The sequence below is a fragment of the Rothia sp. HMSC068F09 genome (assembly GCF_001812775.1).
GTDB classification, from domain to species: domain Bacteria; phylum Actinomycetota; class Actinomycetes; order Actinomycetales; family Micrococcaceae; genus Rothia; species Rothia mucilaginosa_A.
In genome coordinates this window covers 1-43,658 of the sequence record NZ_KV810430.1, presented here as the reverse complement: position 1 = coordinate 43,658, position 43,658 = coordinate 1, and the positions used below count along the sequence as shown (strand labels likewise).

The following is a 43,658-nucleotide window of genomic DNA, read 5'->3' as shown; positions in this document are numbered from 1 at the left end:
CTCCGGGCACTGGCCCAGCCAGGCCTGAGCATCCTCAACAGCAGGAGCAAACTCAGCCGCTGACTGGGAGTCGGTCTTCGCCTCATCCTGCACGCCGTAGACGCATACTGCGCGAACGCGGGCACCCTCATCAGTGACCAGCACCTTCACCCAAGCATTCTGCGGGTGGGCGCTATCAAAGTACTCAACACGCACCACCGGCAGGTGGCATACCTTCCCCAAGGATACTCTATGTGCTTGAAAGCTCTGATAAGCAGAAATATAGAGCAATATGATGCTCTATGGGCTAATCGGCCAGAAAGTTAACTAGGCGTAAGGCTCGGGTCAAGACTGGGCGGCCATTCACTAGCGGCTGGGATTGGGTCCGTATCCGCCCAAGTTTCTTGGCTGACCCTAGATATACAGAAGGCCCCTGGGCTGAGAGATAGTCTCTCGCCCAGGGGCTTTCCTCATGCATAGACAACCGGTACTAACCGGTTCGTCCGGCGGGGACGGTTACGCCTCCTTGGAGAGCTTAGCCATCCACTCCTCAATCTCCTCGACGGTGCGGGGCAGGGCGGCCGAGAGGTTTACGTTGCCGTCCTCGGTGCAGAGCACGTCGTCCTCAAGGCGGATACCGATACCGCGGTACTCCTCGGGAACCGACAGGTCCTCGTCCTTGAAGTACAGGGCCGGCTCAATGGTGAAGACCATGCCCGGCTCCAGCTCAGCCCACATGTACAGCTCAGCCTTAGCCTGTGCGCAGTCGTGCACATCCAGGCCCAGGTGGTGGCTGGTGCCGTGCGGCATCCAGCGGCGGTGCTGACCGCCCTCAACGGTGAGCGAAACATCAGCGGAAACCGGCAGCAGGCCCCACTCTTCCAGACGGTGCGCCAGAACGTTCATGGCTGCCTCGTGAATCTCGTAGAACTTGGTGCCCGGCTTAGCCACAGCGAATGCAGCGTCGGCGGCATCCAGCACAGCGTTGTAGACCTTCGCCTGAACCTCGGTGAACTTACCGTTCACGGGGAAGGTGCGGGTCACGTCAGCAGTGTACAGGGTGTCATCCTCAACGCCTGCGTCCAGCAGCAGCAGCTTGCCGTCATCGACGGTGCCGTTGTTACGGATCCAGTGCAGGATAGTTGCGTTGTTACCGCACGCTGCGATGGTGTCGTAGCCCAGGTCGTTACCGTCGGTACGTGCCACGGAGAAGAACGCAGTCTCAACGACGCGCTCGCCGCGGTGGTGCTTCACGGCCTTGGGCAGCTCGCGCACAACCTCTTCGAAGCCCTTGACGGTCATGTCAACGGAACGCTGCAGGTTCTCAACCTCGATAGCGTCCTTAATCAGGCGAGCCTCGGAGAGAGCCACAGCCAGCTCGGAGTCCAGCTTGTCAGCCTGCTCCAGCTCCACGCCGGTGTTGTAGCGGGAGGTGTCAACGAGAGCGTCAACAGCCGGGTCAACGTTGCGGACCAGGCGGATGTTCACGCCGCCCAGACCCTGGTTGCCGGCGTTCTTGGTGATGGCCACCTCAAGCTCGGACAGGTCGCGGGTACGCAGACCGAAGCGCTCGGAGAATTCCTTCAGGGTGGGGCGGGGGCCAACCCAGAACTCGCCGTAGCGTGCATCGGCGTAGAACTCGGTGGTGTCGCGGCCGGCCAGCGGGCGGAAGTACAGGGTCACCTCGTGGTTGGAACCGTTATCGCCGGTACCCTCTTCGACGGGCTCAAAAATCAGCACGGCGTCCGGCTCGTGGTCAACGCCCAGACCGGTCTGGTGAGCGAAGGCCGAGTGCGGACGGAAGCGGTAATCGCAGTCGTTCGAACGGACCTTCAGCGGGCCTGCGGGCAGAACCAGACGCTCGCCGGGGAAAGCCTTGGAAATCTTGGCGCGGCGCTTAGCGGCGTAGTCGGCTACGGGCTCGCGGGTGTAGCCGCCGTCCTCGGCCTTGGCCCAGTCCTTAGCGATGAATTCGGTAAACGCAGACGCTTTGGGGGTGCTGCGGTGATCAGTCTTCTGAGCTTCGGTGCTCTTCTTATTGTTCTCAGTCATGCCTTAATCATATCGCCTTCGCCACAGATGGGCGCATATTCGGGTCCCCACGACCAAATAGCCGGTGGGCCGCCGCCAATGTTGGTAGGGTGGAAGAAGAGAAAGACACCGTAGACACCATTCAGACACAAATCCCCGAGAAACGGGCCCCGCCGCGTGAGGCGGCGCGGGCACCCGTACGGGGTGAGGAGACGGAGCGGCACATGAGCCAGGCAGAGACGAACCCGACGGCCCCGACGACCCCGGAACGTCGAGAGCACAACGGACGCTACGATCTGCACATCCACTCCGCCATCTCAGACGGCACCCAGAGCCTTGAAGAGCTGGTGCCGCTCATCGCCCAAACCGGGCTGGCCGGGTTCGCCCTGACCGACCACGACACCGCATCCGGGTGGGATAGGGCCTCCCGCCTGGCTGAGGAACACGGCCTGGACTTTCTGCCCGGCGCCGAGTTCTCCTGCCGCTACCACTACACCGAGGACCGCCCCCGCACGAAGACAATTCACCTGCTGGCCTACGGCTTCGACCCGGTGCACTCCGAGCTTGCACACCGCGTGGAGCAGATTCGCCTCAGCCGCGAGGGCCGCGCCCGCGCCATCCTCGAGCGCCTGGCCGCCGACTACCCGCTGACCTGGGACGACGTGCTCGCACAGGTGGGGGAGGGCAACGCCGCCGTGGGCCGCCCGCACATCGCCGACGCGCTGGTCGCCGCCGGAATCGTGCGGGACCGCACCGAGGCCTTCAACCGCCTGCTCTACACGGGCAGCCCCTACTACGTGCCCCAGCAGGCCCTGGACCCGGTGGAGGCGGTGCGCCTGGTCCGCGAGGCCGGCGGCGTGCCGGTCATCGCGCACCCCATGAGCACGATGCGCGGGCCCGCCCTGAGCCTGGACTACCTGGGCAAGCTGGTGGATGCGGGCCTGGCCGGCGTGGAGGTGTACCACCGCGAGAACTCCGCGGAAGACCGGGCGCGCCTGCTGAAGTTTATTGAGGAGCGCCGCGCGGCGGGCACCGACCTGCTGGTGACCGGTTCGAGCGACTACCACGGCGCGGGCAAACCGAACCTGCTGGGCGAAAACACGACGGACGCGGCCACGGTGGCGCGCATCCGCGAACAGATCGCGTAGGGCGGCTGACGGGCCGCACCTATTCACGCCTATTCAACGAGCCCACGAAGGGGCGGGACGGAATCTCCTGAGATTCCGTCCCGCCCCTTTTTGCATACGGGTTGTGGCCCTGGCGGCGCGGCTAAACCGGCCTGAATTACCGGGCAGGTCGAACGAGCTGAGCTGGCCCGAAAAGCAAAACCGGCCCGAAAAGCAGAACCGGACGCGCGGCTACAGGCTCTCGCGGGAAGCCCGGTGCTGCAGCACCTCATCGGCCGTGGAGGCGGCCGCCTCCGCAGCCCGCGCCGCGCGAGCCTTCGCGCGCGCCTGACGCTGGCGCTGACGGCGCAGTTCGTTCCGCCCGTCGACGCGCATCTTCCGGTCCACCGCATCCATTGAGGAATGACGCACGAACTTGCACGAGGCTCCCTCAACCGGGCGGGTCGTCTCGGTCAGCGTCTCCAGCACAGCCTTGAGCGCGTGGCGGCTCGCCGCCGTCAGCGCGTCTCGGCTCGTGCCGCCGCGCACGCCCACCGTGCGCTTGGGGGTGAACAGCACGCTCGCCCCGCGGGGCACGCCGCGGTACGCCTCGAAAGAGACCGGGTCCACGTTCAGGCGCTTCGCCATGACCTCAATCGCCGGGGGATTCTGGTCCACGCACACGAACTTGCGGCCCAGCTGAGCCGCCGCCGCGCCCGTCGACCCCGAACCCGCGAAGAAATCCAACACCCAATCACCCGGGCGGGAGCTGGCCGCGATCATGCGGCGCAGCAGGCCGGTGGGCTTCTGCGTGGGGTAGCCGGTCTTCTCCTTGCCGGTCGGCGAGACAATCGTGTGCCACCACACGTCCGTGGGAAGCTTGCCGCGCGAGGCCTTCTCCTCGGTTACCAGGCCGGGGGCCATGTACGGTTCGCGGTCCACCTCGGCGGTGTTGAAGTAGTAGCTGCGGTGATCCTTCGCGTACACGAGGATGTTGTCATGCTTGGTCGGCCAGCGGCGCGTAGACTTCGCGCCGTAGTCGTACGCCCAAATCAGCTCGTTAATGAAGTTCTCACGACCAAAAATCATGTCGCACATGATCTTCACGTAGTGCACTTCGCGCCAATCCAGGTGCAGGTACAGGGTGCCGTCCTGCGCGAGCAGGCGGTGCGCCTGCTCAATGCGCGGGGCCAGGAACGCCCAGTAGTCCTCGAAGGAGTCGTTGTAGCTCGCCAGGGTCTGCAGGGTGCTCGAGTAGCTCTTGCCCTTGAACCCGGTGCGGTCGCCCTTCTCGGAGGCCTCCGAGCTCAGCGTGCGGCGCGTCTGCTTCTTGCCCGTGTTGAAGGGCGGGTCAATGTAGATGACCGTGAACGCGCCGTCGGGCAGCTCGCGCAGGTAGTGCAGGTTATCCGCCTGCACAATCAGGGACGGGCCCTGCGGGTCGAACGCGCCCGAACGCAGGCCGGGCTGCGCGGAGGCGCCACCCGGCTCGGCGGGGGAGGGCACGGCGGGCGCCGGGGATGCTGAGATACCCAACCCTAGCCCTCAGCACCGGGGCGCTCGGCGCCGGAACGCTCGGAGGAACGGCGGCGGGTGCGGCGGCGCGGCTGACGCTCCGCGGACTTGCCCTCCACCGGCTGGCCCTCAACGCGGCGGGTGCGGCGACGCTGGCGGGGCGCACGCTCGGCGCGGGGTGCCTCGGACTCAGAACCCGAACGCTCGGAGGAACGCTCAGCCGAGCGCTCAGAGCGGCGGCGGCCCTCGGAACGGCTGCTCTTCTCGCCATCGCGGGAACCGCGACCGCGGCGGCTGCCCTTCTCACCGTCGCGGGAACGGCCACCGCGTCCACGGGAATCGCGGCGGGAACCGCGACCGTCACGGCTTTCGCGCTCCTCGCGGGCGTTAGCGAAGAACTCGTCGCCCATGCCCTCAGCCACGCGCTCCTCGCGGGGCAGGCGGCCCTTCGTGCCGAGCGGAATGTTCAGGTCGTAGAAGAGGTGCTCCGAGGAGGAGTAGGTCTCCACGGGCTCGGGCACGCCCAGCTCGAGGGCGTCGTTGATGACCTTCCAGCGGGGCAGGTCGTCCCAGTCCACCAGGGTGACCGCGGTACCCTCGTTGCCCGCGCGGCCGGTGCGGCCGGTGCGGTGCAGGTAGGTCTTCTCGTCCTCGGGCACGCGGTGGTTAATCACGTGGGTCACGTCGTCGACGTCGATACCGCGGGCGGCCACGTCGGTGGCGACCAGGATGTCGACCTTGCCGGTGCGGAAGGCCTTCAGCGCCTGCTCGCGGGCCACCTGGTTCAGGTCGCCGTGTAGGGGAGCGGCCGCGAAGCCGCGGTTGACGAGCTCCTCGGCCACGCGGGCGGCGTCACGCTTGGTTTTGGTGAAGATGATGGTGCGGCCGCGGCCCGTGGCGCGCAGGATGCGGCCAATCATCTCGTCCTTGTCGAGGTGGTGGGCGCGGTAGACGACCTGGCGAATCGATGCCTTGGTCTTCGAGGCGTCCTCGGGGTCGGCGGCGCTAATGCGCATGGGCTTGGTCATGTACTGGCGCGCCATGGCAATCACGGGGCCGGGCATGGTGGCGGAGAACAGCATGCTCTGACGCTTCTCGGGCAGGTAGCTGAGAATCTTCTCCACGGAGGGCTGGAAGCCCAGGTCCAGCATTTCGTCGGCCTCGTCGAGGACCACGATCTTGACCTGCTTGAGGTTCAGGAAACCCTGCTTGTACAGGTCGATGATGCGGCCGGGGGTGCCCACAGCCACCTCCAGGCCTTGGCGCAGTAGCTCGGCCTGCGGCTCAATCGGCACGCCACCGTAGAGGGTTGCGACGCGGGCGTTGCGCAACTTCGCGGCGATGGCCAGGTCGTCGCCCACCTGAATGGCGAGCTCGCGGGTGGGAACCAGAATCAGGGCCTGGGGTGCGCCGGGGTACTCCAGGTCGGCCCAACCCTCGTCGTCGCGGCCGACCACGCGCTGAATGGTGGGCAGGCCGAAGCCGAGGGTCTTACCGGTACCGGTCTTCGCCTGACCAATGATGTCCTGGCCGGACAGGGCCACGGGAAGAGTTAGCTCCTGAATGGGGAAGGGGGAGGTGATGCCAACCGCCGCGAGGGCGTCGCTAATGTCCTGGCGAACGCCGAAGTCGGCGAAGGACTTTGCAGTCTGAGTGGTTTCCTGCGTGTTCGTATCAGTCACTGGACCGTATCTTTCTACCCCTGGTCGGGGTGTGTCGTCTCCCCGAAGGGGTAGGGGCCAGTGCCAGCGGGGCTGTGCAATGGCCGGTCGATATCGAAAGCCGGCCGCGGGAAATTCTAGTGCGGGAAATTCTGCCGAGAACGCCGCGCTCGAGCCGGTCCGGCGGGTGGGCCGGTGCGGTGTTGCGGGCTCGCCGCCCGGCGTAGGGGGTGCCGGGGTGCGGTGCCGCGCTGCGGCGTGATACTCGGGGTACAGGGTGGGTACGACCGGTCATTCACTTAACCCCTCAATATTAACCCGGATCGCTCCGGAACGCACCATCGGGAGGCTGTGGTGTACGCCCCTCGCGGCCGTTGCGGAGGCGTGCGGGAGGAACGCGGAAAGGGGCGAGGAAGGGGAGCGGGGCGAGCCGCGGAAGAGGCAGAACGGGGTGAAGAACCCTCCCAGGCTCCACTTGGGCCCAGCCCGAATCCCGCTCGGATTCCGCGGACGCGCAGCGCCCCGCCGCTCCGCGGGTGAATCGCGGAGGGCGGGGCGTGCAGGGTACGGTGCGGCGATTAGGCGCCGATGCCGAAGCCCACGTGGCGCTTGGCGTCGCTACCGAGCTCGACGTAGCTGATCTGGCCGCCGGGAATCAGGGTGGTGTTGCCCTTATCGTCCATGATTTCCAGGATCGAGCCGTCCTCGATGGCCTTGGTGACCTTCTCGGTGAGAATTTCCTTAGCCTCGCTGGTCTCGACAACAATTTCGCGGGTGTTGTGGCGAACGCCAATCTTGATTTCCATGGTTCTCCTTGCGGATGCTCTCGGGGCTCGCCGCCGGCCAACCGCGGTCGGGGCGCGCCTCTGCTTCGTTCTGTCTCTACCCTCTACTCTAGCGCGCGAGTGCCCCGCGGTACGGCCCGCCGCGGGCACTTCGCCCCGGGCTGAGAGCGAGCCTGGCTGAGCATATGCCGGGTACAGCGGGCACGGAAAGGGCCCGGCGCGCATGTTCGCCGGGCCCAATACACAAGCTCTATCGCCTAGCCGTCAGCAACCTGAATACCGTACAGAACCTCCAGCGCGTGCACGTACTCGTCCGTGCGGCCCTGGGCCGCCAGCATCTTCGCGCGCACCGTCGGGGTGTGCAACAGGGACTTCACGGTGCGGCGCATCGCGATTTCCAGCTGCTCGGCGGCGGCACCGCATCCGAACTGGTTGCGGGCCTTCTCCAGCTCGGAGTCGAGCACCGCCATCGTGTGCGAGCGCAGGGCCACAATGGCCGAGTCAATCGTGCGGGCGCGCTGGCGCGACAGGAAGGCGGCCAGCTCGGACTCCACGATGCGCAGCGCGGTGGCCACGGCCTCCTCGGTCTCTTCGGGGGCGGCCAGGCGCACCGACTCGAGCGTAATCAGCTCGACGTTCGGCAGGTCGGCCACCGAGGGGTCGAAATCGCGCGAGAGGGCCAGGTCGAGGATCGTGTGGTGACCGGCGGGAATCTGCTCGGGCTGAAGCGGCGCGGAGCCGCCCGAGCAACCGATAATCAGGTCGGCCTCGGCCATGGCCTGCTCCATGCCGCCCTCGGGCACCGCGAAAACATCGCGCTTGGCGGCGAATTCGGGGGCGCGTCCGGAACGGGAGTTCACCCAGATGTCGGTGCAGCCGCGGTCGCGCAGGGCCGCAATCGTGGCGCCCGCGTAGGCGCCAGTGCCGAACACCAGGGCGCGGCGGGTGGGCCAGTCCTTCTCGGTCACCTCGTCGGCCAAATCCAGGGCCACCGAGACGATGGAGCGTCCCTGCGAGCCCAGGAGGGTGTGCTGGCCGACCTGGCGGGCCGTGTGCGCGGCGTGTTCGAAGAGCTGAACCAGCTCGCCGGGCAGGGGGCGCTCATCCCGCTGCGCCTTCTCCTGGGCGGAGGCGAGGGCGCGGCGTACCTGGCCGGCAATCTCGCGCTCGCCCACGACGGCGGACTCCAGGCCGGAGGCGACCGTCAGCAGGTGGCGGACGGCGTCCTCGCCCTCGTACAGGTCGAAGCTGCCGGAGACGAGTGCAGGGTCCAGCCCGGACCGACCGGAGATGCTGGAGGTAATCATGTCGCGGATGGCGGGCAGGTGCGCGGCAATGGGGAGCTGGACGTACATCTCGAGGCGGTTGCAGGTGGCCAGGACCACCGAACCTGTCACGCCCAGCTGACGGGCGTCGTCGCTAGAGAGGACGTCGGGTATGCCAGAGGCACCGGCGCTCAGGGCAGCGACGGTGGTTAGATCTACTGTGTGGTGCGATGCCACAAATGCATAAGTACTCACTAGTGACTAATCATAACCGCCGGGGGTGACGGGCTGTAAAGCGCGCATAACCTAAGTGACTTCATGAAGTGTCATGTTGGCGGGGTGCGGACGAGGAATAACGGGGAGCAAGTACTTTCTAAAGGGTCCAAAAAATAGGCACGAGAGATAAGGAAAATAAACGCGGGTCGTCGCGGGTCATATGGCCCAATGTATAAATAATCACTTCCGGGTGGCTCTCGGTGCACCAAACAGTGCCCTATAAGCCTCCCACTAGGGGTTTTATTCATGGATGGCCGCGAATAGCCTCGCCTCGCGCCCGCTGAATCGCGGGCCAGATAAGGTAAGCCTGATACGTAACATAGTGAACCATGGGGGAACCTAAGCGTGACAAAGTGTCATAAAAACCCCTAACAAAACCTGTCACACTAGACACTATGAGCGAAAACCAGCAGCACACACTTCCGGCCGAAAGCTCTGCACCCGCGCAGACCCTGCCCACGCACCCCACCGACGCACAGCGACCCCTGCTTACCGACGAGCAGCTCGCGCACCTGCCCGCACAGCACCCCCTGCGCGCCGGGACCGCCGCATCCTCGCCCATGCTCCAGGTCCTCACCGGCCGCCCCTCAAGCCACCGCCCCGTCTGGTTTATGCGCCAGGCCGGCCGCTCCCTGCCCGAGTACCGCCGGGTACGCGAGGGCATCCCCATGCTGGAAGCCTGCCTCACCCCCGAACTGGCCGCGGAAATCACCGTGCAACCCGTCCGCCGCCACAAGGTCGACGCCGGCATCTTCTTCTCCGACATCGTGATTCCCATGAAGCTCGCTGGCGTCAACGTGGACATCGTGCCCGGTAAGGGCCCGGTCCTCGACCGCCCCGTGCGCACCCTCGAGGATGTGCGCGCCCTGCCCGAACTGACCGAAAGCGCCCTGGACCCCATCCGTGAGGCCATCGCCGCCACCGTCGAAATGCTCGGCGACACCCCGCTCATCGGCTTCGCCGGCGCACCCTTCACCGTGGCCGCCTACATGGTTGAGGGCGGACCCTCCCGCGACCACCTGCGCCCGCGCACCATGATGCACGCCGACCCCGCCGCCTGGCACGAGCTGGCCGCCTGGGCCGCCCGCACCGCCGGCCAGTTCCTGCGCGCACAGATTGAGGCGGGTGCCTCCGCCGTGCAGCTCTTCGACTCGTGGGCGGGCTCCCTCGGCGAGGGCGACTACCGCCGCTACGTGCAGCAGCATTCCGCCGAGACCCTGGACGCCGTGCGCGAGTACGGCGTGCCGCGCATCCACTTCGGCACCGGCACCGCCGCGCTGCTACCCGCGATGCACGAGGCCGGCGCGGACGTCATCGGTGTGGACTACCGCCTGCCGCTCTCCGCCGCAAACACCCTGCTCAACGGCGCGGTGCCCCTGCAGGGCAACATCGACCCGGCCCTGCTCGCCGCGGGCCCCGAAAGCCTCTACGCGCACGTGGACGAAGTCCTCGCCGAAGGCTCCGCCGCCCCCTCGCACGTGGTCAACCTCGGCCATGGCGTACCCCCGACCACCGACCCGCAGGTACTGACCGACCTGGTTCGCTACATTCACGAGAAGACGGCAAACTAGGGCGACGAACTCGCGGGGCCGGCGTAGAATCGGCACCGTGGGAACCCACGACCACCGGCCACCAGCTGACAGACAAAGGAGAAAACCATGGGGAATCACGATAACCAGGCGCACCGATACACCGCGCAGGGACAGTCCTCCACCGCACGTCTGGCGGCACGAGCGGCTCATCGCGCCAACGACAAGGCGCCCACCGCCATCGTTATCGGCGGCGGCCCCTCCGGCCTGATCGCGGCCCGCCGCCTCGCCGCGGCCGGCCTGCGCGTGACCCTGCTCGAGCAGCGTCCCCACCTCGGCGGTGCCGTGGGCGCGCACGAAGTCGGCGGCCTACTGCTGGACTCCGGCGCCGAATCCTTCACAACCCGCAGCCCCATCGTGCGCGAACTCGTCGAGGAACTCGGCCTGGGCGATCAGATTGTCACCCCCAATTCCTACGGTTCCTGGCTGTACCTGCCGCAGGGAGCCTGCCGCACCCCCAGCACCGGCATTATGGGTATTCCCGGCAATGTGAGCGATAAGTCGCTGATTCCCGTCATCGGTAAGAGCGGCCTGCGCCGTGCCCAGCTGGACCGCCTCCTGCCCGCCTCCGTGGGCGAGAAGGCGAAGACCCTGGGCGAGCTCGTGCGCCTGCGCATGGGTCAGAAGGTGCTCGATAACCTGGTCGCACCCGTGGTCTCGGGGGTGTACTCCACCCACCCCGACAAGCTCGACGTGGACGCCACCATCCCCGGCCTGCGCGCGGCCCTGCGCAAGCACGGCTCCCTCTCGGCAGCCGCGGCCGCCTTCCGTTCGGCGGCCCCCGCCGGCTCGCAGGTTGCGGGCATCGTGGGCGGCATGAACCAGCTCTCCGAGCGTCTCGTGGAGGAACTCTACGAGGCCGGCGTGCGCATCGTGACCAACTTTGACGTCATCGCCGTGGACCGCGACGAATCCACCGGCCAGTGGTTCATCATCCAGCGCCACACCACCGACGGCGAGAACACGCCCCTCTACGCCGACTACCTGGTGCTCGCCACCGACGGCCCGACCGTGGCCCGACTCATCGGCCCGCACGTCTCCACCGCGCTGCCCGCCGTGGAACCCGGCCCCGAGGTCGCCCTCGTGACCCTCGTCGTAGATGCGCCGGCCCTCAACCAGCACCCCCGCGGCACCGGCCTGCTCGTCTCGGAACAGGCCACCGCCGTGCGCGCCAAGGCCCTGACCCACGCGACCGCCAAGTGGCAGTGGGTGGCCGACGAGGCCGGCCCGGACCGCCACGTGGTGCGCCTGTCCTACGGCCGAGGCGGCGAGGACTCCCGCTTCTCCGAGGTCGCCCTGGCCGACGAGCAGCTCATCACCCTGGCCCTGCGTGACGCAACCCGCATGACGGACGTGCCGCTCACCCGCAACAATCTGGTGGATGCGGACGTCGTGCGCTGGCGCGGCGTTCTGCCCGCCTCCACGCCGGGTCACCGCAAGCGCGTGCAGGAGTTCCGCGAGCGCGCCAGCGAGCTGGGCACGCTCAGCACCGTCGGCTCCTGGGCCGCAGGCTCGGGCCTCGTGGCCACGGTGCGCGACACCTACGAGCAGATGGACCGTCTCATCACCCACGCCGCCCAGAACTGGGAGGGCGTAAAGGCCCCCGAACCCAAGCAGGATGCGGCGGGCACCCCCGGCGCCCTCGGCGCCAAGCCCAAGGGCGCGTAGCGTCCCCTCAAAGACTTCCCACGCCTGTGGGATGCCTCCTACCGCTTCGGGCGGGAAGAGCGCAGAATATTCACCAATCAAACGGTGCGCGGCTACGGAAGCCTCGCACCACGAACAGCGGGTTACCGCTGAGGAAAGGAAGAGAAGAACCATGTCTCACCCCCACGCAGCACAGGGTGGCCACGGCCACGGCGGTTACACCCACCCCGGCCAGGGTTACGGTGGCGCACCCAAGGGCTACGCTGTTCAGCACTCCGCAGCCGACGAGAACCGTCGCGGCCGCGAAGAGGGCGAAACCCTGCACTACGCCCTGTACACCGTGTTCGCACGCTCCGGCGCACGCCCGGCAGAGGCTAACACCGACGAGGCACGCGCCGAGTTCGAGAAGGTCGCCGAGCAGCTGGCCGCCGAGGGCGTGACCCTGCGCGGCATCTACGACGTTTCCGCAATGCGCGACAACGCCGACATCATGATCTGGACCCACGGCCAGAGCCCCGAGAAGCTGCAGGCCGCCGTGCGCAAGATTCGCCGCACCGCACTGTTCTCCGGCACCACCATCGTCTGGTCCACCATGGGCGTTCACCGCGAGGCTGAGTTCACCCGCAACCACGCACCCGCCTACGCCCGCGGCAAGGCCCCCGAGGCTTGGGTCTGCGTGTACCCCTTCGTGCGCTCCTACGACTGGTACTACATGAACCCCGAGCGTCGCGCCGAGATGCTGAAGAACCACGGCATGAAGGCCATCGACTTCCCGCAGGTTCTGGCCAACACCGTCGCATCGTTCGGCCTGAACGACTACGAATGGGTCCTCGCCCTCGAAGCACCCGAACTCGTGGACCTCGTCGACCTGATGCGTCACTTCCGCAACACCGAAGCACGCCTGCACGTTCGCGAGGACACCCCCTTCTACACCGGTCGCCGCATCGGTGCCGACGAAATTGCCGAGGTTCTGGCGTGAGCCAACAGCCTCACGGCGCTACCCGCGGATGCGGTTGCTCCCACCCCGGTTCGTCCAGCGCGGTAGAGACCGCCGCTGAGAACATCTCGGCTGCGTCCTCCGCCGCCGGCGCGGCCGGGGTGGCGGCGCGTCCCGCGCGTTTCGCCCCCGCACACACAAACCCCTCGGGCGAGGGCACCCTGAACGGCTCCCTCCTGCCCGATGACGTCATCCCCAACCGTACCGACCCCGCCAACACGGCCTCCAACGGCCCGGCGCGGCTGACCGAGCAGACCCTGGGGGAGTATCGCAGCGAGCGGACCATCATCCGTGTTCGCGCCGAGGAACCCCGACCCTACGACCTGGTGATTCTCTCCTCCTTCGGCGGCCCCGAGGGTCAGGAGGACGTCATCCCCTTCCTGCGCAATGTGACCGCCGGCCGCGGCATTCCGGACGAGCGCCTCGAGGAGGTCGCCACCCACTACCGCGCCAACGGCGGTGTCTCGCCGATTAACGAGCAGAACCGCGCCCTGCTCGCCGCGCTGCAGCAGGCGCTGGCCGAGCGCGGCCCTCACATCCCGATTACCTGGGCGAACCGCAACTGGAAGCCCTACGTGAAGGACGTGCTCGCCGAGGCCTACGAGAACGGCCACCGCAACGTGCTGGTGCTGGCCACCAGCGCCTACCCCGGTTACTCGAGCTGCCGCCAGTACCGCGAGGACTACGGTATCGCGCTGCAGCAGCTCGGCCTGGAGGGCCGCATGCACGTGGGCAAGATTCGCCAGTTCTTCGACGTGCCCGGCTTCGCCCGCGCCTTCGCCGACGGCCTGAAGGACGGCCTGGCCACGGTGCGCGAACAGCTTGCCGCCCGCGATAGCGGTTCGGTGAACCCGCGCCTACGCATCATGTTCTGCACCCACTCGGTGCCCACCTCTGCCGCGAACGAAGCTGGCCCGTGCGGGGTGAACTACGAGGGCGGCTCCGCCTACGTGGAGAAGCACCTGCAGGTCGCCCGCGCCGTGCTTTCGCTCGTGCGCGATGAGGCCCCGCAGCTTCTGCAGAACGTCGAGTGGGAGCTGGTGTACCAGTCCCGCTCCGGCCCGCCCTCCATGCCCTGGTTGGAACCGGACGTCAACGACGCCCTGGAGGCGTTGCCCACCCCCGCCAACCCCGGCGAGGACGGCGAGGCCCCCGTGGAGGGCGTCGTGCTGGTGCCCCTCGGCTTCGTCTCCGACCACATGGAGGTGAAGTGGGACCTCGACACCGAGGCCCTGGACACCTGCGAGCGCCTGGGCGTGGTGGCCGTGCGCACCCCGACCCCCGGTACGCATCCGGCGTACGTGGAGTCGCTGCGCCGCCTCATTGAAGAGCGCGTGGAGAACGGCGTTCCCGCCGACCTGCGCCTCGGCCGCGAGAGCGTCTGCGCCCCGAGCGCGAGCGGCCAGTACGGCTGGTTCGACGAGTGCGAGCCGGGCTGCTGCAAGCCGGGTCGTGGCGCGGAGAAACCCGTCGTCGCCGAATATTGCACCGGATGCACCGACCGGTCCGAAGAGGACTAGAGCAGGAGAGAAATGAGCCACAGCGAGTACATTCTGGGCACCCGAGGCTCCGCGCTCGCGCTCACCCAGAGCCGTCTGGCGGCCGAATCCGTCACCGAACTCTACGCCGAGCACCAGCCGGGCGGTGAGCCCGCCGAAAGCGTGAGCTTTGAGCTGCGCACCGTCAAGACCGAGGGTGACGTGCTCACCGGCCCGCTGGCCACCCTGGGCGGCACCGGCGTGTTCGCTGCCGCCCTGCGCCAGCGCCTGCTGGACGGTGCCGACGCCCCCGCCGAGCAGCGCGTGGACATGGCCGTTCATTCCCTGAAGGACCTGCCCTCCGCGCCCTGCCCCGGCCTGGTCGTCGCCGCAACCCTCAAGCGTGAGGACCCGCGCGACGCTCTCGTGGCCCGCGACGGCCTCACCGTCGACACCCTGCCGGAGGGCTCCCGCGTGGGCACCGGCTCGCCCCGCCGAGCCGCCCAGCTGCGCGCCCTGCGACCCGACCTCGAGATCGTGGATATCCGCGGTAACGTGGGCACTCGCATCGGCCGCGTGAAGGGCCTCGAGGAGCACTCCGGCAAGCAGGTCGTCCTTCGCCAGAATGCCGAGACCGACGAGCACGCCGACCGCGGTGTGGGCACCGAACGCCTTGGCGATTGCGACGCCGTGGTGCTGGCTGTCTCCGGCCTCAAGCGCCTGGGCAAGGAACACCTGATTACCGAGTACCTGGACCCCAGCCGCATGCTGCCGGCCCCCGGCCAGGGCGCCCTGGCCCTGGAGGTGCGCGAGAGCGAGTTCGGCAACCCCGATCCGGCCGCGCTCGACGACGCCGAGGTGGCCCGGCCGACCCGCTCCCTGGGCCGCGCGCTGATTGCCGCGAACCACTACGAGACGCGCCTGGCCGTCAGCGCCGAGCGCGCCCTGCTGCGCCGCCTGGAGGCAGGATGCGCCGCCCCCATCGGCGCTTTCGCCGAGATCGTTGAGGGCGACCTGGTGCTCAGCGCGATGGTGGCCTCCCCGGACGGCACCGACCTGCTGCGTCACACCTCCGCGACCTCCGAGCTGGATGTGCCCGGCGCCGAGCGTCTGGGCGTGCGCGTGGCCGAGGACCTGCTGCAGATGGGTGCCGCCGCCCTGGCCGGTCTGGACGTCAAGTAGCCATGGACGAGGAGCAACGCCCCGCCGAACGGGGTGCCACGGTTCTGCTGACCCGCTCGGCGGCCCAGGGTGCGACCTTCGCGCGCGCCCTCGCCGAGGAATGTGCGCAGAACGGCGTGGGGGAGTGCCGGGTACTCTTCGCGCCCCTGCAACAGGCACGCACCGTACCCGCCACCGAGGAGTTGCGCGGTATTCCCGCGCTCCTGGAATCCGGGGTCTACGCCTGGGTGAGCTTCACGAGCGCACACACGGTGCGCGCCTGCGCCGAGCTCTGGGGTGAGGACTTCACCCGCGCGGTTCACGCCGGGGGAGCGCGCATCGCCTGCGTGGGTGCGGCAACCGCCCGTGCCGTGCGCGCCCAGCTCGGGCTGGGCACGGATTTTCAGCCGAGCGTTCAGAGCGCCGCCGGCATGCTCGCGGAGCTCGAAGGGCCCGCGGCCGGGGCTGTCTCATCCGATTCAGCCGCGGCCGGGCCTGATTCAACCAAGCCCGCCACCGTGCTGGTTCTGGAGGGCTCCAACGCCCGCCCGACCCTGCGCGAGGGCCTCAAAAACCTGGGCTGGTCGGTGACCGCGCGCGTGCTCTACGACATGGTGCCAGCCGAGCGGGTGGAGCCCGGCGAGCTGAGCCTTGCCGCCGCCCGAGCCCTCCTGCGGGGCGCAGACGCCCCCAGCCCGGAAACCCCCGCGCCGGATGTGCTGGTGGTGACCGCCCCCTCCCGCCTGCACGCCCTACTCGACGGCGCGCCCGCGCTAGGACCCGAATCCGTGCCGCCGGTGGTGGCGATTGGGGCGACCACCGCATCCGCCTGCCGCGCCCTCAACCTGCGCCACGTGCAGGCCGATTCACCCTCCCCGAGGGATTTGGCGCGCGCCGCAGTATCCCTCATTTAGGCGCATCCCTCATGCAGGTTCCCCATAGCTAAGACCACATATTTCTATCGAAGTTTTCAGGAGAGATCATGAACCTCACCCGCCGTCCCCGCCGCCTGCGCACCACCGCAGCCATGCGTTCCCTCGTCGCCGAGACCACCCTGCGCCCCTCGCAGTTGATTCAGGTGTTCTTCGTGCGCGACGGCATTGACGAGAAGCAGCCGATTCGCTCCATGCCCGGCCAGTACCAGCACACCCTGGAGAGCATCATCCCCGCCGTGCGTGAGGCGTACGAGGCGGGTATCCGCTGCATTGACCTGTTCGGTATTCCCCGCGACGAGGATAAGGACGAGATCGGCTCGACCGCCTGGGACCCGCAGGGCATCCTGAACCGCGCGATTGCCGTGTGCCGCGAGGAGTTCGGCGACGACCTGGTGGTCATGGCCGACACCTGCCTGGACGAGTTCACGAGCCACGGCCACTGCGGCGTGCTGGTCGATGACGGCCACGGCACTCTCGTGGTGGATAATGACGAGACCGTGGAGCTGTACTGCAAGATGGCGGTTTCGCAGGCCCGCGCGGGTGCGCACACCGTCTCGCCCTCGGGCATGATGGACGGCCAGATCGCGGCCATGCGCGCCGCCCTGGACGAGGCCGGCTTCGAGGACGTGTCGATTATGGCGTATTCGGCGAAGTACGCTTCGGCGTTCTTCGGCCCGTTCCGTGACGCTGTGGAGTCGACCTTCAAGGGCGACCGTAAGACCTACCAGCAGGACCCGGCCAACCGCCGCGAGTCGCTGCTGGAGGTGCGCGCCGACCTGGAGGAGGGCGCCGACATGGTCATGGTGAAGCCCGCCGGCAGCTACCTGGATATTGTGCGCGAGGTGGCGGAATTTTCGCCGGTGCCCGTGGCCGCCTACCAGGTGTCGGGCGAGTACGCGATGATTGAGGCCGCCGCCGCGAACGGCTGGATTAACCGTAAGGCCGTGGTGCTGGAGTCGCTGCGTTCGATTCACCGCGCCGGTGCGGACGTTATCCTGACCTACTACGGTACGGAGGCGGCAGGCTGGCTCCGCGAGCTGGACGCCTAAATCCCTCCCTCTTTGAACGCTGAGAAGCCACATGCTGTGTGAACAGCATGTGGCTTCTTTAGCGTTATACGGGCTATCGGTTTACTTGTACTGCGCCTTCTGGAAGGATGCGCGGCGCGCCGCCTCCTCCGCGTGCTTACCCGCGGGGATGTGACCCAGGGTCGTGCAAATCGCGCGGCCGTCCAGGAAGTACCCGGCCAGCTTCTCGCGGTCGGCGGGGGAGTCGAGTCGAGCCCAATCCCCCTGCTCCAGCTTGAACGCGAGCTGCGCAATCAGGCAGTCAATATTCGGGTCCTTCAGCGGGAAGGTGCGCTTGCTGCCGTTGGGGAGCATCACCTCCACCTTCCACTGGGCGGGATCCTTCGCGTCCGTCTTAATCGCGTCCGGGTTGTTCGGGAGCACCCGGAACGCCCGGAGCGTCGAGTACTCGCGGGTCTTCGCCGGCAGCAGCACGCGGCCGGTCACGAAGGAATCGGGGTTGAACAGAATATAGCTGCGTACCTGCGCCCACGCCGTCAGGAGCGAGATTACCGCGCCGATTCCCAGGAGCATCGAGGTGTGGCCAACGTAGGGGAGGGCGATATCCTCCATCTCGAGCCCCGAGAGCGAGTACAGGAAGTACAGCAGGGCCTGAGCCGCCAGGAACTGCAGAATCCAGAACCCAGCGCGGTCCAGACGAATCGGGCCGATGCCGGGAACCGCACCCTTCACGCGGAACGGCGCGCTCAGCCGACCCAGGGTCGCGGAGTAGATGCGGGGCATGCCCAGCGTGCGCTCATCGGCGCTGAAGCCGCGGGCCGTACGCCAGCTACGGCGGCCCCAGCGGGCACCCGCGTACACCATGAGGAACGGCAGGATTAGCGCCGGTAGCAGGATGCCGTCGTAGGCGATATCCCAGTACAGCGTAAAGATGGACACCATCACGACCCACGCCCACGCGTACATCAGCACGTGCAACCAGCCGCCCACGATGCCACTGCCGGGAATGCTCTCCAGCTGCTTCTTCGCCCGCTTCGTCACCGAGCCCTTCTGAGCCGAAGAGAGCGGCAAACCGCTCGCGGCCATATCCTCGAGGCGGATCCTCGCGGCCTCAACGGGATCCCCCTTGACCGCCACGAAAAGCTCCCGCGCCTTGGCGGCAGGAATATTCACCGGGTAGGCGATATCCACCAGCAGGCAGGCGAAGGCGTACGCCATGAAGGCAATCAGCCAGACGTCACGCACCGGCTCCAGGGGAATTCCCAGGGCAGACAAATCCATGGGTTTCTCCTCTCTCTATTCGCTCGCGTCTAGGCGGATGCGGCAGCAGCTGCGGCGGCCGGAAGAGCCGAGATGATGCGGTCCATGGCCGCGTCGTCGTGAGCGGCAGAGACGAACCAGGCCTCGAACGCGCTCGGCGGCAGGTACACGCCGGACTCCAGCATCGAGTGGAAGAACGCGGTGTAACGGTCGGTGGCCGAGGCCTTGACGTCCGCGTAGTTGTGCACGCCCTTCTCGGAGGTGCCGAACGCCACCGAGAAGAGGTTACCGGCGTTCTGGATGGAGTGGTCCACACCCGCGGCGGTGAACGCCTCGGTCAGGGCCCGGCGCAGCTGGGCGCTGCGGGCGTCCAGGGTCTTGTAGACCTCTTCGTCGGCCAGGGTCAGGGTCTCAATACCGGCAGCCACCGACAGCGGGTTACCCGAGAGGGTGCCGGCCTGGTAGACCGGGCCGACCGGGGCCAGGTACTCCATGATGCGGCGCTTACCGGCCAGGGCCGCGATGGGCATGCCGCCGCCAATGACCTTGCCGAAGGTGAAGATATCGGGAACCCAGCCGCCGTCCTCGGGGGCGGCGTAGCCCCAGTAACCGGCAGAGGAGACGCGGAAACCGGTCAGCACCTCGTCAAAGATGACGAGCGCGCCGTTGGCGTGGGCAATCTCGTGCAGGCCGCGGTTGAAGCCGGGTTCGGGGGCGACCACGCCCATGTTGCAGGGGGCCGCCTCGGTGATGACGGCGGCAATCTGACCCTCGTGGGTTTCGAAGGCCTCGCGCACGGCATCCAGGTCGTTGTAGGGCAGCACGATGGTCTCGGCGGCGGTCGCGGCGGTCACGCCGGCAGAACCGGGCAGCGCCAGGGTTGCCACGCCCGAACCGGCCTCGGAGAGCAGCGCATCCACGTGGCCGTGGTAGCAGCCGGCAAACTTAATAATCTTGTCGCGGCCGGTCACGCCGCGGGCCAGGCGAATCGCGGTCATGGTCGCCTCGGTACCCGTGGACACCATGCGCACCTGCTCAATCGCGCCGGGGATCGCGGCGTTAATGCGGTTGATGACCAGCTCGGCCAGCTCCGCCTCGGGGGCGCTCGCCGCACCGAAGGACAGGCCGCGCGCGGCGGCCTGCTGAACGGCCTCCACGACCTGCGGGTGCGCGTGGCCCAGAATCGACGGGCCCCAGGAGCAGACCAGGTCAACGTACTCGTTGCCGTCCGCGTCGTACAGGTAGGGGCCCTTAGCCTTCGCGGCGAAGGCGGGGGTGCCGCCCACGGAGTTGAAGGCGCGCACCGGGGAGTTCACGCCGCCGGGAATCACCGCGCGGGAACGCTCGAATAGCTTCTCGCTGGCTTCGTGATGTAGCGGGTGGGTGGGGGAGGGAGTCATCGTATCGGTGCCTTTCAAACGAGACGGCGAATTCAAGAATTACAGGGGACGAGGCGCGCCGGGCGGCAGAGCCCGCGCGCCGCTAACGTCCCGTACCCTAACCATCATAGGTGCTTCAGGTAAACCGCAGGTGACGAGCGTCTGAACGTACCGAAAGGTGACGACAAAACACTCCGGACGGGCGGGGTAACGGGCTGGGAAACGGAGGAGGAACGCGGCGGGTTAGCGCAGGTGGCGGTCGGTATCCAGGCGGTTCAGCACCTGCGTGTCCTGATCGAACAGCCAGTTCTTATCGAAGAGCAGACGCACGAAGGCCAGGCCCATACCCAGCGCCATGAAGATGAGCAGGGACTGCACGAAACCGGTTGCCGCCGAGTACATGTCACCGCTAGCAAAATGCGACATGGAACGGTAGAACGGGACACCCGGAACCATCGTCACCACGGCCGGAACCGACAGGGAAATACGGGTGTACTTGCGCTGGTGCAACGGCGCCACAACCTCGGCCAGGATGCCTACACCAAACACGGCAATCGTCGCGGCCATATGCGCGGGCATGCCCGCCTCCACCATGTGAATACGGATGGGGTTCGCCACCGCGGCAATCACGCCACCCCACACGCAGGCCACCGGCGAGGCGGCGAAGAGCATCGCGAAGCCGGCCGCCGCCACACCCGAGGAGATAATCTGCAGGAGCAGATACAGGGTCGGGTCCAGATTCAGAGGAGCCGGGGAAGCCAACGGCAGGTGGAAGAGCGACCCCAAAACCCACACCGCAAAAGACGCGCTGAGCAGCAGCAAACCCACGTAGGTCAGACGCGAAATACCCGCGAGGAAGTCCATGCGGGAAATGTCGAGCATGCCCGTCACCATGGGGAAGCCCGGCACCAGGAACAGCACCGAAGAAATGAAACCAATCATGTGGTTCGGGCTAACCAGACCCGCCACAACCAGCACATTGACAACCGCAATATACAGGCCAGCCGCCAGGAAGCCGCAGGCCATCCAGGTGGCCAGGTGGCTCACACCGCGCTTGAGCAGGGTCGAACGCAAAAACTGACCGGCACCGGCGGCGAGGAACACGACCGAGCACTCCACCAGGCCGCCGCGGTTCAGGAACGCGAACCCGGCACAAGCCACCGCGGAGGCCAGCGCCAGCATCCAGCGGGTGTACAGCGGCTTGGCCGAATCGATGCGGTCCAGCTCGGCGTTCGCCTCCGCCGGGGTGATGCGTTCGGGCAGTTCGGAGATGAACTTGCCCAGCTGATCGATCTTGTGGGCGTTAATGCCCATGGTGCGCTGCTCGGCCACTTCGGTGCGGAAGTTACCCTCGGTGTACGAGGAGGTGGAAATCTCGGTGAAGGTCACCTGCGCGTGGTGCTCCTTCAGACCCACAGCCTTCGCCAGGCGCGCCATGGACGCCTTAATGCGGTACGCGCTCGCACCCGACTTCATGAGGATGCGGCCCAGTCGGAGCACCACCTGGGATTGCGCCACCAGGTGCTCGTGGGCGAGGCGGCTCGACCCGAGGTAGATGCTTCGGGTGTTCGTGTCGTAGTACTGTTCTGCGGAATCTGAGGGGTTGCTGGGCTGATGATCCATTAAAAACTCCGTGGCGCGCCGTCGTATGTGTAGTGGGCTGGGGTTCGTGTACGTCCTTCACTAGGATAGGCGAGATGCCGCGGCGGTGGTAGCGGCGGGGCGCCCCTTACCGGCGGACGGGCCAGCGGCCGTCAATGACCTCGGATTCCTTACCCGGCTGCGTGCGCAACCACGCCTGGAAGCTCGCCGCCTGCTCCGCCGCCCACTGAATCTGCTGCTCGTGCAGCTGGCGTGCATCCACGTTGAGGACCTGCGGGAACTGCTCGGTCAGCTTCACCAGCAGACGCTCGGCGGCCAGGGCATCATCGGCGGAGGTGTGCGCGTTCTCTAAGGAGACACCGTACTCGGCGGCCAGCACCTCGAGGGTGCGCTTGCCGCGCTTGCGGGGAATGACGTGCTTGTGCAGAACGTAGGGGTCGAGCACCGCGCCGGGCGGCAGCTCGCCGTTCGCGATGCCGTAGCGCAGCATCTCGTGGTGTAGCACCGAGAAGTCGTAGGCGGCGTTGAACGCGATGATGGGCACGCCGTCAAGGTTAAGCGCGCCGATGGCGCCGGCAAGCTCCCACACGACCTCGCGGGCGGGCCGGCCGTGCTCACGCGCGTACTCGGTGGTGATGCCGTGCACGGCGGCGGCACCGGCGGGAATCTCGACGCCGGGGTCGGCCAGCCATTCGCCGCGGCGCACCACGTTGCCATGAGGGTCCAGCAGGATCAGGGAAGCAGTCACGATGCGGGCGGTGGTGACGTCCACACCGGTGGTCTCAAGGTCAAAGGTGGCGCGCAGGCCGTTCATCCAGGTCATGGTTTAAGACTAACCCAGCGGCGAAGAAGGCGCGCGCCGGTTCGTTACGCGCACGCGCTATAGATACGGATACGGGAGGAGGCGAGCCGCCGCGGGCCTTAGCCGGGAAACGGGGAGAGGGGAGTGCCCGAAGTCGGCCCCGAATGACCTGCGGCGGGGCGGACCCTCCGCTCACCCGATAGACTGAAGCCATGACAACTCAACTGCTCACCGGCATCCCCGGCACCGGCAAGACCCATCACCTCACCGAACGCGCCCTGCGCTACCTCTCCGACGGGAACGACCCCGCCCGCCTGCTCATCCTCGCACCCACCCGCACCGCCGCGACCCGCATGCGAGACGCCATCGCCGCCGCCAGCGACCGCAGCCTCTCCGTAGCCCCCACTCGTGCCTGGGCCGCATACGCCTTCGACCTGCTCAAACGAGCCCAAACCCGCGGGCTCCTCACCGGCGTAGAAGGCAACCTCAAACTCCTCTCCGGCCCCGAGCAAGACGTCATCATCGGCGAACTGCTTGCCAACCACGCCGAAGGCATCGCACCCGGCCCCGCCTGGCCCGACTCCCTCCGCGAAGCCCTACCCACCCGCGGATTCCGCCACGAAATCCGCGACTTCTTCGACCGCATGGCCGAATACGACCTAACCGCCGAGGACGTCCAGGCCCTCGCCCGCGACTACAACCGACCCGTCTGGGCCGCCCTCGCCCAGCTCCACACCGAATACCGCGCCGTGCGAGCCCTCCGCGCCAAAAACGCCTACGACCCCGCCGTGCTCATCAACGACGCCTGCCGGCTGCTGTTGCACAACCCCGAATTCCTCGCCGAAGAGCGCCGCCGCTACAACCTCATCCTCATCGACGACGTGCAGGAGCTCAGCCCCTCCACCTACCGCCTGCTGCGCCTCATCGCCGCCGAAGAGCCGCCCGCAGATGCCGCCGAGCTGGCCGCAGAACGCCCGGACGTCTTCGCCGCCGCGCCCGAAGTCATCATGACCTACAGCGACGAAGCCGTGGTCCAAGGCTTCCGCGGCGCACGCCCCGACCTGGTGCGCACGCTACCCGAAAGCTTCCCGCACCTGGCCGAACGCACCCTCACCACCTCCTACCGCCTGCCCGCACTCATGATGCCGCTCGTGGCAGATATTCGCCGCCGCCTGCCGCGCTACAGCCGCTACGTGCCCACCGCCGAGACGGACGGGCAGAAGACCCCCGCAACCTTCGGACGCATCAACACCACCCCCGCCGACGAAGCCCTCACCTGGGGCGCCGTGGACGAGCCGCTGCTACACCTGGGCGCCGACGGCAAAATCCTCGACCCCGCGCATTACCGCACCGCACCCGCCGGCGTGTATAAGTGTGCGCTCGCCAGCGCCCAGGATGAGGCAAACCTACTCGCCCAGCTGCTGCTCGAAGACCGCATCTACGGCAACCGCCCCTACCGCGAGAGCGCCATCATCGTGCGCAACGGCGCGGACGTGGCGCGCATCCGCCGGGTGCTCTCGGCCAGCGGTATTCCCTCGCGCACCTCCGCGGCCCTCGTGCCGGTGCGCGACGAACCCGCCGTGCGCCCCTTCCTTGACGCGCTCAGCCTGCTCGTCTACGCCCGCAAACGCGGCGAGAAAGCCCTCAACCCAGCCGTCACCGGCGCGGGCTACGAGGCCCTGAGCCCCGACGAGGCCGAAGAGATTATGCGCAAGAGCCTCGACGACGTTATCGCCGAAGAAAACCGCTCCAACCCCCTCAACGGGGCGAACAGCGCCATCACCCTGCTCACCTCGCGGCTGGGCGGCGCATCCAGCATGGACGTGCGGCGACTCCGCCAACAGCTGCGTTCCGTCGAACTGCAAACCGGCGGCCACCGCCCCAGCGACGACCTGCTGCTGGGCGCCCTGCTACACCCCGAAACCCTGCCCGCCGAAGGCGTGGGGCGCGCCGTGCACCGCATTGCCGCCGTGCTCTCCGCGGGCCGCAAGGCACTCGCGCGCCCCGACTCCACCAGCACCGAGGTGCTCTGGGCCCTCTGGGAAGCCAGCGGCCTCGAAAAAACCTGGGTCGCCCAGTCGCGCGGCGCGGGCCCCGAAGCCGACGCCGCCCACCGCAACCTCGACGCCATGATCGGTCTCTTCGAAGCCGCCAGCCGATTCGACGAGCAGATGCGCGGCGCCGGGGCCGAACAATTCCTCGACTTCATCGACGCGCAGGACCTACCCATGGACACCCTGGCCGCCCGCGGCGTACGCCAGGACGCGGTTGAGATCCTCACCCCCGCCCTGGCCGCTGGCCAATCCTGGCGCACCGTATATGTATGCGGTCTGCAGGAGGGCACCTGGCCCAATACCACCGTGCGCGGCTCCCTACTGGCTACCGGCGACCTCGTGGATATCTGCGACGCCGGGATGCGCCGCCCCGCCCCCGCTAACCCGGCCCACGCTAACCCCGACGCACAGGCAGAAGGGGAGCCGGCGCCGCCCGCACGTATTCGCAGCTACCCCGAGCGCGTGCGCGACACCCGCCACGACGAGCTGCGCATGTTCGCCGTCGCCGCGACCCGCGCCAGCACCCGCCTGGTGCTGACCGCCGTGCGCAACGAGGACGAAGCCCCCGGCGAGTTCTTCGACTTCGTGGTACCCACCGACGCCGAGAACGATTCACCCGAGGTTCCCATCACCCGCGTGCGCCGCCCCGCCACCCTGCGCTCGCTCGTGGCGGAGCTGCGCCGCACCCTCGTTGAGGATGCGCTCACCGCCATGAGCGCCGAGGACGCCGAGCTGAAGAACGCGGCCGGCTCGCCTGGCTCCGAAGCTCACGCACCCGAAGCTCACGCACCCGAGGCCCCCGACACCGCAGGGGACGCCCAGAACCCGGAAGCCGCCCTGAACCCCGAGGCCGCCGCCTTCCGCTTCGACGCCGCATCGCGCACCCTGGCCCGCCTGGCCCGCGTGCAGGCGCCCGGTGCATCCCCCGAGCAGTGGTGGGGCCTACTGCCGCTGTCGAGCACCGAACCGTTCTTCGCCCGCCCCGCCCAAGAATCGCCAGAAAATCGCGCCGACGAGGGGCGACGCACCATCGCGCTCTCGCCCTCGCGCCTGGAAACCATCCACAACTCCCCACTGGACTGGCTGGTATCCGCCGCCCGTGCCGAGGCACAGACCGACCTCTCCCGCTCCCTGGGCACCCTCGTGCACGCCATCGCCGAGGAGTACCCGACCGGCACCCTCGAGCAGCTCCAAACCGCACTGGAGGAGCGCATCGGCTCCCTGGGCGTGCCCGCCCGTAGGGAGGACGAGAGCGAAGAGGAGTACCGAGAGCGCGTGCCCTGGGAGGCCTACGCCCTCTACGAGCGGGCCAAGCGCATGATTCTGCGCCTGAGCTACTACTACCGTCAGCACATGGGCGACGCCGGCTGGCAGAACCTCGGTGTTGAAGGTTCCTTCTCGGTGCGCGTGCCCGTGCCCTTCGACCCCGCCGGAGAAGTTGGCGAGCTGGATGCGCTCCTCACCGGCCGCGTGGACCGCCTGGAGGAGGCCCCGGAGAAGGACGGCACCCGCCGCTTCGTCATTGTCGACCTGAAGACCGGCAAAAGCAAGCCGGACGGGGCAGCTGTGGCCACGCACCCGCAGCTGGCCGCCTACCAGATCGCGGTGGAGGCCGGCGCGGGCGAGCAGCTGGCCGAGCGGTACCGCGCCGAGGCCGCCGCGGCGGAGTCCGGGGAGCCCGTCCCGGATGCGCGCCCGCAGGAGCTGACCTACGAGTCATCCTCGGGGCGTTCCGCCGGTGCCGCGCTCATGCAGGTGGGCGTTCCGGACGTGAACGATGACAGCAAGGCCCGCCTGCAGGTTCAGCCCGCGCTGGAGGACGACGACGAATGGGCCGTGGACCTGGTGCAACGAGCCGCCGAGCTCATCGCCGGTGCGCAGGTGCAGACCCGCCATCGCGAGGGCGCCCACGGGCACGGGTGCCGCCTGCCCGAGCTCTGCCCGATATGCACCCGCGGCCGCCAGGTGACTCAGCCCTAACGCGGCGCAGCCCTAGCGGAAGAGGTCCCGCGCCGGGTGGGTGCAGTTCACTCACCCGGCCACCCATCAGGCCGATCGCTGACCGCGCACGCCGGTACCCCGGCACCAGTACAACCCGAACCATTCACTCACCCTCAACGACGAAAGATGAGGACCCATGACCAACCCCGCCACCGCCTCCGGGCAGCCGCTCACCCCCGCCCAGTGGTGCGAGCGCAACACCTGGCAATTTGCCGACGGCACGCTCCTGGCCGACCTGCCCGCAGGAGCCACCCCCGCGGGCGGCTACCGTAGCGCCCTCGACATCGCCGCGATGCTCAACGGCCCCGAGGGCAAGAAACCCACGCCCGAGCAGATCCGCATGATTGAGGCCGGCCCCGCCCCGACCCTCGTCATCGCCGGCGCCGGTTCGGGCAAGACCGCGACCATGGTCGACCGCGTGATTTGGCTGGTCGATAACGGTTTCGTGCGTCCCGAGGAGGTGCTCGGCGTGACCTTCACCCGCAAGGCCGCCACCGAGCTGCGCAACCGCATGCGCGCCGGCCTGAACACCCTGCGCCGCAGCCGCCGTCTCGAACCGACCGAGAAGGAACTGCGCAACGGCATCGCGGACCCGACCGTGCTGACCTACCACTCCTACGCGAACAACCTCGTCAAGGAGTACGGCCTGCGCCTGGGCGTGGAACAGGACGCGCAGATGCTCGGCGACGCGCAGAAGTGGCAGCTGGCCGCGCAGATCGTGCAGTACTGGGAGGGTGAGCTACCACAGGATCAGGGTGATGTGCCCCTCTCGGCGGCCACCATGATTAACCAGCTGCTGCAGCTTTCCGACGAGTGCGCCGAGCACCTGCGCGAGCCGCAGGAGGTCATCGACTTCTGCGCCGAGCAGCTGGCCGCCTACGCCGCGGTGCCCGATTCTCGCCGCCCCGTCAAGAAAGAACGGGACATTCAGAAGGTTCAGCGACTCCTGCGTAACCGCCGGGTGTACGCGCAGATGGCGCAGAGCTACGCCCGCGTGAAGGCGCGCATGCAGGTGCTGGACTTCGGTGACCTTATGCGCCTGGCCGCGCGCATCGCCGAGAGCGACCCGGCGATTCGCGAGGGGGAACGCGCCCGCTTCAAGGTGGTTCTGCTGGACGAGTTCCAGGACACCTCCCACGCGCAGATGCGCCTGTTCTCCTCGATTTACGGGGCCGATGAGGCGGCCGGTATTCCCGCGCACCCCGTGATGGCGGTGGGTGACCCGAAGCAGTCGATTTACGGCTTCCGCGGGGCCTCCGACGGCCAGATGTTCAGCTTCTACCGTCACTTCCCGACCCCGCACGCGCAGCCGCTCTTCCTGTCCGTGGCGTGGCGTAACGACATCTCGATCCTGAACGCGGCGAACCACGTGGCCGAAAAGCTCAAGGACGTTCCCGAGTGGGTGCGCGCGGTGCGCGGCGATATCAGCGCCGATCAGGTGCCCGACCTGCGCCCGCGCTGCGTGCTGGTCGGGGAGGAAGGCACACCCGCCTTCGAGGAAGCCGCCTCCGGGATGACCGGTCGCGTGGAGATGACCTACTACGACTCCGACCGCGCGGAGGCCGCGGGCATCGCCGAGCGGATTGCCGGGATGCGCGCCGAGGCCGTGCGCGAGTACGAACGGGCCTACGCGGCGCACCGCGGCGGCGACGGTTCGGTGCGTCCGCGCCTGAAGATGCCCGAGGTCGCCGTGCTGGCCCGCTCCCACGGCCAGCTGGACACGATTCGTGAGGAGTGTGAGCGCCTGAACATTCCGGTGCAGCAGGTGGGCCTAGGCGGCCTGCTCTCTCAGCCGGAGGTCGTCGATCTGGTTTCGGCGCTGCGCGTGCTGGCCGACCCGAACCGTTCGGATGCGCTGGCCCGCCTGCTCACGGGTGCCCGCTGGCGCCTGGGCGGTGCCGACCTGCTGGCGCTGGGGGATTGGGCGCAGTCGCTGGTTCGCGAGCGTGAGCGGGCCCTGCGGGAGCAGATGGCCCTGCGCCTGCTCGAGCAGGCCGAAGAGGTCGAGGACGCAGAGGACGGCCCCTCCGAGGGTACCGGCCGGGGTACCCGCGGCCGCCTGACCGCCGAGCATCTGCGCGCTGCACAGGAGCAGCTGGACGAGGTGCTCAAGGGCGCGGTGGACGACTCCTCGGGGTACGTTTCGCTCATCGAGGCGGTCGAGAACCTGCCGCAGGACGGCCCGGACGGCGAACCCCTCTACGGCGAGCACTACCGTGGCCGCCGCTTCTCCGCGGCGGGCCTGGAGCGTCTGCGCGCCTTCGCCGAGCAGATGCGCGTGCTCCGCGCGGGCTTGAGCGACGACCTGGGCAATCTGCTCTACGAGATTGAACGCACGATGCTTCTGGATATTGAGCTGGCGGTCCGCCCGGGTACCGACCCGCTGGTGGCGCGCGTAAACCTGGACGCCTTCCACGAGGTGGCCGCCGCCTACGGAATGTCGGCCCCGCGCATCAACGCCATGATTTACGCGGGCGCCGACGGCGTGAGCGCGGAGGAGGGGGAGCCGGGCGCTCGCCGCTTTATGCTCTCCTCGGGCGGCGTGAGCTACGTGATGGGCTTCCTCGCCTGGCTGGAACGCGCTGACGACGAGGAGAAGGGCCTGGAGCTGGGCTCCATCGACCCCGACCCGAACGCCGTTCAGCTGATGACGATGCACGCCTCCAAGGGTCTGGAATGGGACCGCGTTTTCCTGCCGGGCCTGTGCGGCACCGTCGGCGGCGCGCAGACCCCGAACCTCTGGCAGATCACGGCCAACGTGGCCCTGCCCTGGCCCCTGCGCGGCGATAGCGAGTACCTGCCCTCAATCCTGGAACGCCCCGAGGAAATCGCGGAGTTCGAGGAGGCCAAGAAGCTCGAGGAATACCTGAAGGCCCACAAGGGGGACGCCGGCGAGCACGCGGGCATGGAGGACCGCCGCCTCATGTACGTGGCGATGACCCGCGCCCGCAACCTGCTGGCCGTGAGCGCCTTCCGCTGGAAGAGCACCGCGAAGACCCCGCAGCCGGTCCAGCCCTTCTGGATGGAGCTGCTGTGGACCCTGGCCGAGGCCTACCGGCGGCACGCCGAGGACACGGTGGAGTTCCCCTGGACCGCCCCGCAGCTGGTCGGCATGGGCCTGGTCTTCGTCGTGGCCGACCCCTCGGACGACGGCAAGAAGAAGCCGATCGATAACGTGACCCCCTGGGTTGAGTTCATCGCCGACACGGGGTACCGCCTCAAGGAACCGGTGACCCTGGCGCAGGGCACGGTGCTGACTCCCGAGGGCCTACCCGGCCCCGACGAGGCGGGCGAGGTCCCTTACGCCTGGGCCTTGGTGGGGGCGATAATTCCCGCCCTGATGCGCGAGGTACAGCTCTCGCCGCTACCGATGCGCGTGCGCACGGTGCGGGAGAACTGCGAGCGCCTGGATCTGCCCGCGCCCGAGTGGCTGGACGAGCTGGCCGCCGAGGAGGCGGAGCGCGCCTCCCAGCCTCCGCGCCCCGGCTATTCCCCCGTGATGGCCGCGGCCCTGCCCGTCGTGGCGGGCGGCTGTTTCAGCGCCCAAACCTACGAGACGATAAACCCGCATCTGGGCGCGGTGCTAACCGCCATGTGGCCCTTCGACCCGCTGGAACGCCCCGTGATTTGGCGCTGGCGCTCCGAGGAGGACCTGAACGAGGGCACCGAGGCGATTCTGCGCCACGGACGTCACGAGGAGTTGAACCGCGAGATTGCCATTAACTCCACGAGCCGCCGCGAGGCGGTGGAACGGGCCGCCCTGGCCGTCGAAAACGCAGTCGCCGAGCTGGATGCGCAGCTTGCCGCCGGTGCGGATTTCGCCGCCCCCGAGCCCGCCGGGGCCGTTCCCGAGGCCCTGCGCCGTCGCGCCCAGGATTGGGAGCGCGAGGCGGATTTGCTCATGCGCCTGGCCGAGCACACCGAGCCGGTGCTGGCCGAGCAGCTGCCCGGCCACCTCTCGGCCTCCACGTTCATTCGCCTGAGCGAGGATCCGCAGGGCACGGTGCACGAGCTGTTGCGCCCGGTGCCGCAGCGTCCCTCGCGTGCGGCGACTATCGGCACGGAGGTGCACGCCCTCATCGAGGAGCACTTCGGTGTGGTGCCGAGCGCCGATCCGCTTGAGGCCCCGGAGGCCGAGGACACGCTGGGTGTGCCCCTGCCCGGCGCGGTCGAGCCGGCGGGAGAGACAGCGCCGGAGGAAGTAGCGGGGGAGGAACACCTCGAGTCCGCCGAGGGCCTTCCACAGGACGCCCTCTTTGACGAGCTGTCCCTCGCCGAGGAGAGCGAGCAGGATTCCTCCGTGCGTTCGCTCTGGGAGCGCTTCGCGGCGAGCGAGTGGGGTTCTCCCGGATGGAAGGAACGCATCTGGGCCGTGGAGTACCCGGTTGAGACCCACGTGGAGGGCGTGAGCCTGCGCGGCCGCATCGACGCCGTGTTCCGCACCGAGGACGGGGACGGCGAACGCTGGATTCTGGTGGATTGGAAGACCGGTCGCCGTCCGAAGGCCGCGGACATGCAGGCGCGCCGCTTCCAGCTGGGCCTGTACCGCATCGCGTTCTCCCGCATCATGGGGATTGACCCGGAGCGCATCAGCACGGTGTTCGTCTACCTGGGCGGCAAGCGCGTGGAGGAGGCGTGGGACGAGCAGATTCGCGGTGGCCTGCCCTCGGAGGCGCAGCTGGCCGCAGTGATCCGCAAGGCCCGCGCGGGCGAGGGGTAGGCGCTCGCGCTTCCCGGCCCGGCCGCCTATAGCCCTGCCCGGCCCCTGCCGTCAATAGCCCCACGGATGTCCAAAAGCCCAGTGGATGCGCACAAGCCCGGGCCGGCCCCATCGCGGGGTCGGCCCGGGCTTGTGCTCACTCTCGAAGTGAATAGCAGAAAACGCCTCTCGGCCCTACTGCATTAGGGCGGGGAGGCGTTCTCAGCCGCTGAAGAACTATAAAGGTACCTCGTGCCCTCGCACGCTCGGATCATCCGCAGACAACTGCCGCCGTGGCGGCCTCACTCACGCCGTCTGCGTGCCGTGGGGTTCGCGTGCGTCTTTACTCTCAAACACAACCTCGAAAGTACCTCTATAGAATTCTGCCATCGGTGATTGGTTGCGCGGTGCATGAATCCGGCTCGGGGTGTGACATGACCGGTCACGGTCCCCGTCCAATCGTTCCCCCTCGATACCGCTGCCACGGTATCGGCGCTGGTCAGTACGCTTTTGGGGGCTGTGCTCGTTCTCTGTGGAACGGCACAGGAAAAGTATTCCAGGACTTGACAAAAAAGTCTAAGCGTAAAATAATTGCCCTAAAATGCATGTTTTTGAGCATGTTTCAAGGTGAAATTGAAGCCTTGTGGAGTCCTGTTCTGGGTGTTTGGGTTGTGTGGGATTTTGTGAATAAACTCTGCATGAAGAGGTGCATTCTTTTATAAATCACACCTTCAACTCTCACCCTTAATTGCAATTTTTCGTGCACAAAAATGCAGAACAGGCGCTCAAAATGTGTTGGAAAATACATTGAAAAAATTCGACGGGAACGCCCTAAATCCTCCGGAAAAGCGCTCCATTAGTATGTTCATGGCCCCCGAGGTCTGCGCGAAGCAGGTTCCCGGGGGCCATGAATCTTAAAGAATAGGGGGGGGCTCGGCGGCTCTCACTGAGGGGCTCATGCGGCTGCCGTCCAATAACGGGCTACCCAATAACGAGCCCAGCTCTGCTAGTCTTGCGGTCCGCTCATGAGCGGGGGAGTATCCTCCTGACCGAGTAGCTCGCCCGAGGAACGCAGATCGTCCTGAATATCCAGGAGCATCGACACCGCGTGGGTCGCGCCGTCCTTATCGTCGGTCTCGACCGTGTGGGTGAGCCACTGGGCCACCGCGAACTCGGCGTAGAAGTTCGCGCGCTGCGCCAGGTAGGCGTCGGGTAGCTGCGGCATCTGCTGACGGTACACCTCCACGGCCTCGTCGGTGAAGTCGATATCCTCGCACGAGTACAGCCACGCGAAGTCCTGCGCGGGATCGCCCACGTGCACGTCGGACCAGCCGGTCACCTCGACGATGCGCGCCTCGGAGGGGGTCACCTCCAGCACCAGGTTCTCGGCCCCCATATCGCCGTGCACCACGCGCGGGCGGAACTGCCACATGGGGCCGGGGGAGAGGACCGCCTGCCAGTGCGCGAGCAGGTCGGCGGGCACCTTGCCGGTGGCGGCGGCGCGCTCGAGCTCGGCAATCTTGCGGCGGCGAATCTGCTCCGAAGAGTAGGAGGGCAGGTCGGCTTCGTAGATGATGTCCTCGGGCATCACGTGCAGGGTCGCAATATCCTTGGCGATAATCGCGGCCAGGGAGGGACGCCCCTGAGCGACCTCGCGGCGGCTCAGCTCGGCAAGCTGGTCCACATCGTAGACGGAGCCGGGGATGTGCGTGTACACGAAAACGTTGCCGCCGGCGTACGGCACGATGCCGGCGACCGTGGGCACGGCGAAGGGCAGGCGGGCGCGCAGGCCGGGGCTGAAGGACTGCAGGATGAGGTGCTCGGCCTCCAGACGCATGCTGGCATCGGGACGGCGCGGGGCGCGCACACGCCAGCGGCGACCGGCCGAGTCGGCGATGATGGCCGAGTCGAAGTCGCCGCTATCTTCGCGGACCGCCTCGGCGCCGACGGGGTAGATTCCGGGCACTCCGGCAGAGACGATGGCTGCAAGCTGAAGGGGAGATAAAGTCACGGGTTAAGGTTACCAAACCATGTGAGCACCCCGAGCCTTTCACCGTATGTTTATGCTGACTAGTGAAGAAAGTTTTGGGCGATGCGCGGCCTGCCGGCGGGCGGAATCCCGGGGGAACGCATCACCACGCATTTCGCCGCCCGCGCACGGCCGCCGCAAGTAGCCGCCGCGGCCGGTTCTCTGCGGCCCCCCGCAGGCAGGGGCGCAGCGAAGGGGCAGGTCCTCGGTGATCGGGCGCGCTTGCGGTGAACGGGCGACCGCCCGGGCCTGCTGCGATGTTCGGCAGGGAATACAATGGAAGACCGGGCAATAGCGGCGCAGACCTTCCCGGTCCCGCCCCGTACATCCGTACGCCCAGCCCGCAGAACCAGCACAGATTCAGCACGAATCCAGTAACCGCGCCGAGCCCCGATGGAGAACGATGACCGCACTACCCCCGCAGCCGCAGCACGCACTCTCCGCTGACGATATCCTCGCGGGCCTCGACCCCGACCAGCGTGCGGTCGCCACCGAGCTCGACGGGCCCATGCGCGTGCTCGCCGGTGCCGGCACTGGCAAGACCCGCGCGATTACGCACCGCATCGCCTACGGCATCGCGATCGGCCGCTACCAGGGCCCGCGCGTGCTCGCCCTGACCTTCACCCTGCGCGCGGCCGAAGAGATGCGCACCCGCCTCCAGCAGCTCGGCGCGTTCGGTGTGCAGGCGCGCACCTTCCACTCGGCGGCCCTGCGCCAGCTCACCTACTTCTGGCCGCAGGTCGTGGGCGGTACCTTCCCCTCCATCGTGCAGAATAAGGCGGCGCTCATCACCGAGGCCTCGAACCGCCTGCGCATCAGCACGGACCGTTCCCTGCTGCGCGATTTGGCGTCGCTGATTGAGTGGGCGAAGGTTCAGCTGCTCACCCCCGACACCCTCATGCAGCGCCTGAGCGAGAAGCAGCTGCCCTCGGCGATTACCCCGCAGAACATGCAGCGCATCTTCCAGGCCTACGAAGATCTCAAGGACGAGCGTAACCTCATCGACTTTGAGGACGTGCTGCTGCTGACCATCGCCATGCTCGAGGAGGACGAGAAGCTCGCTGCGACCGTGCGCCAGCAGTACCGCCACTTCGTGGTGGACGAGTACCAGGACGTCTCCCCGCTGCAGCAGCGCCTGCTGGACGTGTGGCTGGGCGGCCGCGACGACATCTGCGTGGTGGGCGACGCCTCCCAGACGATTTACTCCTTCACCGGCGCGACCAGCCGCTACCTGCTGGAGTTCCCGCGACGCTACCGCGGGGCGCACACGGTCAAGCTGACCCGCGACTACCGCTCCCACTCGCAGGTGGTGGAGCTCGCGAACCGCCTGCTGGCCGCCCGCCGCCCGCACCCCGATTCGAGCCCGCACTCCTGGGCACCGCCGCTGGAACTGATGTCTCAGCGCGGCCCCGGCGTGGACGTGGAGTGGTTCGGCTACGCGGACGACGAGCAGGAAGCCGCCGGCATCGCCGAGGATATCCGCGACCTCATCGACAAGGGGGGGGTGGCCCCCGCCGAGATCGCGGTGCTCTTCCGCACGAACGCCCAATCGGCGGCGATTGAGTCGGCACTGTCCGCCGCCCACATCCCGTACCAGCTGCGCGGCGCGGAGCGTTTCTTTGAGCGCCCCGAGGTCAAGCAGGCGATGCTTGCCCTGCGCGGTTCGGCGAAGTCCACCGACGGCACCGAAGACGTCACCCGCTACACCCGCGACGTGCTCGGCGGCCTCGGCTACAAGGAGGAGGGCCCCCTCTCGGGAGGCGCCACCCGCCAGAAGTGGGAATCCCTCGCCGCACTCGTGCACATGGTCGACATGATGGCGCAGAACCGTCAGGAGCAGCTGAAGGAGCACCGCGCCAACCCGCGCCCTGGTGTGCCCGAGCCGCTGCCGCTGACCATGCACGAGGTCGTGGCGACCCTGAACCACCGTAGCGAGTTCAACGAGGCCCCGCAGATGAACGGCGTAACCCTCGCCTCCCTGCACGCGGCCAAGGGCCTGGAGTGGGATGCCGTGTTCCTGTGCGGCCTGAACGAGGGCCTCATGCCCATCACCTTTGCGACCACCCCGGATGAGGTGGACGAGGAGCGCCGCCTGCTGTACGTGGGCATCACGCGCGCCCGTAAGTACCTGTGGCTGACCTGGACCATGACTCGCACCGTGGGCGGCCGCGGCCAGCGGAAGCGCTCGCGTTTCCTGGACGACATTGACCCGGCCAAGCGCCGCCGCCCCGCCGCAAACGGCTACTCGGGCGGCTACGGCGGAGCGGCCCGTGGCGCGCGCCGGAACCACTCGTACGGGAACCGCTCGCAGGGCCGCCAGAAGGGAGAGGACTATGGCTCAGCGTTTTAAACGTGAAATTCTGCCTGCCACCAAGGACCGCCCGCAGATTGAGCTGGTCCGCTCGGCGCGCCGCACCCGCACCATCAGCATGCAACGCGACGGCGTGGACGAGCACGGCAACCCCGCGTACCGCCTGCTCATTCCCGCCGCGAGCACGAGCGAGGAGATAGACGAGCATATTGCCCGCCTGCTGCCGCGTATTCAGCGTCGCGCCGCCCGCCGTGAGCGCGCCGCGCAGCTGAACGTCACCGACGAGTACCTGCACGAGCGGGCCAGCCTGCTGGTGCGCGCCTACCTGCCGGAGCTGGAGGGCACCGAGCAGTTCAAACGGCTCTCTATCCGCTGGGTGACGAACCAGCGTCAGCGCTGGGGTTCGGCGACCTACGCGACCGCGCAGATTCGCATCTCCTCGGAGTTGCAGGGGGTTCCGGAGTACGCGCTGGATTCGGTGGTGCACCACGAGCTGTGTCATCTGCTGCAGCCGAACCATTCGCGCTCCTTCCGCACCCTGGAGGCCCGCTACCCGCAGCTGGAGCGTGCCCGCGCCTTCCTGGACGGGTACGCGATGGGGCGCTCGCGGGCCGAGGGCGAGAGCGATGAAGGCGGCGAAAACAGCGCCGACTAAGGCTCTTTCCGAGAACTAATCAGCAAAAACCAGCCGGAAATACTAAAGCCCGACATACTCAAGCGGGGGTGGCTTGTGCTTTCACAAGCCACCCCCGCTCGAGGTTTCAGCTATTAATTTGCCGGTCTATCGGGTTAGCCCCGCGGTTACTTCTCTTCGGGAGCCTCGCCGAAGCCGCCGTCCAGCAGCTTCTGTAGCTCAGACTCGAAGTCCACATCGTCCAGGCTGATTTCGTTCATGCGCGCGTCGTAGGCGGCGAAGTCCTCCAGCTCGGCGGGAGTGGGCAGGGTCTCCGGGGTGTCCCAGAGGCCGTCGCGAGCCTCGATGCCGTGGGAACTTTCGTACCAGCGCCAGAACTGCTGGGCCTCGCGCACCAGGCGCGGGCGCAGCTGCAGGCCGACCAGGTTCTCGAAGACCTGCTCGCTGGGGCCGCCGTCGATGCGGCGGCGGGCCATGATTTCGGTCAGCTGCGGAGCCTTGGGCAGGTTGCGGGTGGCGTCCTCGGTCACGACGGACACCCAACCCTCGATGAGGGCCAGCAGACCCTCGAGACGCTGAACGGCAAGCTCCTGGTCCTCGGTGCGCTGGGGGCTGAACATGCCGCCCTCGAAAGCCTCCTGAACGGCCTCGGGGTCGTTCATGTCCACCTGGGAGGCGGCGTCCTGCATACGGTTCATGTCCACGCGAATACCGCGGGCGAAGCGGGCAACGAGCTGGACCAGGTCCTCACGCAGCCAGGGGTTGGCCTTGTGCAGGCGAATCAGCGCGGCCTCGCGAACGGCCAGGTAGAGCAGAACCTCCTGCGGCGGCACCTCGATGTCGTCCGCGAGCTGCTGGTAGCCGTTGGGCAGCAGTGCGGAGTGGCCGGGGGCGAGGGGGAAGCCCACATCGGTGGAGGAGTACACCTCACCGGCGAGCTTCGCGAGGGCCTGGGCCATCTGGGCGCCAAAGATCATGGCGCCAACGTTGTTCAGGAATCCGCTGTTGAAGATGGCGGCGATTTCTTCGGGCAGCTCGTCCGCGGGGCCGGGCATGACCATGGCCTGGGTGACCTCGGCGGCCACGGGCTCGACCATTTCGCGCCAGGAGTCGAAGGACTCCTCAACCCACTCGGCCTTGGACCAGGCCTGAACGGGCAGGTTGTGACGCTCGATGGAGGTGACCGCATCCAGCCACAGGTCGGCCAGGTTTGCGGCGTCCTCGACGGCGCGCTTGAGGTTTTCGGGAACCGCCGGGTCCTCGCCCATGGAGGCGAGCATCTGGCGGGTCTGATTCTTGACGTTGGTCCAGTTCACGCCGCTAGGGCTGGATTCGTCGGATGCGCCGGCAAACATGGCCTGCACCTGCGAGAACATGCCCTGCAGCATAGCGGGGTCGAAGCTGATGCCCATGTTCTTGAGGTCCTCGGGATCGATGTTAATGCCGAAGGGGTTCTGCCCGCCCTCACCGAAGAGCGCGCCGAAGGGGTTCTGTGCGTTGGAGGAGGCGCCCTTACCGCCCTGGCCGGTTGCCCCTGCGGAGGGGTCGAAGCCCTGCTCCTGCATCTTCTTCAGGAATTCTTCGAGGGGGTCACGCTCGTTGGAGGCGTCGCCGTGGTGGTGATCAGACATCTGAAACCTTTCCTAATCCGAAGGTGGGCACAGCCGGCCCGCTCGCTGTCCAGCCTACCGATTTTTGCTGTGAATTTCCCGTGTCGGCGCCTCGGATGCGCCTTAATCAGCTGAGGGCTCACAAGCGGGTCTTCGCCCGGTTTGACCCCGACCTTAGCTCTAGCCGAGGGACCGGCCAGAAAAGGTGTGTTGATGAGGGCGTTCATCCGGTAGTCTAGAAAACATGACTAAGCCCACCTCACCGTCCGAATCCGAGAAGTCCTCATCGAAGGCTTCTGCCGAGTCCTCGGCTCATCGCCGTAAGCGCGGATCGCGTGGCCGCGAGCGCCGCTTGAACCTGCGTTCCGTGAGCGCCGTGGCGACCTGCGCGTTGCTGGCCGGTGCGTTTGTCCTGCCCAGCTCGTACGTGAAGGAGGGCCCCGGCCCGCTCTTTGACGTGCTCGGCACCTACCAGGATAAGGACGTCATCGAGATTTCGGGCGCTCCCAGCTATAAGACCTACGGCAAGCTCAATATGACCACGGTGTCGGTGGCGGGCGGCCCGTACACTGAGCTGTCTGGCGCGGAGGCTTTCTACGGGTGGCTGGCTTTTGACGGCAACCGCAGCCTCGTGGTGCCCACCGACGCCCTGTACCCGCACGTGAGCCACGAGACGGCCACGGCCGAGACCGGCGCGCAGATGGCCGATTCGCAGACGCAGGCGAAGGTCGCGGCCATGCGTCACCTGAAGATGCAGGTGACCGAGAAAGTACTGGTGAACACGACCGTTGAGGGTTCTCCCGCGGCGGGCGTGCTGGAGAGCGGCGACCGCCTCCTGAAGGTGGGGGACAAGCAGATCACCACCCTCAAAGATGTATCGCAGGCGGTAAACGCCTCGAACGGCTCGCCGATTCAGGTGACGGTTGAGCGCGACGGCCAGCAGCGCACGGTGACGCTGAACCCGGTGCGTTCGGCCGAGGGCGACCGCTGGGTCGTGGGCATCAGCCTGAAGCAGAGCTACGATTTGCCGGCGCAGGTGCAGTACAACCTGGACGGCGTGGGCGGCCCGAGCGCGGGCCTGATGCTGGCCCTCGGCACGGTGGATAAGCTGAGCGAGGGCACCCTGCTGGCAGACGAGGACGCCGGCGGCGACCCCTACCGCAGCTACGTGTCGGGTACCGGCACGATTGATGCGAACGGTAATGTTGGCGCGATTGGCGGCATCAAGTACAAGATTTTGGCGACGGGCCGCTACGGTGCGCGCTACTTCCTGGCGCCCAAGGAGAATTGCGATTCGGTCCTGAAGATGCAGGAGCAGGACCCCTCGATGCTCAACTACTACCATGCCGGCCAGGTGCGCGGCACGATGGTGGTGGTCCCGGTTTCGACGCTGGACGAGGCGGTGCAGGTCGTGGGCGCCATTAAGTCTGGCGCCCCCGATGATTCGCTGCCGCGCTGCGGATCCTAGCGTGTAGCTCTAACGGGCAACCCCTGACGAACGCGGGCGCTTCCTGCCGGGAGGCTTCGGGCCCCGGCTCACTCGAGCCGGGGCCTTCGTTATGCGCGGTGACCGCCTCGCGACCGGTGAGCGTGTGTGCGAATAGTGGGATAGCGGGCGAACGACCCCTCCTCTGACGTCATGTCAACGTTCGTTCCTCCAACCTCTGCGATACTTAAGGTAAAGAACATTTTGAAATGATGAGCGAGGAATTGTGTCTGAGTCGACCGATAAGACCCCACGCCCACAGAAGAAGGAACGAGCAAAGAAGCGTCGCAGCCCTCTACTGATGACGATTGTGGTTGTCGCGGTTCTGATTGCCGCATTTGTGGGACTATCCCAGGTGTACACGGACTGGCTGTGGTTTGACCAGCTGGGCTATAGCACCGTCTTCACCACCCAGATTCTTTTGAAGGCCGCGGTGTTCGTTGTGGCCGCCCTCGTGGTGGCCCTGCCGCTGTGGGCCTCCATGACCTACGCGGTCCGCCACGCGGATGTTCTGCCCGCCACCCGCGAGCAGAACGCGAAGGATGAGGCCGGCCCGAACCAGAGCGTCCCGACGAGCGCCTCGGATGCGACCGAGCAGATGCTCCGCGACGTGTTCGGCCAGCAGCGTGCCGAGGATAGCATGCGCCGCTACCACGAGAGCGTGGATAAGGCGCGTAAGCTTTTGCTGATTGCGGTTCCGCTGCTACTGGGCCTGTTTATTGCCTCGGCAACGATGTCGCAGTGGAGCACGGTCGCCCTTTTCTTCAACCAGCAGTCTTTCGGCAAGACCGACCCGGAATTCGGCCTGGACTACGGCTTCTTCGTGTTTGTGCTGCCCTTCCTGCGCGTGGTGGTGTCGCTGGTGACCTCCTCCGTGGCGCTCGCCGCGGTGGCCGGCCTGTTCATGCACTACTTCTACGGCGGCATTAAGGTGCAGCCGGGCGGCGTGACCACGACTCACGCTTTCCGCCGTCACGCGGCCGTGCTTGCCGTCGTGTTTGTTCTGACCCGCGCGGTGAGCTTCTGGCTGGACCGTTACTCGTCCACCCAGCAGCAGGCCGGACGCTGGGCCGGCGCCATGTACACGGACGTGAACGCATCCATTCCCGTGAGCGCCATCTTGGCGGTTTCGGCGTTGCTGGTGTCGTTCATGTTCATTGCTGCCGCGGTGAAGAATCACTGGCGTCTGCCGCTGATTAGCACCGCAATGCTGGCGGTCGTATCGCTGGTGGCCGGTGGCCTGTACCCGTGGGTTGTGCAGCGTTTCCAGGTGGTTCCGAACGAGCAGGGCGCGCAGTCGCAGTTTATTCAGCGCAATATTGATGCGACCCGCTACGCCTACGGCCTGGACAAGATTGAGACCACCCCGTACGACGCGACCATCGACACTCGCGCCGGTGCCCTGAGCTCTTCGAGCGCGACCATCGCGAACATTCGTCTGCTGGATCCGAACGTGGTTTCCTCCGCGTTCGCGCAGATGCAGCAGTTCCGCCCGTACTACCGCTTCGAGTCGCAGCTGGCGGTGGACCGTTACACCGTGGGTAACACCACGCAGGACACCGTGCTGGCGGCCCGCGAGCTGAACCCCACGCAGACCAACGGCGATTCCTGGTACAACCGCCACGTGGTGTACACCCACGGCTACGGCGTGATTGCCGCGTACGGTAACCAGGTGGATTCGGCGGGTAACCCCAAGTTCTTGCAGTCCGGTATTAAGGCGACCGGTACCCTGAGTGAGGATTACGAGCCGCGCATCTACTTCGGCATGAGCTCGCCGGAGTACTCGATTGTGGGCGGTAGGGGCGACACCCTGGAGCTGGACCGTCCGCTCTCTGCAGACGAGACGAAGGCCTCCGACGCGAAGTACACCTTCTCGGGTAACGGCGGCCCCCGCGTCGATTCGCTGCTGGCCCGTCTGTCCTACGCGATTAAGTTCCAGTCTTCCGACATTCTGCTCTCGGATGCGGTGCGCGACGGCTCACAGATTCTGTACGAACGCAACCCGCTGGACCGCGTGCGCAAGGTGGCCCCGTACCTGACGGTGGATTCCAAGCCGTACCCGGCGATCGTGAATAACCGCGTGCAGTGGATCGTGGACGCCTACACGACGAGCGACCAGTTCCCCTACGCGCAGGGCAGCTCGCAGGATTCTGCCACCGCGGCGGGGGCTCAGCGGTCGAAGTCGGTGAACTACATCCGTAACTCGGTGAAGGCCACCGTGGGCGCCTACGACGGCTCGGTGACCCTGTACGCCTGGGATGAGGAAGATCCGGTGCTCAAGGCTTGGCAGAGCGTCTTCCCCGGCACGGTGAAGAGCTACCGTGAGATGAACGCTTCGCTGATGAGCCACGTGCGTTACCCGACTGACATGTTCAATATTCAGCGCACCATGCTGAATAAGTACCACGTGACGAACGCGAATAGCTTCTATGCCGGTGACGACGTCTGGTCGATTCCGAACGACCCGACCAATGATCGTAACCAGCCGATTTCGCCCTACTACCTGTCCCTGCAGATGCCCGGCGATTCTCGTGCGCACTTCTCGTTGACGACCACGTTCATTCCTCAGCAGAGCGATTCGAACTCTCGTAACGTGATGTACGGCTTCCTTGCCGCTAATGGTGATGCCGGTACCGGTAAGGACGGCGAGCGTAGCCCCGATTACGGCAAGCTGCGTCTGCTGGAGTTGCCGCGTTCTTCGGTGGTTCCGGGCCCGGGCCAGGCTCAGAACATTTTCAACTCTGATGCTGAGGTGTCGAACCAGCTGAACCTGCTGCGCCGCGGTTCGTCTGAGGTTATTAACGGCAATATGCTGACTCTGCCGGTGGGCGGCGGCATGCTGTACGTTCAGCCGGTGTACGTGCAGTCGAGCGGTGACGCTAAGTACCCGCGTCTGCAGCGTGTGCTGGTGAGCTTCGGCGATAAGGTCGGTTTCGCTCCGACTCTGGAGGAGGCGCTGAACCAGGTGTTCGGTGGCTCTTCGGGTGCGAAGCTGGACGGTTCGGCGTCGGCCAGCCCCTCGGCTTCTGGTTCTTCGGGCGCTTCGACCGGAGGTTCGACCGGCGGTTCGTCGGCTTCGCAGTCTTCGGAGCTGAAGCAGGCTCTGACGGATGCCTCGAAGGCGATGACCGATGCTGATGCGGCAATGAAGAAGGGCGACTGGGCTGCCTACGGTGAGGCTCAGAAGCGTCTGGAAGCAGCCGTGAAGAAGGCTCTGGAGGCTGAGGAGGCGCAGAGCGCGGCTTCCGCTAAGGCTTCGGCAGCGCCCAGTGCCTCTGCGGCTCCGAGCGCAGCGTCTAGCGCTAAGCCCAGCGCGAGCCTTTCGACTTCTCACTAGGATGCCTGAGGCGGCGGGGGAGTAGCGCATACCGGATGCTCACGGATCGGATGTCCACGGGTCTAGCGTCCTCGCTCTAGAACCGGGGCCTGCACTGGATACGGCTCCTACTGACTACCTCTAGCGGTCTCTGACGGAACGGGGTGGAAGTGTATCGCTTCCACCCCGTTCCTGTATGTTCTACCCCTGGCACTGCCCCGTAGCCCCTATTCCTACCCAACTGCTTTCTACCCAACAGCCCCTATTTTTGTGTGCTTGGTTACAAATCGCGTTTTTGGCTTGCATGCCCGGTTTGGGGTCTGTATAGTTGTATGAGTCGCCGCGGGGTGGAGCAGTTCGGTAGCTCGCCGGGCTCATAACCCGGAGGTCGCAGGTTCAAATCCTGTCCCCGCAACCAGAAAAACCCGGTATCTCAACGAAAAGTCGCTGAGATACCGGGTTTTGTTTTGCCCTGACGAGACCGAATCCCTATGTTATTCCCTACCTTTCAGCCAAACTCAGGCCCGTCGTCGAGGTGGGGGGAGGGGGGACTATCACCCAACATCGAGGACTATCATCCAACGCCCCTTCGGGGCGTATGACTATCTTCGCTCGTGCATGATCTCGTGGGAGGGAGGTTGCAGAGGAGGATTTTCACCGCCTAATCGGCGTTGATACCGGCTGTTTACCGCCTGAAAATGCAAAAGCGGTATAGCATTTTCCCTCGTATCTCAACCGAATCCCAACCCTTTACCGCCTTCACCGCCTAAAACCGAAAACTTTTATATATACACACGCATATGTAGGAAGATGAACACTCGCGTGTACACTTTTTAGAAATTAGGCGGTAGAGGCGGCAACACACCATGTTTTGACTGATATACCAACGTTTTCGATATACCGCTTAGCCTCAAACAGGCGGTAACTAAGCGGTGAAAGAGTAGCGTCCCGCATAGTGGTGTAACCGTGTGGTGATCGGCCCGTTGCTTGTGATGGGTGCGGTCACCGTGTGATCCTTCGAG

General features: G+C 66.8%; 26 protein-coding genes and 1 tRNA gene. 15 read left to right on the top strand and 12 right to left on the bottom strand.

Translation table 11 applies throughout. From position 1 onward, the window contains the following. The coding region (locus tag HMPREF2874_RS09335) for a hypothetical protein (RefSeq protein ID WP_168165163.1) at window positions 1-222 on the bottom strand (222 nt) is incomplete at its 3' end. Between the two features lie 273 nt (window positions 223-495). Continuing rightward, window positions 496-2,031, bottom strand: coding sequence for an aminopeptidase P family protein (locus HMPREF2874_RS06965; RefSeq protein ID WP_070649701.1), 1,536 nt, complete (start codon window positions 2,029-2,031; stop codon window positions 496-498). Window positions 2,032-2,234: 203 nt separating this feature from the next. Here HMPREF2874_RS06965 and HMPREF2874_RS06960 point away from each other — a divergent pair, with 203 nt between their 5' ends. Beyond that, window positions 2,235-3,158, top strand: a complete 924-nt coding sequence (locus HMPREF2874_RS06960; RefSeq protein ID WP_080974919.1) for a PHP domain-containing protein — start codon at window positions 2,235-2,237, stop codon at window positions 3,156-3,158. 210 nt (window positions 3,159-3,368) lie between these two features. Here the strand turns inward: HMPREF2874_RS06960 and HMPREF2874_RS09625 are convergent, their stop codons facing one another. The 4 genes from HMPREF2874_RS09625 to HMPREF2874_RS06940 all read right to left on the bottom strand — a co-directional run bounded on the left by HMPREF2874_RS09625 (window position 3,369) and on the right by HMPREF2874_RS06940 (window position 8,597). After that, on the bottom strand, window positions 3,369-4,652 hold the full coding sequence (locus HMPREF2874_RS09625) for a DNA-methyltransferase (protein ID WP_070649700.1): 1,284 nt from the start codon (window positions 4,650-4,652) through the stop codon (window positions 3,369-3,371). Between the two features lie 2 nt (window positions 4,653-4,654). Then, complete coding sequence (locus HMPREF2874_RS06950) at window positions 4,655-6,313, bottom strand: DEAD/DEAH box helicase (protein ID WP_070649699.1); 1,659 nt, start codon at window positions 6,311-6,313, stop codon at window positions 4,655-4,657. Window positions 6,314-6,870: 557 nt separating this feature from the next. Beyond that, window positions 6,871-7,098, bottom strand: coding sequence for a DUF3107 domain-containing protein (locus HMPREF2874_RS06945; RefSeq protein WP_049332104.1), 228 nt, complete (start codon window positions 7,096-7,098; stop codon window positions 6,871-6,873). Window positions 7,099-7,334: 236 nt separating this feature from the next. After that, entirely contained in the window at window positions 7,335-8,597 is a 1,263-nt protein-coding gene (locus tag HMPREF2874_RS06940; protein WP_070649697.1) for a glutamyl-tRNA reductase, read from the bottom strand. Between the two features lie 416 nt (window positions 8,598-9,013). Here HMPREF2874_RS06940 and hemE point away from each other — a divergent pair, with 416 nt between their 5' ends. From hemE to hemB, 7 genes are all read left to right on the top strand, one after another. Then, window positions 9,014-10,189 (top strand): uroporphyrinogen decarboxylase, encoded by a 1,176-nt coding sequence (gene hemE / locus HMPREF2874_RS06935; protein WP_070649695.1) that lies wholly within the window; start codon window positions 9,014-9,016, stop codon window positions 10,187-10,189. Between the two features lie 87 nt (window positions 10,190-10,276). After that, window positions 10,277-11,875, top strand: coding sequence for a protoporphyrinogen oxidase (gene hemG / locus HMPREF2874_RS06930; protein ID WP_070649693.1), 1,599 nt, complete (start codon window positions 10,277-10,279; stop codon window positions 11,873-11,875). Between the two features lie 151 nt (window positions 11,876-12,026). After that, on the top strand, window positions 12,027-12,833 hold the full coding sequence (hemQ, locus tag HMPREF2874_RS06925) for a hydrogen peroxide-dependent heme synthase (protein ID WP_070649691.1): 807 nt from the start codon (window positions 12,027-12,029) through the stop codon (window positions 12,831-12,833). A gap of 209 nt (window positions 12,834-13,042) precedes the next feature. Further along, window positions 13,043-14,371 (top strand): ferrochelatase, encoded by a 1,329-nt coding sequence (locus HMPREF2874_RS06920; protein WP_210397990.1) that lies wholly within the window; start codon window positions 13,043-13,045, stop codon window positions 14,369-14,371. A gap of 12 nt (window positions 14,372-14,383) precedes the next feature. After that, the gene (locus tag HMPREF2874_RS06915) at window positions 14,384-15,511 is read left to right on the top strand and encodes a hydroxymethylbilane synthase (RefSeq protein ID WP_070649688.1); all 1,128 of its coding nucleotides are present in this window, start codon (window positions 14,384-14,386) and stop codon (window positions 15,509-15,511) included. 2 nt (window positions 15,512-15,513) lie between these two features. Continuing rightward, window positions 15,514-16,404: a uroporphyrinogen-III synthase gene (locus HMPREF2874_RS06910; RefSeq protein ID WP_070649686.1), complete on the top strand. Its 891-nt coding sequence runs from the start codon at window positions 15,514-15,516 to the stop codon at window positions 16,402-16,404. A gap of 68 nt (window positions 16,405-16,472) precedes the next feature. Next, the gene (hemB, locus tag HMPREF2874_RS06905; protein WP_070649684.1) at window positions 16,473-17,474 is read left to right on the top strand and encodes a porphobilinogen synthase; all 1,002 of its coding nucleotides are present in this window, start codon (window positions 16,473-16,475) and stop codon (window positions 17,472-17,474) included. 81 nt (window positions 17,475-17,555) lie between these two features. Here the strand turns inward: hemB and HMPREF2874_RS06900 are convergent, their stop codons facing one another. The 4 genes from HMPREF2874_RS06900 to HMPREF2874_RS06885 form a co-directional block, all read right to left on the bottom strand. Further along, window positions 17,556-18,734, bottom strand: a complete 1,179-nt coding sequence (locus HMPREF2874_RS06900) for a sugar dehydrogenase (protein WP_070649682.1) — start codon at window positions 18,732-18,734, stop codon at window positions 17,556-17,558. Between the two features lie 29 nt (window positions 18,735-18,763). After that, on the bottom strand, window positions 18,764-20,113 hold the full coding sequence (gene hemL / locus HMPREF2874_RS06895; protein ID WP_070649681.1) for a glutamate-1-semialdehyde 2,1-aminomutase: 1,350 nt from the start codon (window positions 20,111-20,113) through the stop codon (window positions 18,764-18,766). A gap of 222 nt (window positions 20,114-20,335) precedes the next feature. Then, complete coding sequence (locus HMPREF2874_RS06890; RefSeq protein ID WP_070649679.1) at window positions 20,336-21,715, bottom strand: threonine/serine exporter family protein; 1,380 nt, start codon at window positions 21,713-21,715, stop codon at window positions 20,336-20,338. Between the two features lie 106 nt (window positions 21,716-21,821). Further along, window positions 21,822-22,517, bottom strand: a complete 696-nt coding sequence (locus HMPREF2874_RS06885) for a 3'-5' exonuclease (protein WP_070649677.1) — start codon at window positions 22,515-22,517, stop codon at window positions 21,822-21,824. 191 nt (window positions 22,518-22,708) lie between these two features. Between HMPREF2874_RS06885 and HMPREF2874_RS06880 the strand changes: the two genes are divergently transcribed. Beyond that, window positions 22,709-26,530 carry a UrvD/REP family ATP-dependent DNA helicase gene (locus HMPREF2874_RS06880; RefSeq protein WP_070649675.1) on the top strand — a complete coding sequence of 1,274 codons (3,822 nt, stop codon included), beginning with the start codon at window positions 22,709-22,711 and terminating at the stop codon, window positions 26,528-26,530. Window positions 26,531-26,687: 157 nt separating this feature from the next. Beyond that, window positions 26,688-31,271, top strand: coding sequence for an ATP-dependent helicase (locus HMPREF2874_RS06875; protein ID WP_070649673.1), 4,584 nt, complete (start codon window positions 26,688-26,690; stop codon window positions 31,269-31,271). Window positions 31,272-32,256: 985 nt separating this feature from the next. On the opposite strand, the gene HMPREF2874_RS06870 is transcribed toward HMPREF2874_RS06875, so the two are convergent. Next, the gene (locus tag HMPREF2874_RS06870; protein WP_049346680.1) at window positions 32,257-33,261 is read right to left on the bottom strand and encodes a phosphotransferase; all 1,005 of its coding nucleotides are present in this window, start codon (window positions 33,259-33,261) and stop codon (window positions 32,257-32,259) included. 421 nt (window positions 33,262-33,682) lie between these two features. On the opposite strand from HMPREF2874_RS06870, the gene HMPREF2874_RS06865 reads away from it, so the two are divergent. Continuing rightward, on the top strand, window positions 33,683-35,629 hold the full coding sequence (locus HMPREF2874_RS06865; protein ID WP_070649671.1) for an ATP-dependent helicase: 1,947 nt from the start codon (window positions 33,683-33,685) through the stop codon (window positions 35,627-35,629). Beyond that, window positions 35,613-36,245: a M48 metallopeptidase family protein gene (locus HMPREF2874_RS06860; protein WP_070649669.1), complete on the top strand. Its 633-nt coding sequence runs from the start codon at window positions 35,613-35,615 to the stop codon at window positions 36,243-36,245. The genes HMPREF2874_RS06865 and HMPREF2874_RS06860 overlap by 17 nt, the downstream gene beginning before the upstream one ends. Before the next feature lie 146 nt (window positions 36,246-36,391). Here the strand turns inward: HMPREF2874_RS06860 and HMPREF2874_RS06855 are convergent, their stop codons facing one another. Then, the gene (locus HMPREF2874_RS06855) at window positions 36,392-37,855 is read right to left on the bottom strand and encodes a zinc-dependent metalloprotease (RefSeq protein ID WP_070649668.1); all 1,464 of its coding nucleotides are present in this window, start codon (window positions 37,853-37,855) and stop codon (window positions 36,392-36,394) included. 223 nt (window positions 37,856-38,078) lie between these two features. Between HMPREF2874_RS06855 and HMPREF2874_RS06850 the strand changes: the two genes are divergently transcribed. The 3 genes from HMPREF2874_RS06850 to HMPREF2874_RS06840 all read left to right on the top strand — a co-directional run bounded on the left by HMPREF2874_RS06850 (window position 38,079) and on the right by HMPREF2874_RS06840 (window position 43,054). Beyond that, the gene (locus HMPREF2874_RS06850) at window positions 38,079-39,302 is read left to right on the top strand and encodes a YlbL family protein (protein ID WP_070649667.1); all 1,224 of its coding nucleotides are present in this window, start codon (window positions 38,079-38,081) and stop codon (window positions 39,300-39,302) included. Window positions 39,303-39,546: 244 nt separating this feature from the next. Next, window positions 39,547-42,657 carry a UPF0182 family membrane protein gene (locus HMPREF2874_RS06845; protein ID WP_070649665.1) on the top strand — a complete coding sequence of 1,037 codons (3,111 nt, stop codon included), beginning with the start codon at window positions 39,547-39,549 and terminating at the stop codon, window positions 42,655-42,657. A gap of 320 nt (window positions 42,658-42,977) precedes the next feature. Then, window positions 42,978-43,054, top strand: a tRNA-Met gene (locus HMPREF2874_RS06840). Window positions 43,055-43,658: the final 604 nt, after the last annotated feature.

Coding starts and splice junctions, on each gene's coding strand:
- HMPREF2874_RS06965 (WP_070649701.1), bottom strand. CDS start 2,031: ATGACTGAGAACAATAAGAAGAGCACCGAAGCTCAGAAGACTGATCAC.
- HMPREF2874_RS06960 (WP_080974919.1), top strand. CDS start 2,235: ATGAGCCAGGCAGAGACGAACCCGACGGCCCCGACGACCCCGGAACGT.
- HMPREF2874_RS06945 (WP_049332104.1), bottom strand. CDS start 7,098: ATGGAAATCAAGATTGGCGTTCGCCACAACACCCGCGAAATTGTTGTC.
- hemE (WP_070649695.1), top strand. CDS start 9,014: ATGAGCGAAAACCAGCAGCACACACTTCCGGCCGAAAGCTCTGCACCC.
- hemG (WP_070649693.1), top strand. CDS start 10,277: ATGGGGAATCACGATAACCAGGCGCACCGATACACCGCGCAGGGACAG.
- hemQ (WP_070649691.1), top strand. CDS start 12,027: ATGTCTCACCCCCACGCAGCACAGGGTGGCCACGGCCACGGCGGTTAC.
- HMPREF2874_RS06915 (WP_070649688.1), top strand. CDS start 14,384: ATGAGCCACAGCGAGTACATTCTGGGCACCCGAGGCTCCGCGCTCGCG.
- HMPREF2874_RS06910 (WP_070649686.1), top strand. CDS start 15,514: ATGGACGAGGAGCAACGCCCCGCCGAACGGGGTGCCACGGTTCTGCTG.
- hemB (WP_070649684.1), top strand. CDS start 16,473: ATGAACCTCACCCGCCGTCCCCGCCGCCTGCGCACCACCGCAGCCATG.
- HMPREF2874_RS06900 (WP_070649682.1), bottom strand. CDS start 18,734: ATGGATTTGTCTGCCCTGGGAATTCCCCTGGAGCCGGTGCGTGACGTC.
- hemL (WP_070649681.1), bottom strand. CDS start 20,113: ATGACTCCCTCCCCCACCCACCCGCTACATCACGAAGCCAGCGAGAAG.
- HMPREF2874_RS06890 (WP_070649679.1), bottom strand. CDS start 21,715: ATGGATCATCAGCCCAGCAACCCCTCAGATTCCGCAGAACAGTACTAC.
- HMPREF2874_RS06885 (WP_070649677.1), bottom strand. CDS start 22,517: ATGACCTGGATGAACGGCCTGCGCGCCACCTTTGACCTTGAGACCACC.
- HMPREF2874_RS06880 (WP_070649675.1), top strand. CDS start 22,709: ATGACAACTCAACTGCTCACCGGCATCCCCGGCACCGGCAAGACCCAT.
- HMPREF2874_RS06875 (WP_070649673.1), top strand. CDS start 26,688: ATGACCAACCCCGCCACCGCCTCCGGGCAGCCGCTCACCCCCGCCCAG.
- HMPREF2874_RS06865 (WP_070649671.1), top strand. CDS start 33,683: ATGACCGCACTACCCCCGCAGCCGCAGCACGCACTCTCCGCTGACGAT.
- HMPREF2874_RS06860 (WP_070649669.1), top strand. CDS start 35,613: ATGGCTCAGCGTTTTAAACGTGAAATTCTGCCTGCCACCAAGGACCGC.
- HMPREF2874_RS06855 (WP_070649668.1), bottom strand. CDS start 37,855: ATGTCTGATCACCACCACGGCGACGCCTCCAACGAGCGTGACCCCCTC.
- HMPREF2874_RS06850 (WP_070649667.1), top strand. CDS start 38,079: ATGACTAAGCCCACCTCACCGTCCGAATCCGAGAAGTCCTCATCGAAG.